Annotated in this window: 57 protein-coding genes, 1 tRNA gene and 1 pseudogene (2 of these 59 cut by a window edge); 35 read left to right on the top strand and 24 right to left on the bottom strand. The window is 59.0% G+C overall.

The genetic code is table 11. The annotated features are described in order from the left end of the window. The 10 genes from CU048_02420 to CU048_02465 form a co-directional block, all read left to right on the top strand. A protein-coding gene (locus tag CU048_02420) for an indole-3-glycerol phosphate synthase TrpC (protein ID QBR70320.1) crosses the window boundary here: on the top strand, positions 1 to 636 show its 3' portion. It extends 186 nt beyond the left edge of the window; only the last 636 of its 822 coding nucleotides appear in the window; its start codon lies off the left edge, out of view; its stop codon occupies positions 634 to 636. 61 nt (positions 637 to 697) lie between these two features. Next, complete coding sequence (gene moaC / locus CU048_02425; GenBank protein ID QBR70321.1) at positions 698 to 1,189, top strand: cyclic pyranopterin monophosphate synthase MoaC; 492 nt, start codon at positions 698 to 700, stop codon at positions 1,187 to 1,189. Then, complete coding sequence (locus CU048_02430) at positions 1,186 to 2,412, top strand: molybdopterin molybdenumtransferase MoeA (protein QBR70322.1); 1,227 nt, start codon at positions 1,186 to 1,188, stop codon at positions 2,410 to 2,412. Before moaC ends, CU048_02430 begins: the two co-directional genes overlap by 4 nt. A 155-nt stretch (positions 2,413 to 2,567) precedes the next feature. Next, the gene (locus tag CU048_02435) at positions 2,568 to 4,097 is read left to right on the top strand and encodes a glycerol-3-phosphate dehydrogenase (GenBank protein QBR70323.1); all 1,530 of its coding nucleotides are present in this window, start codon (positions 2,568 to 2,570) and stop codon (positions 4,095 to 4,097) included. Next, positions 4,090 to 5,583, top strand: a complete 1,494-nt coding sequence (glpK, locus tag CU048_02440) for a glycerol kinase (GenBank protein ID QBR70324.1) — start codon at positions 4,090 to 4,092, stop codon at positions 5,581 to 5,583. Before CU048_02435 ends, glpK begins: the two co-directional genes overlap by 8 nt. Before the next feature lie 28 nt (positions 5,584 to 5,611). Then, a complete protein-coding gene (locus CU048_02445; protein QBR70325.1) occupies positions 5,612 to 6,475 on the top strand; it encodes a carboxymethylenebutenolidase in 864 nt (287 codons plus the stop codon). A gap of 186 nt (positions 6,476 to 6,661) precedes the next feature. Then, a complete protein-coding gene (locus tag CU048_02450) occupies positions 6,662 to 7,144 on the top strand; it encodes a hypothetical protein (protein QBR70326.1) in 483 nt (160 codons plus the stop codon). 99 nt (positions 7,145 to 7,243) lie between these two features. Continuing rightward, a complete protein-coding gene (locus CU048_02455) occupies positions 7,244 to 7,489 on the top strand; it encodes a hypothetical protein (GenBank protein ID QBR70327.1) in 246 nt (81 codons plus the stop codon). A gap of 51 nt (positions 7,490 to 7,540) precedes the next feature. Further along, positions 7,541 to 8,467 carry a phenylalanine 4-monooxygenase gene (locus CU048_02460; protein QBR72598.1) on the top strand — a complete coding sequence of 309 codons (927 nt, stop codon included), beginning with the start codon at positions 7,541 to 7,543 and terminating at the stop codon, positions 8,465 to 8,467. 61 nt (positions 8,468 to 8,528) lie between these two features. Continuing rightward, a complete protein-coding gene (locus CU048_02465; protein ID QBR70328.1) occupies positions 8,529 to 9,221 on the top strand; it encodes an NAD-dependent oxidoreductase in 693 nt (230 codons plus the stop codon). A gap of 8 nt (positions 9,222 to 9,229) precedes the next feature. On the opposite strand, the gene CU048_02470 is transcribed toward CU048_02465, so the two are convergent. Continuing rightward, entirely contained in the window at positions 9,230 to 9,715 is a 486-nt protein-coding gene (locus tag CU048_02470; protein QBR70329.1) for an AsnC family transcriptional regulator, read from the bottom strand. Between the two features lie 106 nt (positions 9,716 to 9,821). Between CU048_02470 and hppD the strand changes: the two genes are divergently transcribed. Further along, positions 9,822 to 10,925 carry a 4-hydroxyphenylpyruvate dioxygenase gene (gene hppD / locus CU048_02475; GenBank protein QBR70330.1) on the top strand — a complete coding sequence of 368 codons (1,104 nt, stop codon included), beginning with the start codon at positions 9,822 to 9,824 and terminating at the stop codon, positions 10,923 to 10,925. A gap of 121 nt (positions 10,926 to 11,046) precedes the next feature. Here the strand turns inward: hppD and CU048_02480 are convergent, their stop codons facing one another. Continuing rightward, positions 11,047 to 11,463 carry a hypothetical protein gene (locus CU048_02480; GenBank protein ID QBR70331.1) on the bottom strand — a complete coding sequence of 139 codons (417 nt, stop codon included), beginning with the start codon at positions 11,461 to 11,463 and terminating at the stop codon, positions 11,047 to 11,049. A 172-nt stretch (positions 11,464 to 11,635) separates the two neighbouring features. Between CU048_02480 and CU048_02485 the strand changes: the two genes are divergently transcribed. The 3 genes from CU048_02485 to maiA are packed head-to-tail and all read left to right on the top strand — an operon-like array spanning position 11,636 to position 14,634. Next, positions 11,636 to 12,952 carry a homogentisate 1,2-dioxygenase gene (locus CU048_02485; GenBank protein QBR70332.1) on the top strand — a complete coding sequence of 439 codons (1,317 nt, stop codon included), beginning with the start codon at positions 11,636 to 11,638 and terminating at the stop codon, positions 12,950 to 12,952. 10 nt (positions 12,953 to 12,962) lie between these two features. Next, entirely contained in the window at positions 12,963 to 13,988 is a 1,026-nt protein-coding gene (locus tag CU048_02490; GenBank protein QBR70333.1) for a 2-keto-4-pentenoate hydratase, read from the top strand. Next, positions 13,969 to 14,634, top strand: a complete 666-nt coding sequence (gene maiA, locus CU048_02495; protein ID QBR70334.1) for a maleylacetoacetate isomerase — start codon at positions 13,969 to 13,971, stop codon at positions 14,632 to 14,634. The genes CU048_02490 and maiA overlap by 20 nt, the downstream gene beginning before the upstream one ends. 15 nt (positions 14,635 to 14,649) lie before the next feature. Here maiA and CU048_02500 read toward each other — a convergent pair whose 3' ends face one another. Continuing rightward, positions 14,650 to 15,267, bottom strand: a complete 618-nt coding sequence (locus CU048_02500) for an XRE family transcriptional regulator (GenBank protein QBR70335.1) — start codon at positions 15,265 to 15,267, stop codon at positions 14,650 to 14,652. A gap of 250 nt (positions 15,268 to 15,517) precedes the next feature. Between CU048_02500 and CU048_02505 the strand changes: the two genes are divergently transcribed. The 7 genes from CU048_02505 (at position 15,518) to CU048_02535 (ending at position 23,489) form a co-directional block, all read left to right on the top strand. Further along, the gene (locus CU048_02505) at positions 15,518 to 16,345 is read left to right on the top strand and encodes a UDP-2,3-diacylglucosamine hydrolase (GenBank protein ID QBR70336.1); all 828 of its coding nucleotides are present in this window, start codon (positions 15,518 to 15,520) and stop codon (positions 16,343 to 16,345) included. Beyond that, positions 16,345 to 17,388 carry an alpha-mannosyltransferase gene (locus CU048_02510; protein ID QBR70337.1) on the top strand — a complete coding sequence of 348 codons (1,044 nt, stop codon included), beginning with the start codon at positions 16,345 to 16,347 and terminating at the stop codon, positions 17,386 to 17,388. Before CU048_02505 ends, CU048_02510 begins: the two co-directional genes overlap by 1 nt. A 201-nt stretch (positions 17,389 to 17,589) precedes the next feature. Then, positions 17,590 to 17,892 carry a hypothetical protein gene (locus tag CU048_02515; protein ID QBR70338.1) on the top strand — a complete coding sequence of 101 codons (303 nt, stop codon included), beginning with the start codon at positions 17,590 to 17,592 and terminating at the stop codon, positions 17,890 to 17,892. Between the two features lie 198 nt (positions 17,893 to 18,090). Then, the gene (locus CU048_02520) at positions 18,091 to 19,119 is read left to right on the top strand and encodes a serine protease (protein QBR70339.1); all 1,029 of its coding nucleotides are present in this window, start codon (positions 18,091 to 18,093) and stop codon (positions 19,117 to 19,119) included. Continuing rightward, positions 19,028 to 20,611, top strand: a complete 1,584-nt coding sequence (locus CU048_02525) for a hypothetical protein (protein ID QBR70340.1) — start codon at positions 19,028 to 19,030, stop codon at positions 20,609 to 20,611. The genes CU048_02520 and CU048_02525 overlap by 92 nt, the downstream gene beginning before the upstream one ends. Positions 20,612 to 20,815: 204 nt before the next feature. Next, complete coding sequence (locus tag CU048_02530; GenBank protein QBR70341.1) at positions 20,816 to 21,649, top strand: iron permease; 834 nt, start codon at positions 20,816 to 20,818, stop codon at positions 21,647 to 21,649. 349 nt (positions 21,650 to 21,998) lie between these two features. After that, positions 21,999 to 23,489, top strand: a complete 1,491-nt coding sequence (locus CU048_02535; GenBank protein ID QBR72599.1) for a DEAD/DEAH box helicase — start codon at positions 21,999 to 22,001, stop codon at positions 23,487 to 23,489. 12 nt (positions 23,490 to 23,501) lie between these two features. On the opposite strand, the gene CU048_02540 is transcribed toward CU048_02535, so the two are convergent. After that, positions 23,502 to 23,867 (bottom strand): Fe-S cluster assembly scaffold SufA, encoded by a 366-nt coding sequence (locus CU048_02540; GenBank protein QBR70342.1) that lies wholly within the window; start codon positions 23,865 to 23,867, stop codon positions 23,502 to 23,504. A gap of 141 nt (positions 23,868 to 24,008) precedes the next feature. Between CU048_02540 and CU048_02545 the strand changes: the two genes are divergently transcribed. After that, a complete protein-coding gene (locus tag CU048_02545; protein ID QBR72600.1) occupies positions 24,009 to 24,344 on the top strand; it encodes a hypothetical protein in 336 nt (111 codons plus the stop codon). Between the two features lie 7 nt (positions 24,345 to 24,351). On the opposite strand, the gene CU048_02550 is transcribed toward CU048_02545, so the two are convergent. Together CU048_02550 and CU048_02555 are read right to left on the bottom strand one after the other, a co-directional pair. Continuing rightward, entirely contained in the window at positions 24,352 to 25,371 is a 1,020-nt protein-coding gene (locus CU048_02550) for an acetoin utilization protein (protein ID QBR72601.1), read from the bottom strand. A 114-nt stretch (positions 25,372 to 25,485) separates the two neighbouring features. Then, the gene (locus CU048_02555) at positions 25,486 to 26,307 is read right to left on the bottom strand and encodes a nitrate reductase (protein QBR72602.1); all 822 of its coding nucleotides are present in this window, start codon (positions 26,305 to 26,307) and stop codon (positions 25,486 to 25,488) included. Positions 26,308 to 26,571: 264 nt separating this feature from the next. Between CU048_02555 and msrB the strand changes: the two genes are divergently transcribed. Genes msrB through msrA form a run of 3 tightly spaced genes read left to right on the top strand, consistent with a single transcriptional unit; the run spans position 26,572 to position 29,645 of the window. Beyond that, positions 26,572 to 27,060 (top strand): peptide-methionine (R)-S-oxide reductase, encoded by a 489-nt coding sequence (gene msrB / locus CU048_02560; protein ID QBR70343.1) that lies wholly within the window; start codon positions 26,572 to 26,574, stop codon positions 27,058 to 27,060. 20 nt (positions 27,061 to 27,080) lie between these two features. Beyond that, positions 27,081 to 28,880 (top strand): cytochrome C biogenesis protein, encoded by a 1,800-nt coding sequence (locus CU048_02565; GenBank protein QBR70344.1) that lies wholly within the window; start codon positions 27,081 to 27,083, stop codon positions 28,878 to 28,880. Between the two features lie 42 nt (positions 28,881 to 28,922). After that, entirely contained in the window at positions 28,923 to 29,645 is a 723-nt protein-coding gene (gene msrA, locus CU048_02570; GenBank protein ID QBR72603.1) for a peptide-methionine (S)-S-oxide reductase, read from the top strand. Between the two features lie 51 nt (positions 29,646 to 29,696). Here msrA and CU048_02575 read toward each other — a convergent pair whose 3' ends face one another. Together CU048_02575 and CU048_02580 are read right to left on the bottom strand one after the other, a co-directional pair. Next, positions 29,697 to 30,437: a YkgJ family cysteine cluster protein gene (locus tag CU048_02575; protein QBR70345.1), complete on the bottom strand. Its 741-nt coding sequence runs from the start codon at positions 30,435 to 30,437 to the stop codon at positions 29,697 to 29,699. A gap of 68 nt (positions 30,438 to 30,505) precedes the next feature. Next, positions 30,506 to 30,760 (bottom strand): hypothetical protein, encoded by a 255-nt coding sequence (locus tag CU048_02580; protein ID QBR72604.1) that lies wholly within the window; start codon positions 30,758 to 30,760, stop codon positions 30,506 to 30,508. 331 nt (positions 30,761 to 31,091) lie between these two features. Here CU048_02580 and CU048_02585 point away from each other — a divergent pair, with 331 nt between their 5' ends. Further along, positions 31,092 to 31,298: a transporter gene (locus CU048_02585; protein ID QBR70346.1), complete on the top strand. Its 207-nt coding sequence runs from the start codon at positions 31,092 to 31,094 to the stop codon at positions 31,296 to 31,298. A 52-nt stretch (positions 31,299 to 31,350) separates the two neighbouring features. Here the strand turns inward: CU048_02585 and CU048_02590 are convergent, their stop codons facing one another. Beyond that, entirely contained in the window at positions 31,351 to 31,773 is a 423-nt protein-coding gene (locus tag CU048_02590; GenBank protein QBR70347.1) for a globin family protein, read from the bottom strand. A 46-nt stretch (positions 31,774 to 31,819) separates the two neighbouring features. Then, positions 31,820 to 32,713, bottom strand: a complete 894-nt coding sequence (locus tag CU048_02595) for a DNA-binding protein (GenBank protein ID QBR72605.1) — start codon at positions 32,711 to 32,713, stop codon at positions 31,820 to 31,822. Positions 32,714 to 32,892: 179 nt separating this feature from the next. On the opposite strand from CU048_02595, the gene CU048_02600 reads away from it, so the two are divergent. Next, positions 32,893 to 33,249: a hypothetical protein gene (locus CU048_02600; GenBank protein ID QBR70348.1), complete on the top strand. Its 357-nt coding sequence runs from the start codon at positions 32,893 to 32,895 to the stop codon at positions 33,247 to 33,249. A gap of 95 nt (positions 33,250 to 33,344) precedes the next feature. Further along, positions 33,345 to 34,169, top strand: coding sequence for a hypothetical protein (locus tag CU048_02605; protein QBR70349.1), 825 nt, complete (start codon positions 33,345 to 33,347; stop codon positions 34,167 to 34,169). A 22-nt stretch (positions 34,170 to 34,191) separates the two neighbouring features. On the opposite strand, the gene tsaA is transcribed toward CU048_02605, so the two are convergent. Continuing rightward, a complete protein-coding gene (tsaA, locus tag CU048_02610) occupies positions 34,192 to 34,665 on the bottom strand; it encodes a tRNA (N6-threonylcarbamoyladenosine(37)-N6)-methyltransferase TrmO (protein ID QBR70350.1) in 474 nt (157 codons plus the stop codon). 461 nt (positions 34,666 to 35,126) lie between these two features. Between tsaA and CU048_02615 the strand changes: the two genes are divergently transcribed. From CU048_02615 to CU048_02630, 4 genes and pseudogenes are all read left to right on the top strand, one after another. Beyond that, positions 35,127 to 37,898, top strand: coding sequence for a phosphoenolpyruvate carboxylase (locus CU048_02615; GenBank protein QBR70351.1), 2,772 nt, complete (start codon positions 35,127 to 35,129; stop codon positions 37,896 to 37,898). Positions 37,899 to 38,088: 190 nt separating this feature from the next. Beyond that, entirely contained in the window at positions 38,089 to 40,269 is a 2,181-nt protein-coding gene (katG, locus tag CU048_02620; protein QBR72606.1) for a catalase/peroxidase HPI, read from the top strand. Positions 40,270 to 40,475: 206 nt separating this feature from the next. Then, positions 40,476 to 40,658: a hypothetical protein gene (locus CU048_02625; protein QBR70352.1), complete on the top strand. Its 183-nt coding sequence runs from the start codon at positions 40,476 to 40,478 to the stop codon at positions 40,656 to 40,658. 168 nt (positions 40,659 to 40,826) lie between these two features. Next, positions 40,827 to 41,018 (top strand): annotated as a pseudogene (locus tag CU048_02630) (hypothetical protein). A 418-nt stretch (positions 41,019 to 41,436) separates the two neighbouring features. On the opposite strand, the gene CU048_02635 reads toward CU048_02630, so the two are convergent. The 7 genes from CU048_02635 to CU048_02665 form a co-directional block, all read right to left on the bottom strand. Then, positions 41,437 to 41,514 (bottom strand) — tRNA-Pro (locus tag CU048_02635). 133 nt (positions 41,515 to 41,647) lie between these two features. Next, positions 41,648 to 42,169 (bottom strand): MerR family transcriptional regulator, encoded by a 522-nt coding sequence (locus tag CU048_02640; GenBank protein QBR70353.1) that lies wholly within the window; start codon positions 42,167 to 42,169, stop codon positions 41,648 to 41,650. Between the two features lie 51 nt (positions 42,170 to 42,220). Beyond that, positions 42,221 to 42,601, bottom strand: coding sequence for an integration host factor subunit alpha (locus tag CU048_02645; GenBank protein ID QBR70354.1), 381 nt, complete (start codon positions 42,599 to 42,601; stop codon positions 42,221 to 42,223). Between the two features lie 342 nt (positions 42,602 to 42,943). Then, entirely contained in the window at positions 42,944 to 43,948 is a 1,005-nt protein-coding gene (locus CU048_02650; protein ID QBR70355.1) for a 3-oxoacyl-ACP synthase, read from the bottom strand. Positions 43,949 to 43,965: 17 nt separating this feature from the next. Then, complete coding sequence (locus CU048_02655) at positions 43,966 to 45,051, bottom strand: phosphate acyltransferase (protein QBR70356.1); 1,086 nt, start codon at positions 45,049 to 45,051, stop codon at positions 43,966 to 43,968. 412 nt (positions 45,052 to 45,463) lie between these two features. Beyond that, entirely contained in the window at positions 45,464 to 46,054 is a 591-nt protein-coding gene (locus CU048_02660; GenBank protein QBR70357.1) for a metal-binding protein, read from the bottom strand. Between the two features lie 28 nt (positions 46,055 to 46,082). Then, a complete protein-coding gene (locus CU048_02665) occupies positions 46,083 to 46,610 on the bottom strand; it encodes a ubiquinol-cytochrome c chaperone (protein QBR70358.1) in 528 nt (175 codons plus the stop codon). Between the two features lie 279 nt (positions 46,611 to 46,889). On the opposite strand from CU048_02665, the gene CU048_02670 reads away from it, so the two are divergent. Continuing rightward, positions 46,890 to 47,351: an outer membrane protein assembly factor BamE gene (locus tag CU048_02670; protein ID QBR72607.1), complete on the top strand. Its 462-nt coding sequence runs from the start codon at positions 46,890 to 46,892 to the stop codon at positions 47,349 to 47,351. 244 nt (positions 47,352 to 47,595) lie between these two features. Here CU048_02670 and hppA read toward each other — a convergent pair whose 3' ends face one another. From hppA to CU048_02700, 6 genes are all read right to left on the bottom strand, one after another. Further along, positions 47,596 to 49,734 (bottom strand): sodium-translocating pyrophosphatase, encoded by a 2,139-nt coding sequence (hppA, locus tag CU048_02675; protein ID QBR70359.1) that lies wholly within the window; start codon positions 49,732 to 49,734, stop codon positions 47,596 to 47,598. Positions 49,735 to 49,875: 141 nt separating this feature from the next. Further along, positions 49,876 to 50,871: a thiamine-phosphate kinase gene (thiL, locus tag CU048_02680; GenBank protein ID QBR70360.1), complete on the bottom strand. Its 996-nt coding sequence runs from the start codon at positions 50,869 to 50,871 to the stop codon at positions 49,876 to 49,878. A gap of 4 nt (positions 50,872 to 50,875) precedes the next feature. After that, entirely contained in the window at positions 50,876 to 51,346 is a 471-nt protein-coding gene (locus CU048_02685; protein QBR70361.1) for a transcription antitermination factor NusB, read from the bottom strand. A gap of 209 nt (positions 51,347 to 51,555) precedes the next feature. Next, on the bottom strand, positions 51,556 to 52,047 hold the full coding sequence (locus tag CU048_02690; protein QBR70362.1) for a 6,7-dimethyl-8-ribityllumazine synthase: 492 nt from the start codon (positions 52,045 to 52,047) through the stop codon (positions 51,556 to 51,558). Positions 52,048 to 52,290: 243 nt separating this feature from the next. Then, positions 52,291 to 52,638 (bottom strand): hypothetical protein, encoded by a 348-nt coding sequence (locus CU048_02695; protein ID QBR70363.1) that lies wholly within the window; start codon positions 52,636 to 52,638, stop codon positions 52,291 to 52,293. A gap of 200 nt (positions 52,639 to 52,838) precedes the next feature. After that, on the bottom strand, positions 52,839 to 53,978 hold the full coding sequence (locus CU048_02700; protein ID QBR70364.1) for a UDP-glucuronate--glycolipid 2-beta-glucuronosyltransferase: 1,140 nt from the start codon (positions 53,976 to 53,978) through the stop codon (positions 52,839 to 52,841). A gap of 277 nt (positions 53,979 to 54,255) precedes the next feature. Between CU048_02700 and CU048_02705 the strand changes: the two genes are divergently transcribed. Further along, positions 54,256 to 55,137 (top strand): hypothetical protein, encoded by an 882-nt coding sequence (locus tag CU048_02705; GenBank protein QBR70365.1) that lies wholly within the window; start codon positions 54,256 to 54,258, stop codon positions 55,135 to 55,137. Between the two features lie 37 nt (positions 55,138 to 55,174). Continuing rightward, positions 55,175 to 56,075, top strand: partial view of a glycosyltransferase family 2 protein gene (locus CU048_02710; GenBank protein QBR70366.1) — the 5' portion only. It continues 101 nt past the right edge of the window; 901 of the gene's 1,002 nt are visible here — the first part of the coding sequence; the start codon lies at positions 55,175 to 55,177; its stop codon lies beyond the right edge, outside the window.

The raw sequence follows: 56,075 nt of genomic DNA on the forward strand, positions 1-56,075 counted from the left end.
GCGAGCCCCTCGAAAGGGTTGATCCGGGCCGATTTCAACCCACCCGCCTTGGCCCGCGCTTATGAGGCCGGCGGTGCGACCTGTCTCTCGGTGCTCACCGATGAGCCCTCTTTTCAAGGCAGCCTGAGCGACCTTTCTTCGGCTCGTCAGGCAACCCATTTACCCTGTCTTCGTAAGGACTTCCTGTTTGATCCTTATCAGGTATATGAAGCCAGGGCACATGGCGCCGATTGCATTTTGATCATCATGGCCTGCGTGACCGATCAGGAGGCGAGCGCCCTGACCCGCGCCGCGCATGATCTCAGCATGGACATTCTGGTCGAAGTTCATGAAGAATCGGAACTCAGCCGCGCTTTGGCTCTGGAAACCCGGCTCATCGGCATCAACAATCGCGACTTGCGCAGTTTCAAAGTGTCGCTCGAGACATGTGAGAGGCTTGCCCCAAAAATCCCCTCCGATCGGATCGTCGTGGGTGAAAGCGGCATCTTCACACATGAGGATTGCTTGCGCCTGAAAGGCCACGGAATAGCAACTGTTCTTGTTGGTGAAAGCCTTATGCGCGAGAAGGATTTGGAAGCGGCTACCCGAACGCTTCTTGTTGGCCACATCCCGCAGGCAGCACGCGCCAAACACTGAAACTCAATCGGCGGGTCGCCGTTATCAAGCGCTCGGCCGCGCCTTGGGACATTTGACCATTATGCCTCAGCTCACGCATCTTACTCCGGCTGGCCACGCCGATATGGTCGATGTATCGGGCAAGCCTGCGACTGAGCGCATCGCCGTCGCCGAAGGCAGAATCATCATGCAGAAGACCACTTTCGACTTGGCTTTATCCGGCAAGGCCAAGAAAGGCGACGTCTTCGCGGCAGCCCGGATTGCCGGGATCATGGCAGCCAAGAAGACTCATGATCTCATCCCGCTTTGCCATCCCTTGGCTCTAACGAAGGTCAGCGTCGATCTCGAACCCGATCCGGAATTGCCGGGAATAAAGGTGCGGGCGCTGGCCAAAGTCTTAGGCCAGACCGGTGTCGAGATGGAGGCTTTGACCGCCGTTTCGGTTGCCTGTCTGACTATTTATGACATGCTGAAAGCGGTCGATCGATCGATGCAAATCGAAGCTATTATGCTGACGCGAAAGAGCGGCGGTAAATCGGGAGATTATTCGCGCGACGAAGCGGTCCACGCATGACCGACCATGGGCTACTGTCGGTAGCCGATGCGCGAGCCCGCATTCTTGCAGATGTTTCTCAAGATTTTTCGACGGAGTTCGTCCCGCTCGAGCAAGCGCTCGGAAGAACGCTTGCCAGGACTCTCCTAGCCGCCCGAACCCAGCCTCCCAAAGCCTTGTCGGCCATGGACGGCTATGCCGTGCGCGCGGCCGATCTGGCCCAATTGCCTGTCAAACTGAAACAGGTCGGAGAAAGCGCCGCCGGACACGCCTATCCTGGCTCGGTTGGCCCCGGGGAAGCGGTGCGGATTTCGACCGGCGCTCCGCTGCCCGATGGTTCCGATGCGATTCTGATCCAGGAAAACGCCCGCGTCTCCGGGGACATCATCGAACCTTTGCAAGGGGTGATCAAGGGCGAATACGTCCGCCCCAGGGGTTTCGATTTTTCCGAGGGCGACGCGCTTCTGTCTGCCGGAACGCGCCTTCGTGCAACCAGCATCGCGCTTGCCGCGGCAATGAATCACAAAGATCTTCCCGTCACCCGGCGACCTCGCGTGGTTATCCTTGCGACCGGCGATGAACTTGTGCGGCCCGGAGAAGCTATTGGTTCCGACCAAATCGTTGCCTCGAATTCCTTTGGCATCGCCGCGCTGGTGGAGCGCGCCGGGGGTGAACCCTTCGACCTCGGCATTGCCAAGGATGATTTGTCGACCCTTGAGGCCAGCATCCATGCTGCGCGCGCTGTCGAGGCCGACCTGCTTGTCACGCTTGGGGGCGCCTCGGTCGGCCATCGCGATCTCGTCAAGCCGGCGCTCGCCCGCCATGGCGTCGAGCTGAGCTTTTCGCAAATCGCGATGCGGCCCGGCAAGCCAATGATCCACGGACGCCTTGGCAAGATGGCCATTCTCGGCTTGCCGGGCAATCCGGTTTCCGCAATCGTCGCCGGAGTGCTGTTTCTGGTGCCGCTGGTGCGAGCCCTTTGCGGCGATCCGCATGCGGGCGAGGAACGCTATGAAGCGGCGGTCCTGGGCGCGGCGGTCTCCTCCAACGATGGCCGGCAGGATTTTTTACGCGCCACCTTACGCCTGAGCGAAACGGGGCTGCCGGTGGCGACACCTTTTCAATTGCAGGATTCCTCGCATTTGCGCGTTTTGGCGGAAGCGCAATGCCTCGTCATCCGCGACCCCCACGCAGGACCGGCCGCCGCCGGCGATGTATGCCGGATCATCCGGCTTGATTTTTGAATGGAGTGACACATCTGAGCTGCGTGGGATCCTTCCCTTGGATCGCTCCCAGCCGCCCTGCGATAGGATGATGCGCCTAAGCAATCAAAGACCGGGTTCGATTTGGCTTGATACAAACATGGTTTGATTTTCGAACCCGATGCTTTGAGGGCAAGATGAGACAGGACGCAACGGTCGATCTCCTCATCATCGGCGGGGGCGTCAATGGGTCCGGAATCGCAAGAGACGCGGCGGGGCGCGGCCTGTCGGTGATGCTATGCGAGCAAGGCGACCTTGCCGGCGCTACTTCATCGGCGTCCAGCAAGCTCATTCATGGCGGCCTGCGCTATCTCGAATATTATCAGTTCCGTTTCGTCCGCGAGGCGCTGAAAGAGCGCGAAATATTGCTTGGCATTGCCCCGCACATCATCTGGCCGGCGCGCTTTGTTCTGCCCCACGATAAACAGCTGCGCCCGACCTTCCTGATTCAGATCGGACTTTTTCTTTATGATTGGTTGGCTCCCAGTCGCCGCTTGCCCGGATCGAGACGGCTCAAGCTCAAGGGCTCGGTGGAAGGGGCGCCCCTGCAGGAGCGGTTGACTACCGGCTTTGTTTATGCGGACTGCCGTGTCGACGATGCGAGGCTGGTGGCGCTCAATGCCATCGACGCAGGCGAGCGCGGCGCTGAGATTTGTCCAAGAACACGCTGCATCTCGGCATGGCGTGAGAAGGGACTTTGGCGGGCCGACATGCTGCAGACACGTGATGCGGCGCAGTTCCAGGTGAGTGCACGCGCGCTTGTCAATGCGGCCGGACCATGGGCCGCGAAGATGAACGAAACACTGGGGGGCTTGCCTGAGCCCGAGACCCTCCGTCTCGTCAAGGGCAGCCACATCATCGTGCCGCGCATGTTCGAGGGCGAACATTGCTACATTTTGCAAAACATCGACGGCCGGGTAATTTTTGTCATGCCCTATGAAAGCGGTTTCACGCTGATCGGGACGACTGAGATCGCCTTTGCCGGCGATCCATCGACGGCAAAGACCGACACGGAGGAAGTTAGCTATCTTTGCGCGGCCGTATCGCGATATTTCCGTCGGCCCCTCGCGCCGTCCGATGTCGTTGAAAGTTTTTGTGGCGTGCGGCCGCTTTACGACGACAACGCGAGCAATGCTTCCGCTGCCAGCCGCGACTATGTTCTCGATCTCGATGCACCACCCGGCAGCGCTCCGCTCGTATCGGTCCTCGGCGGCAAGATCACAAGCTACCGCAAACTCTCCGAGGACGTGGTCGATCGGCTCCTGCCCTATCTCGACCCTCCGCGAGCGAAACCCTGGACCGCGACGACGCCCCTGCCCGGCGGCGATATGGAGGGCGGTGATTTCGACAGATTTCTGAGGACGCTTCGCGCAAAATTTTGCTGGCTTGATGAAGGCATGCTTGTCCGCATCGCGCGCGCCTACGGAACCCGGGCTGAATTGATTTTAAAGGATGCCCGAAACCTAAGTGATTTGGGCGAGGATTTCGGTGCGGGTCTCTATCAAGCCGAGATCGACTATCTCATCGATCGGGAATTTGCATTGACCGGCGAAGATGTGTTGTGGCGGAGGTCCAAGCTGCGCCTGCATATGTCGCCAAGTCAAATCACCCATGTAGCCGCCTATGTCGATGCGAGGGTACGGGCGCGCGAGTATCCCAATGTCTGAGGAAAATTATCTTCTGGCAATCGATGAGGGCACCACGTCCACGCGGAGCCTGATGTTCGACCCATCTGGACGGCTATTGGCCAGCGCGCAGAAAGAGTTTTCCCAAAACTATCCGCATCCCGGCTGGGTCGAGCACGATCCGCAAGAGATTTGGCGCGATGTGGTGCAGACCGCTCGCGAGGCCATTGCAAAATCGAAATCGCCCGTGGCGATCGGTATCGCAAACCAGCGCGAAACGGTCGTTGTCTGGGACCGTGCAACAGGCGCACCGATCTACCCCGCCATTGTTTGGCAGGACAGGCGCACCGCCGGAGAATGCGAGCGATTGCGCAGGACGGGTGCCGAGGAGCTGGTGCGAGCGCGCACCGGCTTGTTGTTGGATCCTTATTTTTCGGCGACGAAACTCGCCTGGATCCTGGACAACGTAAACGGTGCGCGAAAGCAGGCCGAACAGGGAAAGCTCGCCTTCGGTACGATCGACAGTTTCCTGCTTTGGCACTTGACCGGTGGAGCGGTCCACGCGACCGACGCGACAAACGCTTCGCGAACCATGCTGTTCGACATTCACCGCCAATGCTGGGACGGCGAGCTGTTGCGGCTCTTCGATATCCCCGAACCGCTGCTCGCCGAGGTCCACGACAACGCCCATCTTTATGGCACCACGGCGCCGGGCTTATTCGACGTCCAGATACCGATTGCGGGCCTGGCGGGCGACCAGCATGCCGCGATGATCGGCCAGGCCTGTTTCGAGCCTGGAATGGTGAAGGCGACCTTCGGCACGGGCTGCTTTGCCTTGCTCAACACGGGTCAAAAGCTCTTATCTCCGGCCAAGGGGACGCTCTCGACAATGGCCTATCGGCTCAAAGGCCAATCCATTTTCGCTGCAGAGGGATCGGTGTTTGTCGCGGGCGCCGCGATCAAATGGCTGCGCGACGGTCTGGGCTTTCTTACGGAGGCCGCGCAATCCGGTAGCATAGCGGCGGGTCTTGCCGGCAACCAAGGTGTCTATCTGGTCCCGGCCTTCGCCGGTCTTGGCGCGCCCTATTGGGACCCCCGTGCAAAAGGATTGATCTGCGGCCTCACTTTGGAATCCAAGCCGGCGCATATCGTCCGCGCGGCGTTGGAATCCGTCGCCTACCAAGCCTTCGATCTGCTGCAAGCCATGACGGGAGACGGTGTCTTAGGCGTGCCACGCACTTTGCGTGTCGATGGAGGAATGGCAGCCAACGATTGGTTCTGCCAGTTCCTCGCCAATGTGCTCGCCACTCCGGTGGAACGGCCGATCATGCTTGAGGCGACCGCGCAGGGGGCTGCCTTCCTGGCCGGGCTAACGCTCGGCGTATTTCCGGATCTGGCCGCGATCTCGTCAACGTGGGAACTCGGCGGCCGCTTTGAACCGCGCATGGACGCCGCCGAACGGGAGCAATTGCTCAACGGCTGGCGTACAGCGATTCAACGCACGCTGGTGCGAGACACCCCAAGCTGACGCCCAAAAGCCCCAAAGGGAGTTCACCATGCGCACAAACATTTCGGCGCCTGACAATGCGGCGACGGTCTCGCGCCGCGAAGTGCTCGCGGCCTCGGCCGCCGCGACCATGGGCTATACGCTCGCGGCGGGCCCGGTCCGCGCGGATGTTATCAAAACCGATGTCGAGGGTTTGTCCGCCGGGCTAGCCAATGTGAAAACATCCAGCGGCGAGATGCCGGCCTATTACGCAAAGCCTTCCGGGGCCACACATCCGCCGATCATCCTGATAGCCATGGAAGTCTTCGGCCTGCACGAACACATCAAGGATGTGGCTCGCCGGCTTGGCAAGCTCGGCGCCTTGGCAGTTGCCCCGGATTATTATTTCCGGCTCGGCGACCTCACCAAAATTGCCCAGCCGGCGCAATTGATGCCCCTGGTGAACAGCAAACCCGATCAGGAGCTTTTTTCGGATCTTGATGCGACGGTCGCCTGGGCCCAGGCTCAAGGAGGCGATGCGAATCGGCTCGGCATCATCGGCTTTTGTCGAGGTGGACGAACCGTCTGGCTCTATGCGACGCACAATCCGAATTTGAAGGCCGGCGTCGCCTTTTACGGAAGTCTGATGGATCCGAGCAACCCGGCCATGCCCAAAAACGCGTTCGATCTCGCGGCGGACGTAAAAGCGCCCGTGCTGGGCCTCTATGGGGCCGAAGATACCGGGATTCCGCCGAACCAAGTGGAGGAGATGAAGAAGAGGCTGCAAGCCGCAGGAAAAACTGCTGAATTCAAAATCTATCCCGGTGCCGGCCACGGATTTTTCGCAGATTACCGGCAGAGTTATCGGGCGGAGGCAGCGCAGGACGCCTGGAAAGAGATGCAAGCATGGTTCAAGAAATACAATGTGTTATGAAGAGTTTATAATCTTAATCTGTAACTGTTGACATCGTCGAAATTGACAAATCGACCCCAAGAGACCGAAGGCCAAGTTTTCACTGGACTCGGCGGCGGTCTCCCCTCGAGTAACTGCGGCGCTATGGCAGTGGAACTGCAAGGATCCATACCCATTTGTTGTAGGACTTCATTTGTGAAGCACAAAATGTTTGGAGAGACCATGCGTCCGGGCTGGCAGGTAGGGGTTCTCGCGATCGTCACGACGTTCGCATTTGCATCGGACGCGGTCGCACGGGCGCCCTCGCCGCCAAAAAGGACTGTCCATCATAGGCAGGTCAGCGGCACACATCACCAGGGTTATGTCTACCGGGGGTATCGAGGCGGGCTCGTCTACGCGCCTGGCGCGCAAGGCGCCGGGAACGGGCGGAAGGCGCACTTTGCCGATCTCGTCGGCGATCCAGAGAGCGGCTACGGCTTCTATCCGCTGCCGCTTGAGTATCGCATTGGCGCTTGGCGCTATCGCCTGCGCCACCCGCGCGCATGGTGGGAAAATCCCATCTATTTTGCAGTCGCAGCCGACGCAGCGCGCTACAACGATTGGATTCCAGCGGATCAGGGCTACCGCTACGGCGTCTTCAACCCGATCGATGGCGTCGGAACACCGTTCTTCGGCGGCTACTACCGATGAGCTCGCCGGTTATCCAGCGCTCCGCCTGATGTTTCATAACGGGAAGAGCACGCTCTCTGCTGTCCCGCTCATTTCGATGCACCGCCATGTGGACAGCCGATGCGGGATCGAATCCGGCCCGCTAAAAGTTTCGAAAATGCCGATCGTGTGAAAGTGCGCCGTATGGCCGCGATCCACATTGATGAAAGGCAGAAAGAAGCCGAAGCGCTCGCCGGCTGTATCGCGGAGCGAAGCATTTGGGCGTCGAACACCGGAGCGCAGCTGGAAAGTTCAGTGTCGCGGCCTTATTTTTACGGAAAGCCTAGGCCGGCCCGCAAAGGATCGGCTGAACCTTTACTGTTTTGAAACCGTATCCAATCGCGAGTGCGGAGCGGCAAATTCGGGAGGACCAAAGCCATGGCCGTTCTCCATCAAACCGATCGGCGGGCCGCCAGCCCGGATTGGACCATTCCGCAAGGCTTCGAACGCTACACCGAGGCCGATCATCGCACCTGGATCACGCTCTATGACCGGCAGGCCGAGATCTTACCTGGCCGCGCGTGCGAGGCCTATCTGCATGGCCTCAAAGCGCTGGATCTGCATGGCCAGGGCATCCCTAATTTCGACCGGCTGAACGAAAAACTCTTCGCGCTCACCGGATGGCAGATCATGGCGGTGCCGGGGCTCGTGCCCGACGCGGTTTTCTTCGAGCATCTCGCCAATCGACGTTTTCCCGCCGCGAATTTTATTCGCCGTCCCGAAGAGCTCGACTATCTTGAGGAGCCCGATATTTTCCACGATGTGTTCGGCCATGTGCCGATGCTCAGCGATCCTGTGTTCGCCGATTACATGCAAGCCTATGGAAGAGGCGGCCTGCGCGCGCTTTCTTTGGGACGGCTGCATAATCTCGCGCGGCTCTATTGGTACACGGTCGAGTTCGGGCTGTTGGAAACCCCAGAGGGCTTGCGGATCTATGGCGCGGGAATCGTCTCGTCGAGGACGGAATCTCTATTCGCACTCGTCTCCCCCTCGCCGAACCGGATCGGCTTCGATTTGGAACGAGTGATGCGCACGCCTTACCGGATCGATGATTTTCAGCAGGTCTATTTCGTCGTGCCGTCGCTGCAAGATCTGCTCGATGTGACGACGAAGACCGATTTCGGTCCTCTCTATGCAAAACTGATGAATGCGAGCGACGTCGGGATTGCTGAAATCGAACAGGGCGATAAAGTCTTCACCCGCGGTACGCAGGCCTATGCCGAGAGCGGCGGACGTCTTTGCCCGAGCGCGCTCGAATCCCAAACGCTTGGTTTTCAAATTCCTGGTCATGATATGAAAGCGTGACACCAGCTTACGCCAACAGCGGACCCCGCTGGAGACCGACTGTTGCCCTCCTTCCAAGAGGATGAGTTTTATGAAAGACAAGATTTTGGTTGTGACAGGCGGCTCCGGGGCACTCGGACGTGCGGTCGTGAACGCCGCCTTGGATGCGGGAGCTTTCGTGGCAATTCCCGGCCGGGAGTCGGCGGAAAAGTTGCCGCCGCGCGACCGGCTCTTGATTCTGGGTGGGGTCGATCTCACCGATTTTCCCGCCACCAAGCAAGCCTTTGAAAAAGTGGCGGCGCATTTTGGCCGCATCGATGCGCTGGCCAATATCGCCGGCGGGTTCCAATGGCAGAAGCTTGCAGATGCCGATCTCGCGGTTTGGTCCGACATGTTCCGGATAAATCTATTGACCGCCGCCACCGCGACAAAGGCGGCGCTGCCATTCCTGCGGGACTCGCGCGGCGCAATCGTCAATGTGGCCTCGGCCCCGGCGAAAAAGGCCGGGGCGGGAATGGGCGCCTATGCGGCGTCGAAGGCAGGCGTGTTGCGGCTGACCGAGAGCGTCGCGGAAGAGGAAAAGGATAACGGCATTCGGGTCAATGCGATCTTGCCGACGATCATCGATACGCCGGCCAATCGCGCCGGCATGCCAAAGGCCGACTTCTCACGTTGGGTGAAACCAGAAGACATCGCCAAGACGATCTTGTTTCTTTTGTCCGCCAACGCCGAGGCAATCACCGGCGCCGAAATCCTGCTCGCCGGGCGAACCTAATCTCGGTCTCATGTTCTGAGCGGCAAGCGGCGGATCTCTTTCAGCTTGTTCAAGACAATCGACGATTTGACGTTTGAAACGCTGGGATGGGGCAGGATCAGGTCGTTGATGACACGGGAAAGATCGCCAAGGCTGCGCACCACGATCTTCAGCATATAGTCGGCATCTCCGGTGAGCGCAAACGCCTCCTGTATCTCATCAATATGATTTACCAACTCTTTGAATTTCTTTGCATTTTCTTTTGAGTGGGGTGACAGACTCACCTGGATGAGCGCGATCAGGCCGATGCCCAGACGTTCGGCGTTCAGCCGCGCCTGATAGCCTTCGATGATGCCGGATGCCTCGAGGCGAATACGCCGGCGCGAACATTGCGAGGCGGAAAGACCGATCGCATCGGCAAGTTCGGCGTTGGTCAGCCGTCCATCAGCCTCAAGCGCGACCAGGAGCTTGAGGTCGAAACTGTCCAGCGCGGTCGCCTCTTGCAGATCTGGCATGGTTTTACACAATCCGTGCGCAAAATAGGGAAATAGCTTCCATTATACACACATTGGCGGGCAGTTCTGCGCTATTCTTTCACTTTCAAAGGTTGGAGTTCCCGTCATGGGTCCTTTTCCGCACGATGCGCCACCGCCCCGGATCAGCGTGGACAATCCCGCCGGCACGGACGGGTTCGAATTCGTGGAATTCGCCGATGCTCAGCCGGAAGCGCTCCGAAGCTTGTTCGAACAGATGGGTTTCGAACGGGTTGCCGTGCATAAGAGCCGAGCGATCGAGCTTTATCGTCAAGGCCGCGTCAATTACATTTTGAATGCCGATCGCACGAGTTTCGGTGGAAGGTTTGTCGATTTACACGGCCCCTGCGCCTCCGCGATGGCGTGGCGCGTGGTCGATGCCAAGCATGCTTTTGCGCATGCGCTGGCCCATGGTGCCGAGCCCTACAATGGAGCGACCGACGCCAAGACGCTCGACGTTCCCGCAATTCTCGGGATCGGCGGAAGCCTGATCTATTTTATCGATACCTATGGCGATAAGGGCTCGCCCTATGGGGGTGAATTCGAGTGGGTGGATGAGCCGGATCCGGTGCCCTCGGGGTGCGGGATCGACTACATCGACCATCTCACCAACAATGTGTTTCGCGGCAACATGGACCGCTGGTATCAATTTTATAAGAATCTCTTCAATTTCCGCCAAATCCGCTACTTCGACATCGAGGGAAGAAAGACCGGGCTGTTTTCGCGGGCCCTGACAAGTCCCTGCGGCAAAATCCGGATTCCCTTGAATGAATCCGCCGACGACAAGAGTCAGATCGAGGAATATTTGCACCAATACAAAGGCGAAGGCATTCAGCACATCGCCTGTGGTTGCAAAGACATCTACGCAACCGTGAAACGCTTGGCGGGCAATGGGCTGGCTTTCATGCCGCCGCCGCCCGAGAGCTATTACGATCGTGTTGCAGCACGCCTCCCGCGGCACGGCGAGCCACTCGAGGAATTGCGCGCCAATGGTCTTCTCATCGACGGCGAAGTGGTCGAGGGAGAACGTCCGAGGCTCCTCTTGCAGATTTTCTCGAAGACGGTGATTGGCCCGATCTTTTTCGAGTTCATCGAGCGTAAGGGCGATGAAGGATTTGGCGAAGGAAACTTCCGCGCTCTGTTCGAATCGATCGAAGCGGACCAAATCGCGCGTGGCGTGCTCAGCGCCTGATGCTTGCCATCCAACTTGCTGCGCTTCGCGGAACAAATTGGTCTGGAAAGCCCGCGGCCGTGCGCAAAACGTTCAGCATGAACGAAGGTATAGCCTGCGAGCGGGCCAGCGCTCGCAGGAATTAATTGCTGTCACAACGCCGCGCCCACAGATACTCGGCATAGAGTGCGGTGATGATCAATACGAGCACGAGTGCGACGAGCCAAGCCACGGCCAGCGAACCCGCTGCAGGCAGTTCATAGGCGCGGTAAATGTACTGCGGAGGTTGGTCCGTAAAGGGACTGAAATGCGCCAGCCAAGCGAAGGCCACGCCGGCACCCGCGATGATTGCCCAGAACAGAGGGCCGACCCTGTTTTTTAAGTAGAAATACAGTCCAAAGCCTAAGATTGAATTGATCACGAGGGTCACAGCAAATGACGCCACCCACTCCGCGCTCAGCGGCGCGCGAAAGTCCCCTCGGGCCATATGGTCGACGGTGTGACCCAAATTCAGTATTATTATGAGAAATATCAAAATTATGAGTTTTCTGTCACGCACGAGATTCTCCTGAATATTGACCCGCAGGAAGATGCCACCCGAGCTTTTACTAAATCTCCATCTGTCTTTTTGTTCGCACGAACTTATCTAACATCTTTGAGATTATATCCCGGGGGCGCTAAATGCCACGCCGTGATTTCGAGGTTTCTCCGGTACCGAAGAGTCTCCTCCCATGAAAAATCAGTATATGTCCGGCTTCGGTAATGACTTCGAGACCGAGGCCCTTCCGGGCGCCTTGCCACAGGGACAGAATTCACCGCAACGTTGCCCCTATGGGCTCTATGCCGAACAATTATCGGGCACGCCTTTTACGGCTCCCCGCGGCAGCAATGCGCGGTCCTGGCTTTACCGTATGCGTCCCTCAGTCAAGCATGTGGGCCGCTTTACACACATCGATATGCCCTACTGGAAAACCGCTCCACATATCGTCGAGCACGGATTGGCGCTTGCTCAATTGCGTTGGGATCCAACGCCCATTCCAAACGAGCCACTCACCTTCGTGACCGGCATGCGGACGATGACCACCGCCGGCGATGCGCTTACTCAGACCGGAATGGCGGCGCATATTTTTCATGTGACCGAGGATATGGTCGACGACTATTTCTTGAATGCCGACGGCGAATTGTTGATTGTCCCGCAGATGGGTGAATTGGACATTGCAACTGAACTCGGCCATCTCGCCATCGGACCCGCCGAGATCGCAGTCATTCCGCGTGGAATGAAGTTCAAGGTGGGCCTGCTCGCCGGTCCCGCGCGCGGCTATGCGTGCGAAAATTACGGCGCCCGATTTACCCTGCCGGAACGTGGACCGATCGGCGCAAATTGCCTCGCCAACCCACGCGATTTCAAGGCCCCTGTCGCAAGCTACGAAGAAAAAGAAACCCCTTGCCGGGTGACGATCAAATGGTGCGGCGGATTTAACGTCACCGAAATTGGCCATTCGCCGCTCGACGTCGTCGCCTGGCATGGCAATTACGCGCCCTATAAATATGACTTGCGCAGCTTTGCGCCGGTCGGAGCCCTTTTGTTCGATCATCCGGACCCTTCGATTTTCTCGGTCCTCACCGCACCATCCGGCGAGGAAGGCGCCTCGAACATTGACTTCGTAATCTTCCCAAAGCGCTGGCTGGTGGCCGAACATTCGTTCCGTCCGCCGTGGTATCACATGAACATCATGAGCGAATTCATGGGGCTCATCCATGGCCAGTATGACGCCAAGGCAAAGGGATTTGCTCCGGGCGGCGTTTCACTGCACAATTGCATGTTGCCACACGGCCCCGACAAGGAAGCGTTCGACCAGGCGTCCAAGGAGGAGTTGCAGCCGCGCAAGCTCGAGAATACGCTCGCCTTCATGTTCGAGACACGCTATCCGCAACAGATAACGGATTACGCCGCCCATCTGCCAAACTTGCAAATGGACTACGCGGAGTGTTGGAAGGGTTTGGAAAAACACTTCGACCCGAACCGCCGGGAGTGGCCAGGGCCGTGAGGGGAGCCGCGTGAAGCTTGCAACGCTCGACAACGGCACCCGCGACGGACGGCTGGTCGTCGTTTCCCGCGATCTGACCTACGCCACGGATGCGCGAGTCATTGCCCCGACCCTTCAGTGTGCGCTCGACGATTGGGTTCACCTGGCTCCCAAGCTCGAGGCGCTCGCGAATGGCCTGGAGATTGGCGCCGTGCCCCGCGAGCGGTTTCGTGAACATGACGCGCTTTCGCCGCTGCCGCGCGCCTATCAATGGATCGACGGCTCCGCCTATCTCAACCATGTCGAATTGGTCCGCAAGGCGCGCGGGGCCGCGTTGCCGCCGGACCTTCGGACGGACCCGCTGTTGTATCAGGGAGGATCGGACCATTTTCTGCGTCCGCGCCAGTCCGTCCAGGCGGCCGACGAAAGTTTTGGCATCGATTTCGAAGCCGAAGTCGCGGTCATCCTTGACGATGTTGCGATGGGAGCAAGCCGCGCGGAGGCCGCAGCCGCGATTGCTCTTGTGGTCCTCGTCAACGATGTCTCACTTCGCAATTTGATCCCCGCGGAGCTCGCCAAGGGCTTTGGTTTTTTCCAGTCGAAACCGCCCTCGGCATTCTCCCCGGTCGCCATCACGCCGAACGAGCTCGGTGCTTCATGGGATGGCGGGCGGCTGCATCTTCCCTTGCTGGTGAGCCTCAATGGAAAGTTGTTTGGGCGCCCAGACGCGGGTGCCGACATGAATTTCGATTTCCCCAGCCTCATCGCGCATGCGGCCAGGACACGGCCCTTGACCGCAGGCACCATCCTCGGATCGGGAACCGTGTCCAACAAAGGCGCGGACGGCGGTCCGGGCCGCGCGGTCGAGGACGGCGGCCTTGGCTATTCCTGCCTCGCCGAAGTGCGGATGGTGGAGACGATCCGCGATGGCGCTGCAAAAACCCCATTTCTACGTTTTGGCGATCAGCTTCGAATCGAAATGAAAGATGCCGAGGGCCAATCCATTTTCGGCGCCATCGAACAAAGAGTGGAGCCCTATGCCAAGCGAAACGCCTGAGCCTTGCCTTTTCGATTACTGGCGATCGAGCGCCGCTTACAGGGTCAGGATTGCGTTGCACTTGAAGCAGGCAGACGTAAAGCATGTCCCCGTCAATCTGCGCGAGGACGTCCAGAACAGCAAGACGTATCGGGCGCAAAATCCTGCCGGGCTTGTCCCGACGTGGAGGGAGCCGGATGGCTTCACGCTTGGGCAGTCGCTTGCGATCATCGCCTATCTCGATGAACTTTATCCGGAGCCACCCTTTCTTCCGGACGGCCTCAGGCCGAGAGCGATCTGCCGCGAGATCGTCCAGACAATCGCGTGTGATATCCATCCTCTCACCAATCTGCGGGTCCAGGAAAAATTGACGGCTGACTATGGCGCCGATCCCGAGTCTCGCTTGGCTTGGATTCGGCACTGGATCGCGGCCGGTTTCGATGTGATCGAAACGCGGCTCGCCACCGCCGCCGGGCTCTATGCGGTCGGTGACCGGATCACGCTCGCCGATATTTGTTTAGTGCCGCAAGTCTATAGCGCTCGCCGCTACGGCCTTGATTTGGCGGCCTATCCCCGCATCGTCGCGGCAGATGCTGCGGCGGCCCAGGTGCCAGCCTTCTGCGCCGCGGTGCCCGAGGCGCAGATCGATGCGCCCGCGCCTTCCTGACTCGCAGAGCGGCCCCTATTCCATCGATGCCGCCTTCAAAATGCAAACCATGGTCGCCGTCGCCGGCTTTTGTGAAACATTGCGGATCGTGTGCGGACGATCGCAGCGATAGCGCAAGGTCTCGCCGGCCTTTGCCCGCTCCACCGCGTTGCCGACTTCCACTTCAAGCTCGCCCTCGCTCACCGACAGGCTTTCCACCGACCCTCTCTGATGTGCGTCGCTTTCCAGAACGCCGCCCGGGTCGGCCGAAAAATCATACCATTGCAGCCATTCGACTGTCTTGATCCAGCCGATGATGGCGAGCCTGCACTTACCGTCGTCGGACACTAAGATCGGCGTATCGCCTCGCGTCGCCTTTTCCACAAAAGGCTCATCGTCGGCGGCCTGAAGCACCCGCTCGATCGAGACATCGAGCGCTTGCGAGAGACGCCAGATCGTCGCCAATGTCGGGTTGGTCTCGTTGCGCTCGATTTGGCTGATAATGGATTTCGCGACGCCGGATTGCTCGGACAGCTCGGAGAGCGACAGATTATAGGCCTTGCGCAGGCGCTGCACCGTCTTGCCGAGTTGATTCGACAGGGCATGTGCGCCGATCTCCAGCGCTTTGATCTTCTCACGCCCTTCAACGCCCATGTGTGCCGCCCGCAGATTTGAACCCGAGTCTGGGAAAATAGCCAGTTTCCTTTGAAATATCGAGTGATTGCTGGGGCCGACCGCGCTTCCACCTCGCCCCATCGGCAGGCCGCGACGGGGGAAAGACCGGTCTCCTCAGCCCACCGCCGCAGGCCCGGACGCCGGGCCTTGTCCAGCTGCCGTCATCCAAAAGCCATACGAATCTGCTTTCGCTACCCATCAGTTCAGGAAGCTAGCCCAGGTTGCGCCAGTGAGCCAAGAGCCAGAGCCAGAACCGAGCCTTTATCGCACACTGTTCCTTTCCGATATCCATCTCGGTACCCGCGGATGTCAGGCTGAGCTTCTGCTTGATTTCCTCAAACACAACGACGCCGAAACGATTTATCTCGTAGGCGACATCATCGACGGCTGGCGCCTGAGGAGCGGTTGGTACTGGCCGCAGGCGCACAATGACGTCATTCAGAAGCTTCTGCGCAAAGTGCGCAAAGGCGCTCGGATGATTTACGTTCCCGGCAATCACGACGAGTTTGCGCGCGACTATATCGGGTCGGTGTTCGGTGGCGTCGAAGTCACCGATCATGCCTATCATTCAACCCGCGATGGCAAACGGCTGCTCATTGTCCATGGCGACCAATTCGACATCGTGGTTCAGCACGCCCGCTGGCTCGCCTGGCTTGGCGATTGGGCCTACACATTTGCACTTTGGTCAAATCTCTGGTTCAACAAGGTCAGACGCAAGTTAGGGTTTTCCTACTGGTCTTTATCAGCTTGGGCCAAACTTAAAGTGAAGAATGCGGTGAACTTCATCGGAGCCTTCGAAGTGGCGTTGGCGGAGGCGGCAAAACGGCATGATGCCGATGGCGTGGTCTGCGGCCACATCCATCATGCGGTGATCCGCGACATTGACGGAATCACCTACATCAACACCGGCGATTTCGTCGAGTCCTGCACGGTTGTCGCCGAGCATCACGACGGCAGGCTCGAAATCATCCACTGGCAGTTGACCGCCGAAGAGCAGCTCGTTGCGGCGCAGGCCGCCGAGGAGAGGACGCGAACCGCCACGAAAGCTGCGGCATAATGCGGATCTTGGTTGCGACGGATGCTTGGAAGCCGCAAGTCAACGGGGTGGTCCGGTCTTTGGAATCGGTGGCGCGGGCCCTGTGCGAATTTGGCGCCGAAATCGAATTTTTGACCCCCCAGGGCTTTGCCACGGTGCCTTTGCCGACCTATGGCGAAATCCGGCTCGCGCTCGCGAGCCGCCGCGCCGTCGCCAAGCGGCTTGAAGGCACTTCGATCGACCATATCCATATTGCGACCGAAGGTCCGGTAGGGCTGGCGGCGCGCCATTATTGCCTCTCGGCGAAACGGCTCTTCACCACCAGCTTCCATACCAAATTTCCGGAATATATCGCCGCCCGCACCGGCATACCGGAAACCCTGACCTATGCGCTGCTCCGCCGTTTTCATAATGCCGGTTCGGGCGTAATGGTGTCGACCGCTTCGATCGCCGACGATCTCAGCAAACGTGGTTTCAAGCGCTTGATGCATTGGACGCGGGGCGTGGATCACATCCAGTTCAGCCCGACAAAAGCCTGCGCCCTCGATCTGCCTCGACCGGTTTTTCTGTATGCCGGACGTCTTGCTCCCGAGAAGAACGTCGAGGCCTTTCTGGCCCTCGATTTACCGGGCTCAAAGCTGATCATCGGGGACGGTCCCTCGCGCCGCAGCCTGCAGGCCAATTATCCGCAAGCGCATTTCCTTGGCTCGCAAACAAGCGATCTCCTCGCCGTGCATTATGCGTCGGCCGATGTGTTCGTGTTCCCGAGCAAGACCGATACATTCGGCATGGTCATTCTTGAGGCGCTCTCTTGCGGCCTCCCCGTTGCAGCTTTGCCGGTGCCGGGTCCCCTCGATGTCATTGGCTCCAGCGGCGCGGGCGTGCTCGACGTCGACCTTCGCTCGGCCTGTCTGGCGGCACTTGAAATTCCGCGCGAGAAAGCCAGAGCGCATGCGCTGAATTTCACTTGGTCGATCAGCGCCAAGCAGTTCCTGGATAATATTCTGCTTGCCAAATCCGTGACCCCCCGCCGCCTGATTGCCCGTCCCGGCTTTATTGGCTGAGCCTGCGTCGGCCGTCGGCTTGAGCGAGGCCAATCGTGGCAGACCCCCGGCTCGTCTCCTCGTCGCCCATGGAGGATCATGACGTTCAGCTGTGATCAACCGTCAATCCATTTGCGACTGTGGCCCAAATATGCTTTGTAGCTTGGCCATTATTTGCTTACCGGTGAACCTCAACGCCGGAAAAATCGAAGGAACAAGTCGATGCATAAGCTCTCGATTCTTCTAGCGGCCGCGACCCTTGGCACAACGGTTCTGATTTCCAATGACGCCTTCGCCCACGGCGGTCACCATGGGGGGCACCACGGGGGTCATCACGGACATCACGGCTGGCATCATCATGGTTGGCACGGGCACCACGGGTGGCATGGCGGAGGATGGCACGGGGGTGGTTGGCATCACGGCGGTTGGCATGGCGGCGGGTGGCACGGCTATTACGGCGGCGGTTGTGCCCGCAGATGGGTTCCGGGTCCCTATGGCTGGCATTGGGTAAGGCGCTGCTGGTAAGCTTAAGGAACCCTGTGGTGGCGCGCGATGCCCTATCCTTGCCGCCGCCACAGGTGAACGAAACGAAATAATTGGCGTGCCGGAGCGGCGCGCCATTGCAGAGGCCGGCGGCGCCCCTGCCCGGTCCTCGGCCGTCAGAAGCGATCCGGCTCAGCGCTGCTCTTCAAGACGGAACCCGGTGCTCCCATATGTTTGGGCATGGACCAAAAAAATCGCGATTCTTTCGCTTTCGTGCTCGACGAAGCCGACGTCGATGCGGGATTTAGAGATCAGGCCCGCCCCGCCGAGACTGACTCGGACAATGCCCTTCTCGATGCTTACTCCAAGGCCGTGACCAAGGTCGTCGAGCGGGTTGGACCGAGCGTCGTACGCCTCGATATTCGACATGGGGACCGTGCGCGGGCTGGATCCGGCTCCGGCGTCATCCTCTCACCCGACGGCCTTATCCTCACGAATAGTCATGTCTTGCAAGGGGCTCGACGCGCCGAAGTGTCGACGCTGGACGGGCGAAGCCTGTCCGGCCGCGTCCTCGGGGACGACCCCGACACCGATCTCGCTCTCGTTCGGGTCAATGAAGACACCAAGCTTCCGTTTGCCAAACTCGGCAATTCGAAAAGCCTCAGGCCGGGCGAAATCGCCATCGCGATCGGCAATCCCCTTGGATTTGACGCCAGCGTGACGGCCGGGGTTGTTTCCGCGCTCGGACGTTCGCTGCGATCGAAAAACGGTCGCTTGATCGACGATGTGATTCAGACCGACGCTACGTTGAATCCCGGCAATTCTGGCGGCCCGCTGGTTTCGTCGCAAGGCGAGGTGATCGGGATCAACACGGCAATCATTTCGGGCGCGCAGGGAATCTGCTTCGCCGTCGCTTCCAATACCGCGCGCTTCGTTCTCGGGGAGCTCATGGCGCATGGAAGAGTCCGGCGCGCTTATCTCGGGATTGGCGCGGGGACGGTCCCGGTCCCACGCAGAATCGCGCTCCGCCTTGGCATCGCGCAAGGGATGGGCGCCGTGGTGAGTACGATCGACGCCGAAAGTCCGGCCGATCATGCAGGGCTTCTGACCGGCGATACTATATTGGCGGTAGACGGCACCCCCATAACGGGCGCCGACGACCTGGTTCGCCTGCTCGATGCGGACAAGATCAACCGGACAATCCCGATCGACGCCCTGCGCCGCTCGGATCAGCGCCGATTCTGGGTCGCCTTGCGCGAGCGAAAATAGGGTTCGCCGAGCGGCCCCTTCCTTGCGGCCTTCCCCGAACACCCCTAAGATTGCCGCCAAAATCGGCTTCGGGGAGGGTTGCATGCGCGACGACGTCCAGTTCTCCGGTTTTCTCTTTAAAGGAAAGTCTGCGCTTTGGCGGGGGCACCTTCTTATCCTTTTCGCTTTCGTTGCGCTTGCCATGCCGCGCGAAAGCGCGGATGCAGCCGAAGGCGAGACACCTAAGAAATTCGTACCCTATCCGCAATTCATAAGCGAAACAAAAGACGCCAAGCCGCAAGACTTCGGCGCCAAGTCGGACGGTCGCGTCAAGGACGCCGCCGCCTTCGAGGAGATGCGGAGTTATATCCTCTCCTACTACGACGGGATCGCGGTCAAACACAGTTTTGTCGAGGATGGACGCACGGTTGACTGCGTGCCGATTGAGCAGCAGCCAAGTCTTCATTCCGGCAAGGGCGGCGAAAAAAGCGAATTGCGCCCGGCGCCGATCACGCGGCCGATTACGCCACCCAAACCGGAAAAAGGTGCGGCCGCGCCCGGATCGACGAGAGCCATCGACCTCACCTTGAAAAAAGGTAAGCGCGATGCTTTCGGCAATGAACTTTATTGCCCCAAGGGGACGATTCCGATTCGCCGAATGACCCTCGACGACATCATGCGCTTTCCGACCTTGCGTGATTTTTTGCGGGCGGGAAAATGGGATGACGGGTCGCTCGATCGCGAGGGAAGGACGCATCCGAATAGAAACAATCCGGACGACAGCAGTACGCATTATTATGCGCGCGGCTATCAATTCGTCGATAATTTCGGCGGAGACGGCTGGTTGAACGTTTGGAGCCCCACCGTTGCGAAGGACAGCATGTCTCTCTCTCAACTATGGGTCGTCGGCAGTGAAGGCGAAGGCAAGCAAACGGTCGAAGCCGGCTGGCAGGTTTATCCCAACAAATGGGGTTCCGACAAGGCTGCGCTATTCATCTTTTACACGACAAAGAATTACTCGGACGGATGCTATAACCTCGAATGCAAGGGTTTTGTTCAGATCGCCAACAATGTCTATCTTGGCAAAGGCTTTACCCATTACAGCAGCAGCGGTGACGGACAATGGGGCTTTAACCTCCAGTGGAAGCGGCACACGGATGGAAACTGGTGGCTGTTCTACAAGGGCAATGCGAATTACATAGCCGTCGGATATTACCCGAAATCGCTCTTTGGTACCGGCACGCTTGCTTCAAAGGCGACGAAAATCGCCTTTGGCGGGGAGGACACAGGTGACGCCTCCGCCAAACAAATGGGGAGCGGAGCCCTGGCCGCCGATGGATGGCAAAAGGCCGCTTTCCTGAATTTTGCTTTTTATATCGACACTTCGACCGTAAGTCAGTGGGCGAACCTGACCAAGTACGAATCAGACCCTGACTGCTACACCGCAACCATCAACAACATCTACGGAAGTTGGGGAACATATCTGTATTTCGGCGGCCCGAAATGTAACTAATGTTCAAGCTGAATTCGACCGGCTTAAAAGATTACCGACCAGAGTTTATAATTGTTCTAATTGAAAACTACTTTTGTTGAAACCCATTTTATTAGGGTGTAAGGGGACATTCATTGTTGCTCAAACGCCGCCGCCGCGCAGTGGCCTGAAACCTGCACTGTTTGTTCCGCGCCTTCGCCAACCCCGGGCGCAAGGGAGTTTTGCGTGATCGGCGCTCTTATCATCGTTTTGCGCGAAGTCATCGAAGCCGGGCTGATCATTGGAATCGTCCTGGCGGTCACGCGAAAGATGCCGGGGCACGTTGTCTATATTGTCGGCGGTGTCCTCGCCGGGCTGGCCGGCGCGGCGTTGGTCGCGATGTTTGCCGGCTCATTGTCCAATGCGCTGCAAGGCATTGGACAGGAAGTTTTCAACGCCTCCATTCTTGCTGTGGCCGTCGTCATGCTGGGCTGGCACAATGTCTGGATGGCGCGCCACGGGCGACAGATGAGCGAGGATTTGCGCCAATTGGGACGCGATGTCAGCGCCGGATCGCGTTCCCTGACCGCCCTTGCGATTGTCGTTAGCGTGGCGGTCTTGCGCGAAGGCTCCGAGGTCGTCCTGTTCCTTTATGGAATCGTCCTTTCGAGCGGAGAGTCCGGGCTCAGTCTATTGCTCGGTGGTTTCCTCGGGCTTGTCCTCGGAGCCGGGGTCAGTGCCCTCACCTACTCGGGCCTGGTGGTCATTCCGCCGCGCTATCTTTTCCGGGTTACCAGTATCCTGATTTCCTTCATGGCCGCCGGCATGGCGGCGCAAAGCGTCGCGTTTCTGGAACAAGCCGATATCGCGACAGGGTTCGGACAAGTTGTCTGGAATACGTCTTCGTTTCTCACAAGCAACAGCATGTTCGGCCGCGTTCTGCACACGCTCTTGGGCTATACCGACCAACCCACCGCGTTACAGCTGATCGTCTATCTCGGGACCCTTGCGGCGATCTTCGGTTTTATGAAGCTTCTGTCGCCCCCGCCTGGGCAGGGTCGCCGCCTGGCAACCAACTAGAGGCAAAACCAATTCTCCGTGATGCCCACGGCCTGCGGCGCGGCAATTCGGCGCATGCAAAATTCGCCTTTTTTCTGGCGGTTTCGAAGTGAAGCTTGCAAATTCATTGCGTTAACGTGAGATTAGATATAGTGGAATAGGCCATCGCCTGAATCGATGGCCCCGCTGTTAGCTGTCCTCGTTCAGACCGTTCAATCCGACCATCCAAGGTTCGGTTCGCACTGTTCGTCCGAGCGGAGAGTTCCGCAAAACTGGACGGATGCTGCAATTGCAAGGCGGAAGCTCGCCAACCAGAGCGCGGCGCGATCCAAAAATAATCGGTTCGATCATAATCCTGTTCGGGAACGGAATGACATTCAGCACACTCGATCTTAGCGAGAAGGTCCTTCAAGCTGTTGCAGCTTCGGGCTACACCACGCCCACTCCCATTCAATCGGAGGCGATCCCGCATGTTCTCGCGGGACGAGACGTGCTCGGCATTGCCCAGACGGGCACGGGCAAGACTGCCGCCTTCGTTCTGCCGATGCTGTCACGCCTCGAACAAGGGCGCGCCCGGGCACGGATGCCCCGCACCCTCATTCTCGAACCGACCCGCGAACTCGCCGCGCAGGTGGAAGAAAGCTTTGTCCGCTACGGCGTAAACCATAAGCTGAACGTCGCCTTGCTCATCGGCGGCGTGTCCTTCGGCGATCAGGAAACAAAGATCACCCGCGGTGCCGACGTTCTGATCGCAACGCCTGGGCGCCTGCTGGATTTCTCCGAACGCGGCAAGCTTCTTCTGACGGCGATCGAAATTCTGGTCATCGACGAAGCCGACCGCATGCTCGACATGGGTTTCATTCCGGACATCGAACGCATCTGCAAGCTGGTGCCATTCACGCGCCAGACGCTCTTCTTCTCGGCGACGATGCCGCCGGAAATCACCCGGCTCACCGAGACCTTTCTGCATAATCCGGTACGCATCGAAGTGGCTCGGGCGGCCTCGACGGCGGTCACGATCGCGCAAGGATTGGTGGCTTCCGAAGGTGGCCCGGGCAAACGCGAAACCTTGCGCCGTCTTCTGCGGAGCGCTGCGGACTTTAAGAACGCCATCATCTTCTGCAATCGCAAACGGGACGTCGCAATCCTGCATAAGTCATTGCAAAAACACGGTTTCAATGCCGGCGTTCTGCATGGCGATATGGACCAGCGCGCCCGCATGATGTCGCTTGAAGCTTTCAAGAGCGGCGGCGTGGATCTGATCGTCTGCTCCGACGTGGCGGCACGTGGCCTCGACATTCCAGACGTCAGCCATGTGTATAATTTCGACGTTCCGACCCATGCGGAAGATTACGTGCATCGCATCGGCCGGACAGGACGGGCGGGCAAAACCGGTGTCGCGGTTTCCATCGTCACACCCGCCGACAATAAATACATCAGCGAAATCGAACGCCTGATCGGGCGAACGATCGATTGGCTGCCAGGCGAAACCCTTGAAAATATCGCCGGCGAGCCTGAGCCGACATCCCGCCACCAGCGCCCTGCAAGGTCGCGGCGGGCCGCGCCTCGTGGCGCCGAAACCGCGCGGGAAAACGGCGAAAGCGTACTTGCCCGGCAAAACCAACCGAGGCCCCCACGGCCATCACGGGCCCCGGAGTCCCCGCCCGCCGCAGAGCCAGCCAGGACTCGCGCCGCCGCGCCACCGGCCGCACCGAATCGCCGTAGGCATAATGACCAGGATGACGCGCCTGTCGTCGGCATGGGCGATCATGTGCCGATGTTCTTGCTGCGGCCGGCCAAGATCAAGCCAGAAAAAACCGCCGAAACCAAAGACGACGCGCGCAAGACGCCAACCGTCTGAAGCCTGACGTCGTTATGGGCTTTCGCCGGCTGGCGTGATCGAGACCGATTCCCCGCACCCACAACTGCCGGTCTGGTTAGGATTGTGGAAGGTAAAGCTCGACTGCAACGTGTTGACATCGAAATCCAGCTTGGTCCCGAGCAAAAACATCAGATCCTGCGGAGCAATCAGGATCTTCACGCCCTGATCCTCGATCACCTCGTCGGCCGGCTGAATCTCCTCGGCAAGATTCATCGTGTATTCCATTCCGGCGCAGCCGCCTTTCTTGACGCCCACCCTCAGTCCGGCGACCGGCCGTCCGGCGGTTTCGATCAGGCTCCGCGCGCGGGCCGCCGCCGCTTCGGTCAAAGACAAGACTGCAAAGGTAGGGTTGGCCATAAATCCTCCCGGTTGAGGGTCGAACCAGCTATATGGCGTGGAACGCCACAATTGTTTAGGGGCGGCGAATAGCCAGCAGCATGGGCCGGTCGGTCTTATTCGCTGATCTCCCTAGCGCCAGCGACGATGGGACCAACGCCGATACCCGTCAAGGATATCTTCAATCGCCCGGCCGCGCCACGCCGGCTCATGATCTGCACCGGACCGTGCTGCAATAACGCCGGCGCCGCCACGCGCCTTTTGGAGGAACTTCGCACAAGACTTTCCGATGCAGTCTGCGGCGCGGACTGGGTCGGTGAAGCTTCCTGTGTCCGCAGCTCCTGCCTCGGCAAATGCACCGGGGAGCCCTTGGCTTTTGTTCACCCCGACGGCGTTTGGTATCATAGGCTTTCGACCGAAAACCTTCTGTTGATCCTGCGCGGCCACGTCCTGAACCAGGAACCGGCGCAAAGCCTCATCCTCGAACAGGATCCGTAACAGCTTCTCATGCCCCGGCCATCAGCGCCTGCACATGAGCGGCAGCCGAGCGCGCGAGGGCCGGCAACCGATATCCCCCTTCCAGGAACGATACGAGGCGCCCGTTGCAATGTTTCTGCGCCGCCTCGACCAGTTTTTGCGTGATCCATTCGAAATCGGATTCGACGAGCCGCAGCCCCGCGAGCGGGTCGTCGACATGGGCGTCGAAGCCGGCGGAGATAAAGATGAATTCCGGCCGGAACGCGTCAAGCGCCGGCAAGATGCGCTGCGTCATGACCTCGCGAAAGCGAGTTCCGTCGTCCCCCGCGCGAAGCGGCGCATTGACGATATTGCCAACCCCCGTCTCCGTCACCGCGCCGGTCCCCGGAAACAGCGGCATTTGATGCATCGAACCATAAAACATGGCGCGGTCTGAATAGAAGATTTGTTGAGTTCCATTGCCGTGATGCACGTCGAAATCGATGATGGCGGCGCGTTCGATTCCATGCTTGGCGCGTGCATAGGCTGCAGCGATGGCAATATTGTTGAACAGACAAAAGCCCTTGATGCGGTCGCGTTCGGCATGGTGGCCGGGCGGTCGTATCTGGCAGAACGCGTTGGCTATCCCCGACGCCGGATCCATCACGCGATCCACTGCAAGCAAGGCCGCCCCCACCGCCCGGCGCAGCGCCTCCCACGAACCCGCCGAGATTATGGTTTCTCGGTCGAAAAAGTATGGGAGATTCTCTGTATCGGCGGCGGCCGCGGCAATGCGGGCCAGATGCTCCGCACCATGCACACGCAAAATTGCGGCCTCGATGTCGCCACGCAGCGGCGCCGGCTCACGCCAGAGAGCCGAGAAGGCAGCATCTGAGAGCGCGGCGTCGATCGCCGTCATCCGTGCCGAGCGCTCTTGAGTGTTTGTCATATGGTGGAGGAACGCTTCATGGGTGACGAGGAGCGTTGATCCCTTCGTATGTGAAGATGGCCCTTTCAGGTTCTCCGCGTTCGCTTGGGAGGGCAATGTGTAGCCAGCGCCAACCGCCATGCCGAGCTTCAGGACGCGACGCCGCGACATCGAAAGAAAAGCCAAGGAAGTCTCCCTCCGAGGGTTCAAAGCGACGTCCTTTCCAGCGCCCGCCGTCAAGAGCCTTGCCAGTTGCTAGGTCTCGACAAGCTTGAGAGTCAGGCACTTGGCCGCGCCGCCGGCCTTCATGAACTCCGATAAAGGCACGACGACGGGCTGAAATCCAACGCTGCGCAAGCGGCTTTGCAAATTCTCCGACGCATCATTCATAAAGACATGGCTATCGAGATCAACGGCATTGCAGCAGAATTTCAAAGCATCGGCTTCCTCGACCGCGATGCGCTTGTCACGGGGCACCAAGGACTCAATTAAGGCCCGCGATTTTTCATCGAAGGCTGCCGGAAAATACATCAGAGATCCGCCCGTTAAAGGGCAAAGGCAGGTGTCGAGATGATAAAATAGCGGATCGACCAAATTCAACGCCGCCGTCTTGCGGCCAAGGAGCTTCTCCAAAAGAAGGGGCACGGCGGCATCCGATCGGAAGCCATGACCGACCCACAGCAAATCCCGCCCGCGATCGAACAGGGCATCGCCTGCCCCTTCGAATGGAACCTCTTGCGGCCAGTCCAGAATTGAAAATCCATTTTCGGCGAACCAAGCGCGGTGGTGCCGCTCCTCGCCCTGTCTTTCGAGGCTGCGAAATCGGCTGACGATCACCGTCTTGCCCAAGACGAGTCCTGCATTTGCTGTAAAGACGATGTCCGGGAGATGCCGCTGCGGCGGCTCCAGCACCACTTTCGCATGTTGTCCGATCGCGCTGCGCAAAGCATCCCATTGCTGGCGCGCCAGCACAGCGTCGGTGTTCGCGAATTGCCCTTCCATCCACGGATTGATCACGTAAGCGACTTCAAAATGATCGGGAGGGCACATAAGAATAGTCTGCGAAAAAGATGTCATAAAAACCAACCCATCGGTCGCCGTCACGCATGCTCAAGTGACGTCAGTCACGGCAAAGCGATCTATTAAAATTTGCCTCAAGGCTTCGGCCAGCATCAGCCGGAAAAGCTGACGCTGCCCCGTTTTGTCCCATCTGCAGTTGGATTGCGGACAGAAGATATCACATAGGCGTGATTTCCTTCGTTTTGGTAACAAAATAGCCTCTGCATCCGTATGTGCTGAGAGGACCGTCGAAAATGCGTGTCCAGGCCGGAGTTCTGCATCATGATGACGAGGCGTCTATTCTTGACGAACGCCGGAATCGGCGTCGCGGCCATGGTTGGCGCGCCATGGTACGCACCTGCATCTGCCGCCGACAGTTTTCAAGTGACCCATAGCGATGCCGAATGGCGTAAGCTTTTAACTCGAGAGCAGTATTCTGTGCTTCGGCAGAGCGCAACCGAGAGCGCCTACTCCAGCCTCCTCCTTCATGAGGCCCGGCGTGGCACTTTTGCCTGTGCGGGCTGCGACCTCGATTTGTTTTCTTCAACAACCAAGTTCGACAGCGGGACGGGCTGGCCGAGCTTTTGGGCTCCATTGGAGAAGGCAGTCGGCACGACCGAGGATCGCTCGTATGGCATGGTGCGGACGGCCGTCCATTGCAGCCGCTGCGGCGGCCACCTTGGCCATGTCTTTAACGACGGTCCCAAACCGACGGGCCTCCGCTACTGCATGAACGGCGTTGCCATGAGTTTCAAAGCTGCGTCCGCTTGATACCTGAAGGGCGCTGACTCATGACCCTTTTCCTCCTCGCCTATCTCGGCGGCGTTCTGACCATTGTCAGTCCTTGCATTCTGCCGGTGCTTCCCTTCGTGTTCGCGCGGACCGGTCAGCCTTTTGCGCGGAGCGGGCTGCCGATGCTCGCCGGCATGGCTCTGACGTTCGCCATCATAGCGAGCTTGGCGGCGGTTGCCGGGGGTTGGGCGGTCGAAGCCAATCGCTACGGCCGTGCCGTGGCGATGACACTTCTGGCCTTGTTCGGGATCACGCTGCTGTTCCCCGAACTGTCCGATCGTTTGACAAGGCCCCTCGTCGCCCTCGGCGCGCGCCTGTCCCGATCCGCGGAACAAACTGCGGGGGCCGGCAGATCGACGTTCCTGACGTCGCTTTTGCTCGGCGTTGCGACGGGCCTGCTCTGGGCGCCCTGTGCCGGGCCGGTCTTGGGCCTTATCCTGACCGGCGCGGCCCTTCAGGGAGCCAGCATCAAGACCTCCTTGCTGCTGCTTGCCTATGCGGCCGGCGCGGCCACGTCCCTGTCATTGGCGCTCCTGGTGGGAGGCAGGCTGTTTGCCGCCATGAAACAATCACTCAGGTTTGGCGAATGGGTCCGGCGAGCTCTTGGCGCCACGGTGCTTGCGGCCGTTGCGGCCATCGCCTTAGGGCTTGATACAGATTATCTCACGCGTGTTTCTCTGGCGAGCACCGGTTCGATCGAGCAGAGCTTGCTCGACAGGTTCCGCGGCTCGCCCGAAATCCAGCGCCTCCCGCAATCACCCATAGTCGCGGGGGCCGGCGCGATGACCGGCGACCCTCTCGTGATGAAGGGCGGCTCCTCGGCGCAGATTGAAGAGTTGCCCATCGAGGGTGCACTGCCGTCCTTGTTAGGCGCAAGCCTTTGGCTGAACTCGTCGCCGCTGACGAGCGATGAACTCAAGGGCAAAGTCGTCCTGGTCGATTTTTGGACCTATTCCTGCATCAACTGCTTGCGGGCGCTCCCCTATGTCCGGGCGTGGGCCGAGAAGTACAAGAACGAGGGATTGGTCGTCATCGGTGTGCACGCTCCCGAATTCGCGTTCGAGAAAGACATCGGCAATGTGCGCCGTGCCGTCTCCGACCTGAAGATCGATTATCCTGTCGCGATCGACAATGATTATGCGATCTGGCGTGCTTTCAGCAACCAATATTGGCCGGCCCATTATTTCATCGATGCAAAGGGGCATATCCGCCACCATCATTTCGGCGAAGGTGATTACGAGGGATCCGAGCAGGTGATCCGAAGCCTTCTGGCGGAAGCCGGCAAGCCCTTAAAAGCCGACCGGACCTCGGTGAACGCCACGGGGATCGAGGCAGCGCCCGACCTTAGCGACGTGCGGTCGCCGGAGACCTATATCGGTTATGACCGGGCGGAAAACTTTGCCTCTCCCGGAGGCATAGTCCCCGACGCGCCTTATGTTTACGCAAGGGCTGTTCCCCAGCTCAACGGCTGGGGCCTATCGGGAGATTGGACTGTCGGCGGCGAGCATGCCGCGTTGAACCGGAAAAGCGGCAGCATTTTCTACAAGTTCCACGCCCGCGACTTGCATCTGGTTCTCGGGCCGGCGCCCGATGGCAGGGCGGTAAGATTTCGCGTTACGATCGACGGCGCGGCCCCCGGCGCCAGCCACGGCATTGATATCGATACCGACGGGCATGGCGTCGTGACCAATCAGCGGCTCTATCAACTCGTCCGCCAAAGCGGTGCAATCACCGATCATTTGTTCGAGATCCAATTCCTCGATCCGGACGTGCAAGCCTATGCATTCACCTTCGGCTGAAATCGGAGTTGACCGATGACCAAGATTTTCAAAACCTCAAACATGGGACACTTGCAGGGCGCGCGGCTTGCCCTGCCCCTCATCGCATTTCTGATGCTTGTTGGCATCGGGCTCACGCTCTCTCCTGCGGTCGCCGAAGACGCGCATGTTATCCCCGGCCCCTTGGTCGATTCTCCTGTCGAGCAAGAAGCACCTACCGAAACCGCAGTCCTCGCCGGCGGCTGCTTCTGGGGCGTGCAAGGCGTCTTCCAGCATGTTCGTGGTGTCACGAACGCCGTTTCCGGCTATGCGGGGGGCGACCGAAAAACCGCACAATATGAGATCGTGAGCGAAGGCAAGTCGGGCCACGCAGAATCAGTGCGCGTCAGCTTCGATCCTCGCCAAATCAGCTATGGGCGTATCCTGCAAATCTATTTTTCGGTTGCCCATGATCCGACCGAACTCAATCGGCAGGGCCCGGACAGCGGCACCCAATATCGCTCAGCGATCTTTCCCGCGAGCCCAGAGCAGGCAAAGATCGCAGAAGCCTACATCGATCAACTCAACAAGGCCCATGTGTTTGGCAAGGCGATTGTCACAAAGGTCGAACCCGATCGGACTTTCTACGTGGCCGAAGGCTATCATCAGGATTTCCTGACCAAGAATCCAACCTATCCCTATATTGTCGTCAACGATTTGCCGAAGATAGATAGTCTCAAGCGCCACTTTCCCGATCTCTATCGCCCCGACCCGGTGCTCGTTTCAACGGCGCGCCCCACGAACTAGCCGCTGCCGCGACAAGCGAGGGTTTTTCAGTAGCAACGGCGGGACATTCGCTCAAGCTGCCATCGCCTTCAGCGCATCGAAGGTTTCGGCCATTTCGGCCAGGCTGACGTCGGTAATCAGGGCTGACGCAAAGACGTCGTCGCCGGTCATCCAAGCCCGCTCGCAGGTTTCATCGGAAAGGGCGATCGCAAGAGCTTGATTCAGCTCATAGCTTCCCCAAGCCAGGCCTGCGTCGCGCAGCGCCGACTGCATGGCATTCTGCACCAGGCTTCGGACGGTGAGGTGCAAGGCGGAGATCGGAACCTCGTATGCGCCGCCTTTCAAGGCGTCGCGACATGCGTCCTCATCGAAGGAGGCGTGGCCGCGGCAGGCTAAAGGGCGTACCGCATAAACCCCGCAATAATCGTCCTCGATGAGGGGGCAACCCACGCTCGAATCCATGCGCTGCTGTTGATCGAGCAATCTTGTCGCGCGATCTGCGGCCAGGATCCTTTGCTTAAGGCCGGATGATAATTTTTGCGGGAAAGCACGAATTTGACGCGCAAGGCTCAAAACTTCAGGCGCCGTGGCAACGACACGGATTGCGCAGCAGCTCGCGCATCCGCCGCGGCAGGCAACGGGCGCGTCCTTATTGGCTTCCAACGCAACGCCCTCCGCAAAGCTCTCGAAGGCTTGCCGGGAGAGGCTTTCAATTGGGTCTCGGCGATCACGGCTGGACACGAGCGAGACGGCGAAGGCACGACACATCGCCTTGAAAAATACGATAGGATTGGAAGCATCCGGGACCGACATTTGATGATCCGTTTCAGGTCAAAATATCCTGGTGCGGGCCAATGCCAAGAGCCTGCGCTACGGCCCGCTTAACTGGGATTCTGACTCAAAATCGCCTCGAAGTAACTACGTTGCATGCGGAACACGCCGCGGCCGCCGGCAAACACCTGGTAATGTCGAGGAGCCGCGTAGCAAAGATGGTAAAACCAGTCCTGCGCACTGAGTTTTTCAGGACATTTATCGATGGTGTTAACGAGACCGTTCGGACTGAAACGGACATGGATGAGCACTTCCTCGCATTTCCCTTCGGCGCGACGGCTTTCCACCAAGGATTTGGCGGCCATCAGCGAAACAATATTGCCCTCAGCCTCCCGAGGCTCCACCTCAACGTCCGAAGCCATTATCCAATCTCCACGTGAACCAAGACGGTTCCATTTATATAAATTATTTATATAACGAGTCAATTGGATTTGGGGGTGGCGCGTTAAACCAGAAAAGCCGCAAGGGTTGGCATTAATGGGCATTAATTCGGTGCAAACTGGCTGAAACAAACAAAAAATACGTGATTTCCGCATATTGCTTGCGGATCGCAGGCGGGCTACTCCCAACAGCCGCACTATTCGGACTGCGGGTAATGCTCTTCCGAATTAAGAAACCTCACTGGAGGCCAGAATCATGAAGATATCCGCCCGGAACGTCCTCGAAGGAACCGTCAAGGACGTCAAGAAAGGCGCGACCACCGCGCATGTTCTGATCGATGTGAAGGGTCTAACCATCACTTCCTCGATCACGAATGAAGCCGTTGAGGACCTTGGTTTGAAGACGGGCCAAAAGGTCAAGGCGATCATCAAGTCTTCCGATGTTATCATCGCCGTCGAGTGAGCGAACGGGGCCGCTTGGCTCAGCAAAGCTGAGCGGCCTCAGTCCAACTAGATTAATGGGGCTGTCGAGAGGGCCTTCCCTCCGCATCGGTGAAGGGAAACATCCCTGCCTGGAAACATTGAGCCATATGGCTCGCCTGGCTGATCGCTTGTTCGGCCTGGGGTTTCGGCAGCGTTCCCTGCGCGCTCTCAACGAACAAGTCCAGCCAGCGCTGGAAATGTTCGGGCTCGATCCGTAAGCTCGTGTGAACCGGATAAGGATGGCCCTGGTAGCGTTCGGTTCCCAGCAGCGAACGAGACCAAAAGTTCTTGATGATTTCCAGATGACCGGGCAGATCGGGGATCGCAGTAAAGACCGGTCCAAGCAGCGGGTCGGCGACGCCCTTTGCGTAAAAGCGTTCGACACAGTCGCTGATCGCCGTTTCGATCGCCGCTCTCTGCGTTTCGTCAGAGATTTCAGTCACTTCCCGTTGCATTTTCTTCTCCTCCGGCAGTTATAGTGACTTTATGCCGAGCCATGTTTCAGGGCCCGTTGAAATGAACGGTGCCGAACCTTCCGATGTCATAGCCGCCGAGATCTTTCGCGCGCTGCTTAAAGAGTTCGCCGGTGCAAAAGCCTATGAGTTTTTGAAACGGCGGATCGAAATAGGCCTTCCGCCAGACCAGAAGATCGAACCTCTCTACGATCAGCGCTGTGAATTCGAGCTGAAATTGCCGCGCACTCGCCTCGATACCAAGACCCACATCGGCTCTTCCCGCGGCAATGGCCATGGCAAGATCCGTCTCCGACCGCTCGATGGCTTCAACCGGGTTCAAGTCGCTTTTTTGCAAGCCTTCCCGTGCCAGCAATTGGGAAAGCACCAACTCGCTGCCAGCTTCCGGTTGGCGCGACTGAAAACGCAATCCGCGAGTACTGGCAAGGGAGTCGAGCGATCGCCCCTGCTCGGCCCGGAACATCAGCCCACGCGTGCGTTTCGCCCATTGGATCAGGACGACGGGTTTGTCACCGAATGATTTGCTGACCGCTGCGACGTTCCAAGCCTCTGTTCCGCGTTCAGGAATATGTAATCCAGCGGCGATGCAATCGCCTTTCGCGGCGCGCGCCAGTCCATCGAGGGCGCCATCCAGAAACGCCGCAATGCCGGAGCGCGATTCTCGCAACGCCCATTCCAGCAGCGGATCATGGCCGCCGGCAATGACAAGCGGCATGGTTGGGACCGGAGCCGCGTCACTTCGGCTGGTCTTGCTCGCTCCCCGATGCGAAACCAGCCATTCTTCGATTTCGGCTCGCGGAAACAGAAGCTTGCCGGTGACGCGGCGCACCGGCAGCGCCCCTTCGGCCGCCAATTCATAGACCTTTCGCTCTTTGACACGCAGCATCGCGGCCAATTCGCGGGTCGTCAGGAACTGCGTCATGGGCATTCTTTCCAATATTTTGAAAAAATAGCATAATTTCGCATAAAGGTAAGAGCCATATTAGCTAGAGACTCCGCCTATTTATGCGAAAATTTCGTGCATTGGCAAAATTTATGCATAGGGAGATCGGGACGAAGGAAGCCTAGGCGGCTTGGCCGTTCAACGAACACTCAGAGCCGATGATGCGTCATCTCATTGAAATTGAACTTCTCACGCCGCTCAGGATCGGCGACATCGATCTCAGTCGCGAGACCCGACGCATCACGCGCGCAGGACGAAACATTCACGTGAGCCCCATAGAATTCCGATTGCTCGAATGCCTGATGGAGACCCCCGGCGGAATTCTTTCGCGAACGCAACTCCTGGAGAAAGTCTGGGGATCCAGCAAAATCGACAACCGCACGGTGGACACGCACATCAGCCGGCTACGCAAGGTGCTTGTCCGCGACGACGAAGCAGACCCGATCAAAACAGTGCGCGGGCGTGGCTATCGCCTCATCGAAACTTTCACCAAGGATGGATTCAATCGCACGTGATACGGAATGAGTGGCACCCGGAGCGCCAAGACCCGGGGGCTGGATGTCCTGTTTAGGAACTGCCGTCAGACCGCGCGGATCGGACATCTAAATCCATGAGCGATCAAGCTTGCATTCTGATCTTCGGAATCGACGAGACGGCTTCGGCCGTGGCTCGCATGCTTCTGTTATCCGGCTATGCCGTCGCGATCCACCAACCCACACCGCCAACCCAGCTGCGCCGAAAAATGACATTTGTCGACGCGTGGTACGATGACGCGTCGATGCTCGACGGCGTCCAGGCACGTCGCGCCGATCTGAGCTCGGATTTTCTGATCGGACTCGGCAATCGCATGTTCATCCCCATTCTGACCCATCCTCTGGGCGAGGTCGTCGAACGCTGGCCCTGGGATGTGATTATTGACGCCCAAACGCCGGGCGAACGCCGTTTCGAGCGCATCAAGAGCCACGCGGAGCTGACCATTGCTTTGGGGCCGGGACCAATTGCAGGCCTCGACTGCGATTTGGTCATCGAGACCTTTGGTCCGGATGTCGGCGCCATTGTCCGGAGCGGGAGGGCTGGCTCCAATGCACCTACCGAGCGCGACAAAATACCGAATGACGCTCACTCTTCGATCGCGTCGGAAACCGGGATATTCACCACCGGCAAGATCATCGGCGAAACAGTGAGCGTGGAGGAGCCTTTGGGATTCATCGGTTCGACACCCGTGACCTCTCCCGTCGCTGGACGCATTCTTGGGCTTCAGCGCAATGGACGTGCCGTCGTCGCCGGCACCGCAGTCGCTGAAATCGCCACCAAGGCGAATACGCAAGTCAGCGGCAGCGGCAAGACCGATCAGCTGATCGCGCGGGGGGTCGTCTTTGCCATTGAAATGGAGTTGGCGGGCTGGACCCCGGTTTCTCTTGACCGCTTCCTTTAATGGCTTTGAGGGTCCATGCTGATCATTCTGTCTCGAAATCACCGGCCCGCCGTTGCGTGACACATTTGAGCAAGCTTCGGTCCGGCTTGAGATCGAGAAGCGGCGTGCCATCGAGACAGTCGAGCCCTCTCACGCTAAGAACCGAGCCCTGCCGCGCGACAAGCGTGACGATTGAGGTGCCGATTGGATTTGGCCGAACCGGCGATCGGATTGCGAAAGTTCCCCGTGTCATGCCGTCATCGCCTGGGCTCTGGCGCACAAGGTCGCGGCGGGACTCGTGCAGCCAATAGAGAACTTCAATGCGTTCGAATTCCTCGATGCCGTCAAGGGCTGCCGCCCATGGCTGGCTCACCTCGATTTGGCAGATCGGTCCATCAAAGCTTCCCTGGCGCGGGCACTCCGTCCGCGATTTCCAGGGGGTCGCGATCGTGCCGATGAAAACAAGCCCCGCGTCGACGTGCGCTGGCAGCTCGACCGCGACTTCATTGCGACGCATCGCAGCTCTCCAGGTTCGCGTGTATTACAACGGTCTTTGTTCATTTATTTTACAGCGAGTTTGTCTCGGCGTCATGCGGCTTAGCAGGCAACACTTAGGCAGGGAGGTGCATCATATTGCGGGGTTCGCTGTCCTGCGACGCAACGAGGCCCGCCTCGAGCGCGAGGCCGAGCGCGCCTTCCCTTTCTCTTCAAGACATGAGAGCTAAACTTTGCTCTTTCAGCATCGAAAATGAGCGCTTTGCCGAACGAATGCACTGGCAGGTCCTTCCCAACGCTTTTAAGGTTCAAAGCTGTCTTACTCCCGTTAGGAATGCCGCAGCCGTTCGGCTATGAAGGAGCGTTTCGCGGCGGCCTTGCCAACAACTGGCGCCGGGCCGGTGTTTTCTCTAACAATGAGCCCTCGATTGCGCCCTTCGATTGAGCCGCCAATCCGCCAAAGATAAGCTTCATGAGGCCTGAATGACACAAACGCTCGGTTTTCCTTCGACGAATGGCGCCTTCACGATTGAGCAGCCGCTCATCGACGATATTCGCCTTCTCGGCCAATTGCTCGGCGACACGATCCGGGAGCAGGATGGCGCCGAAGCATTCGAGCGCATTGAAAGCATTCGCCGCCTCAGCGTCGCCTTCGAACGGGCTGCCGATCCGGAAGTGGGCCGCAAGCTCGACGTGATCGTGCGAGGGCTGACGGCAGAACAAGCAATGTCAGTTATCCGGGCCTTCAGCTATTTCTCGCATCTCGCCAACATTGCCGAGGACCGGCATCATATTCGTCGCCGCGCGGCACAGGAAATTCAATCCCCGAAAGCGTCCAACACCGGGAGCCTTGCCTCCACCTTCGAGCGTCTTGCCGCCGCCGGGATATCGCCGGAGACGATCGGCGCCGCGCTCGGCCGGAGTTTGGTCTCGCCCGTCCTGACCGCGCATCCCACCGAAGTGCAGCGCAAAAGCCTGCGCGATGCGGAGCGCTCGATCGCGAAGCTCCTTGTCGCGCAAGAAGGTTTGCAAAGCGAGCGCGAGAAAAGGCAGAACGAGACTCTGTTGCGGGCAAGAATTGCACAGATCTGGCAGACCAGGCTGCTGCGTTATTCACGCTTGAGCGTCTTCGACGAGATCGAAAACGCGCTCAGCTTCTATCAAACGACCTTCCTTGAAGAAATACCCCGCCTCTATGCCGAGCTCGAAGAGAGGCTCGGTGGCGCGGCTGTGGCACCGTTTTTCCGCATGGGGTCCTGGATCGGCGGCGATCGTGACGGCAATCCCAACGTCAACGCGCAAACGCTGTCGCTTGCGCTCAAGCGGCAATGCGAAACGGCGCTTCAGCATTATCTGCAGGAAATTCGTGAACTCAGTAGCGAACTTTCGATCTCGAGCCTGCTCGTCGGCTGCACACCCGAATTGCAGGCGTTGGCGGATCGATCCGGCGATGAGAACCCGCATCGCGAAGACGAGCCTTATCGGCGCGCGCTCATCGGCGTCCACGCGCGTCTATCGGCCAGCCTCCTGAAGCTGACCGGCGCCAAGACGGTGACATATACACCCTTGCCGGTCGAACCCTATCGCGACGCGGACGAGCTGCAGGCCGATCTCGGCATCATCGAAACATCGCTGGCAGCAAACCACGGCGGCGCCTTGATCCCTGCACGGCTCAAGCCCTTGCGCCGCGCTGTCGACGTGTTCGGCTTTCACCTCGCGACGGTCGATCTCCGCCAAAGCTCCGACCGGCACCAGGAGACACTTGCCGAACTTCTCTCCATCGCCCGGGTGGCTGCCGACTATGCCAACCTCGACGAATTGGACAAGCAAGCGCTGCTTCTCGATCTTCTCCGGGATCCGCGCCCGCTGCGCGTCCCCGGTGTCCAATATTCTGCCCACACCGAGGAAGAACTCGAAATCTTCGAGACGGCGAGAGAACTTCGCAAATCATTCGGCGAGCAAGCGATCCGTCACTACATCGTCAGCCACACGGAAACGGTGAGCGATCTGCTTGAGGTCTTTGTACTGCTGAAAGAATGCGGCATGGTGCCAGGCGCGCTCGGAGACGCCGATGCGAGGGCCGAATTGCTGATCGTTCCGCTCTTCGAGACGATCGAGGATTTGCGCAATGCCGAAGCCATCATGCAGGCGCTTTACGCGTTGCCGGGTGTCGCCGACCTCATCCGCGCGTCGGGCGCCCAACAGGAAATCATGCTGGGCTATTCGGACAGCAACAAGGACGGCGGATTCTTCACCAGCAATTGGGAGCTCTATCGCGCTTCGACAGCGCTCGCGAAGTTCTTCAAGGAGCACGAAGGCGTCACGCTACGTCTTTTCCATGGCCGCGGCGGAACGGTCGGGCGTGGCGGTGGGCCAAGCTATCAGGCAATCCTCGCGCAGCCCCCAGAAACGGTCAACGGGCAGATCAGACTGACCGAACAAGGCGAGGTCATTGCATCCAAATATTCCAACCCCGATATCGGACGCGATAACCTCGAAGCTCTTGTTGCCGCCTCGCTCGAAGCGACTCTTCTTGCACCGAAAATTCCCGCCCCGGAGGAGTTTCTCCAAGCGGCGGCTCGGCTTTCGCAAGAGAGCATGGCGGCCTATCGCGCCCTCGTGTATGAGCGGCCAGGCTTCGTCGACTTTTTCTTCGCTGCCACGCCAATCGCGGAAATCGCCGAGCTGAACATTGGCTCGCGTCCGGCGTCCCGGCGTTCGACCCGGCGGATCGAGGACCTCCGCGCGATCCCCTGGAGCTTTTCATGGGGTCAGGCGCGCATCGCTTTGCCCGGCTGGTTCGGCTTCGGATCGGCGGTAGAAAATTTCATCGCGGAGGCGCCCGCGGAACGAATGGCCCTGCTGAAACGCATGAACGACCAATGGCCGTTTTTTCGAACGCTTCTGTCGAATATGGACATGGTGCTTGCCAAGGCCGACATGCTGCTGGCGAAGCGTTACGCGGATCTCGTTCCCGACCATGACCTCGCCCAAAGCATCTTTAGGGCGCTGGAACAGGAATGGAGCCGCACGATCGAAGTGCTCAACGGCATCACCGGCACAAAGGAGCGCCTCGCCGATAACCCCACGCTGGCGCGGTCGATCAAACACCGGTTCCCTTATATTGCGCCGCTCAATCATCTCCAGGTCGAGCTTATTCGCCGCTGGCGAAGCGGCAAGCACGACGACAAAACGCTGCGCGGCATTCTGATTTCGATCAACGGCGTCGCTGCGGGCCTGCGCAACACAGGGTGATCGTCCGGAAGGATCGGTTAATGGTCGGAGTGGCGGAATTCGAACCCGCAAAGCAGTTCGCTACCATCGGCAGGTATGGTGCGATGACGCCCGAGCAGGCGCGCAACGAGGCTCGGACTAAATCACTTTCCAAGGATTGATGATCCTTGTATACGGAACGGGAAAAAAGCAGAACGCGACCGGAGGGAACATGGCGAGCGAAAGCAAGTGCCCTGTAACGGGCGGGACACGCGTACACACGAACCAGGACTGGTGGCCGAACCAGCTGAACCTTCAGGTTCTCCACCAACACTCCACCCTGTCCAATCCGATGGGCGAGGCGTTCGACTACGCCAAGGAATTCGAGAGCCTCGACCTGAATGCCGTGATCAAGGATCTTCATGCCCTGATGACGGACTCGCAGGATTGGTGGCCGGCCGACTTTGGCCACTATGGGGGGCTGTTCATCCGGATGGCGTGGCACAGCGCTGGCACGTACCGCATCGCTGACGGCCGCGGCGGGGCCGGAGATGGCCAGCAACGCTTTGCGCCCCTCAACAGTTGGCCGGACAACGTGAGCCTCGACAAGGCGCGCCGCCTACTGTGGCCGATCAAGCAGAAATACGGCCGGAAAATCTCCTGGGCCGACCTTATGATTCTCGCGGGCAATGTCGCCCTCGAATCGATGGGCTTCAAGACGTTCGGTTTCGGCGGCGGGCGCGTGGATACCTGGGAGCCGGACGATTCGATCTACTGGGGTCCTGAAGGCGAGTGGCTGGCGGACGAGCGTTACACCGGCGACCGTGACCTTCAGAATCCTCTCGGCGCCGTGCAAATGGGTTTGATCTACGTGAATCCGGAAGGGCCGAACGGCAAGCCGGATCCGGTCGCTGCGGCCAAGGATATTCGCGAGACATTCAGGCGAATGGCGATGGACGACGAGGAGACAGTCGCGCTCATTGCGGGCGGTCACACCTTCGGCAAGACCCACGGCGCTGGCGATGCGAAGCAATATGTCGGCCCGGCACCCGAAGGCGCAAACATCGAGGAGCAGGGGTTCGGCTGGAAGAACACATTTGGCACGGGCAAGGGCGGTGACGCGATCACCAGTGGCCTCGAAGTCATCTGGACCACGACGCCGACCAAGTGGAGTAGCAACTTCTTCTGGAACCTGTTCGGCTACGAATGGGAACTGACCAAGAGCCCGGCCGGCGCGTATCAGTGGAAGCCTAAGGATGGCGCAGGCGCCGATACGGTGCCGGACCCGTTCGACAAGTCGAAGCGTCGCGCGCCCTCCATGCTCACCACGGATCTCGCCTTGCGGTTCGACCCGGCTTACGAAAAGATCTCAAGGCGCTTCTTCGAGAATCCGGATCAGTTCGCCGACGCGTTCGCCCGGGCGTGGTTCAAGCTGACGCACCGCGACATGGGGCCGATCGTGCGCTATCTCGGCCCGCTTGTCCCTGCGGAGACCCTGCTGTGGCAGGACCCCATTCCCGCAGTGGATCATCCGCTGATCGGGGAGCAGGACATCGCCGCTCTGAAGGCAAAAATCCTTGCGTCTGGCCTGTCCGTTTCCGAGCTCGTCTCGACGGCCTGGGCCTCGGCGTCGACGTTCCGTGGCGGTGACAAGCGCGGCGGAGCAAACGGCGCGCGCATTCGCCTCGCGCCGCAAAAGGACTGGGACGTCAACCAGCCGCCCCAGCTGGCGAAGGTGCTGCAAACGCTCGAGGCGATCCAGAAGGAGTTCAACGCTTTACAGTCTGGCGGGAAAAAGGTCTCACTTGCCGACCTGATCGTTCTCGGCGGCTGCGCGGCGATCGAGAAGGCGGCGAAAGACGCCGGGCAGGACGTGGAGGTTCCATTCACGCCGGGTCGTATGGACGCGTCGCAGGATGAGACCGACGTCGAATCCTTCGAGCCGCTCGAGCCGACTTTCGACGGGTTCCGCAATTATCTCCGCGGCAAGCAGCGCCTGTCGGCCGAGGAGCTCCTGGTCGACCGGGGGCAATTACTAACGCTGACCGCGCCTGAGATGACGGTTCTCGTCGGCGGCCTGCGGGTTCTGGGCGCGAATGCGGGGAACTCAACGCACGGCGTCTTCACCAAGCAGCCGGGGACGCTGACGAACGACTTCTTCGTCAACCTGCTCGATATGGGCACGCAATGGCAGCCCTCCGCTGGCTCTGAAGGGGTGTACGAAGGGCGCGACCGGAAGACGAACGAGGTCAAGTGGACCGGCACGCGCGTCGACCTGATCTTCGGTTCACACTCGCAACTGCGCGCCCTCGCGGAAGTCTATGCGTGCGCGGACTCGAAGGAGAAGTTTGTGAAAGACTTCGTGGCGGCGTGGACCAAGGTGATGGACCTCGATCGCTTCGACCTCGCCTGATCTCTGCGGAAAGGTTTGCGAGGGCTACTAGAGCGCAGCCGCGACCGAGCATCGGAGTGATCGAGACCAGATCGAGGCTACGTAAGCCTGACGTGGGCTCTACGATTTTTCCTGGGTTTGCAAATTAAATTGCGGCGGCGAAATCGCCTTTGGCGGCGGCGAGGAGGTCAGTTGAGACCTGTCCGGTTAGGGTCAAACTGAGACGAATGACTACGACAGCGGTACGTCGGCTCTTCATCCAACTTCAGAAGAAATTGCGCACTATGGGCACCCTAGAGCGCTTCCCGATCAGATGGAATCATCTGATCGAAAAGGAATCGCTCAAGTTCAACGAGTTGGAGCATGTTCCGATCGAAAAAGTCGGTCAACTTTTTCGGAACATGCTCTAGCCTTGCGCCAGGAGCCGTCATTCAGTGGGCAGAGGCTGGAGCGGTACAAGCAGGTTAATCTATCAATGCATGTAGCCTGCGGGGGCGAAAAGCGGTCTGCCGATCGAATCCGGGAAGATCTCGTCGAGGAAAAAATGCAGCTGCGCGATCGCGCCGACATGCCTGCCGCTGGCCACCATGGTCGACATCGCCCAGGATGCGATGCGGCTCATCCATTCGAATTTCCGGATCGCGGTGAGTGTTAATACCGTAATTCTGGCCGGGGCAGCTTTCGGCCGTCTTCTTCCGCTCACGGCCGCCATGCTGCACAACGGCACGACAATTACCGTGCTGCTTCGTGCACTCTTTGGGGGGCGATCACCGAATTGAGTTCATCGCCCTGGCGATCCCAGTATGACTGTCATGTCTGGACGGCGCCCTTTTGGGACGGTTGCTTGGGTATCCACACGTTCTGACGCTGGGGGCGCTGGTTCACCACAAGCATGTCCTTGGTCTTAATTGCTGCGTCTGCCTCCGCCAATTGGTCGAAGGCACCAGCGGACAATCAGACCTCGGCTCCCCCCAGAGGGCGCCGCCTTGGTCAGCAACGGGTCAGTATCGTCGGTTCTGGCATTTCCGTTCCATGTCCGGTCATTGGGTTTGGCAGTTTGCGGTTGGTGATGTTGCGGGAGATGCGATTCAAGCTCCCAAACCGAAGCCATGTGGTCACCAGCGTGCTATTTGAGTTAAATGGCGGAAAGCGTTCTTCCAAATTTACATGTAATATCAAGTCGTTGAGTGGTCGGAGTGGCGGGATTCGAACCCACGACCCCTAGTCCCCCAGACTAGTGCGCTAACCGGGCTGCGCTACACTCCGACGACCGTCCTTATAGAGAATGCCGTTCGCATACGCAACGCGTCGGGCGACGCAGGGACCGGCCAAATTTTGATCAGCGCCGCGCGTCCCGCTCGAAAGGCATCCAAGAGCCTGGACGAACTGGATTACGCTTTTAACGGCGCCGGGCAGCTTCGAGGATCGTCTGGCACTCGGCGAGTTCTGCCAAGGCGGCACGCAGCCGGACAATATCTTCCGACGACAAGGCGACAGGCCAAACAAAATCCGGGCCTGTCTTGTCCCGCGTCTCGTCGCGCTTGGCGGCAGACTGAGGGGATGCCTCGGAGACGTCCCGAGCTTGCCAGTCGCCTTCCCCAAGCGGAGGCATATTCGGCATCGTGTCAGAAACATAGTCCGAACCGCCGTCGCCGCCCATGGCGTTCGCAGCGGTAACCGCACCATGCCCTTTCAAGACACGTTGGACGCCCTTGATCGTGTAACCTTCGCCGTAAAGGAGTTGTTTGACGGCCCGCAAAATCTCGATATCCCGGGGGCGATAATAGCGGCGCCCCCCCGCGCGCTTAAGCGGCTTGATTTGAGGGAACCGGGTCTCCCAGAACCGCAGGACATGCTGCGGCAGTTCGAGTTCCTCGGCTACTTCGCTGATCGTTCGAAATGCATCGGCGCTCTTGGTCATTCGTCTCAAGCTCCACGCCGGTGAGACCGCATTTTTGAGCGCTCAGAAACGTCAGATATCCTCCTCATCGGGGACGACCTGGCCATTGATCCGAGCCTTGAGGACACTCGAGGGCTTGAACACCAAAACGCGGCGCTGGGTTATCGGAACTTCAACCCCGGTCTTGGGATTGCGCCCAATGCGTTCGGACTTATCCCGCACAACAAACCGGCCGAATGAAGACAATTTAACGGCTTCGCCGCCAATCAAGGCATCGGCCAACTCGTCCAACACGGACTGCACCAAAGTCGCCGATTCCTTTCGCGACAAGCCTACGCAGCGGTACACCGCCTCGGCGAGATCAACACGCGTGATCGTCTGCGGCGTTGTGCGCGGCGGGGGTTCAACCGCATGTTGTGCGGCCGATAGTCCAAGCTCTGCAGAAGCGTGCATAGGTTCGGAGTTTCTCATCCTTCAATCCCGTCGATCTTTTCCAGTTGTGCGGTATAGGACGGATCAGGCAACGGCGTAACGCCGCCGAGACAAAAAAAAGAAAACAATTAAAAACACGCACAGGCAGGCAACGTTAAATGGACAGCGCTCGATCATTCAAATATCGAACCTAAATCGTTTGGCTAAAATGATTCAAGTCAAGATCGACTTTAATCTCCGGGGCTCGGCTCCCGGATTCACCACGCGCATTTTCACGTTCTTGGCGCCAAACGAACGAGCCTGAAACTGTGGAACAAAATCTCGATCAAATCAACCCTCGAACCCAGCGCCTTGCCGGCGAGGTCACCAGCGGATGAGCGCCGATGCCCAGGTAAAACCACCGCCCATGGCTTCGATCATGACAAGGTCTCCGGGTTTGATCCGGCCGTCGTCCCTAGCAACCGCAAGAGCAAGAGGAATTGAGGCGGCCGAGGTATTGCCGTGCATATCCACCGTGACAACGACTTTTTCGGCTGCGATCCCGAGTTTCTGCGCGGATGCATCGATAATCCGGCGATTGGCTTGATGCGGCACAAACCAGTCAAGGTCGGCCGCACTCGTTCCGGTTGCTTCGAACGCCTGAGTGACCACATCCGTGACCATGCCTACCGCGTGCCGAAAAACCTCCCTGCCGGCCATCCGCAAATGCCCCGTGGTCTGCGTGGTGGAAGGCCCCCCGTCAACATAGAGTTTTTCCCGGTGGCGCCCATCCGAACGGAGATGCGACGTGAGGACCCCACGATCTTGCGCGGTTCCTTCTCCCATCCGCGCTTCGAGCACAATTGCCGCGGCCCCATCGCCAAACAGCACGCAGGTGGTGCGATCAGTCCAGTCGAGGAGGCGCGAGAAGGTCTCCGCGCCAATGACCAGGGCTCGCCGGTGCGAGCCGGACGTTAAAAATTTATCGGCTGTCGTCACGGCAAAGACGAAGCCTGAACATACGGCCTGGAGATCGAAGGCCGCACCTTGCGTCATGCCAAGTGCGGCCTGGATCTGCGTTGCAACCGCAGGAAACGTGAAATCGGGCGTCGACGTCGCGACGATTATCAGATCGAGGTCTGAGCCTTGCAGACCGGCATCTGCGAGGGCGGCCTGGGCTGCGTAAAGGCCGAGCCGAGAGGTTGGCTCGTCTTCCGCGGCGACATGGCGCTGCCGGATGCCGGTTCGCTGCACGATCCATTCGTCGGTCGTGTCAAGCGACTTTTCGAGGTCGTGGTTGCTCAGGATACGCTTGGGAAGGTAGGAGCCGAGCCCGACAACAACGGAACGAAGCTTGCCTGACGCTGCGTGGGTCACGGAATTTTCCATCGGAAAAGGAGAGCCGGTCATGGATTGGACGGCGCGGGCTCCGGCGCACCCGCGACCTCGAACTTCGGACGTGTTGATCCATTGTCCAGGGCCACTGGAAGCGAATCTCGAATTTTGCGCAATAAATCATTGCGCGCCATGGCATAACCGATTTCCATCGCGCGCGCACTTCCCAAGGCGTCAGAACCGCCATGACTTTTGATGACGACTCCGTTCAACCCTAGAAACACTCCGCCATTCACATTGCGCGGGTCCATCTTGGCCTTCAATGCCGCGAACGCATGCCTTGCAAAGAAATAGCCGAGCTTCGACCACAGATCGCGGCTGAGTTCCTCGCGCAGATATTGCGCCATTTGAACCGCCGTGCCTTCCGCTGTCTTTAAAGCGATATTGCCGGTAAAGCCGTCGGTCACCACGACATCGACCGTCCCCTTGCCGATATCGTCGCCCTCGACGAACCCCCGGTACTCAAGATTGGGTAAAACAGTCTCCCGAAGCAGACGGGAGGCCTTTTTGACTTCCTCAATGCCTTTAACTTCCTCGACTCCAATATTCAGCAACCCCACCGAAGGGCGTTCGAGGGAAAGGACGATTCTCGCCATGGCGGAGCCCATGATGGCGAGATCAACTAGCTGATGCGCATCGGCGCCGATGGACGCACCGAGATCAAGCACAATCGACTGCCCGCGTGTGGTCGGCCAGGTGGCCGCAATGGCCGGCCGATCGATTTGCGGCATCATGTGCAGGCAGGTCTTGGCCATCGCCATCAAGGCGCCCGTATTGCCAGCCGATAGGGCAACGTCCGCCTCGTCTTTTTTGACCGCTTCGATGGCAAGCCACATCGAGGATACGCGCCTGCCCGCCCGCAAGGCCTGGCTCGGCTTGTCATCCATGCGAACGGCCACATCCGTGTGACGCACTTTTGAAACTTTCAAGAGCTGCGGCGCGGCTTCCAGAAGCGGCTGAATCCGGGCCGAATCGCCGAAAAAGATGAATTCCATGTCGGGCCGCTGCCGCAGTGCAAGCGCGGCCCCCGGCACGATCACGTCGGGCCCGTGGTCGCCCCCCATGGCGTCGAGCGCGATTCGGACTGGCTTGAGCATGGATTACGCAACTCCGGGTCGGCGCTGTAGGTTCTTGGCGGCGACCAAATCGCCATGGACGAATGAATTACACGAAAGTTTCTTGGCAAGCTGCGGAACGCGCCGGAAAAACGCCGGGCACCCGCCAGCGGAATGATCAATCAATCGGTCGGCCTCGGTCATTTGGCTGCACTGAACTGGACACGTGCCCTCCCCAGAATGGTTGTTACTTTTCGGCCATAGCGCGTTCGCCGCGTTTTCTTTGTCTGGCCTGGACGGTAACACTGGAAAAATCTCTTTTGTTCAAGCCTTTTTTCAGGCGAGACCCTTCGCATGTGCGAGATCGGACCAGGATAGCCAATTGCAGAACAGACTCGGCCTAGGCTGTCCCACCCGCACGCTGGGCTAGCTTAACGGGGCAATGCACTTGTTCTCAGCCTTTGGGTTTGAGCTTCTGCAAGGCTGCGAAAGGCGAATCTTCTTCTTTTGGCGCATCTGAAAATTCGGCTCCCTGGAAGGAGACGCCGGGCTTACGGGGGTAAAGATCGAGATTCAAAATCAGAAATTCCACGGCCAACGCGCCGAGATCGATGCGCCCGTCAATGATCGGGTCAGCACCGTCCAACTCCACCGCGGACTCGTCGCTTGCATCGCCGCGACGCTTGGCCAGAGCCTCCGCAGGCGCAAAATCGACCGCGAATTCAGCCCGTATTTCGGTGTCGAAAGGCTCGAGACTCACGACACAGGTCTGGGTCACCTGCGCCCGCAGGACCCCATTCACTCTATATCTCGACTGATCTTGCCTAAGCACCAGGAAATCGGCGGCAAGGCTGGCGATCGCCGCAACCCCGGCTTCCTGGGCAACCGCCGCGCATTCCTCTGGCCCGGCATTTATCGCCACTTCGATGCCCGTGTCCGGGACGGTCTCGACCGCGAGCGGACGCGTGAACCCTCCTTGCTCGCGCGGCTCGGCAGCCGCAACGCTCTTGCGGGAGTCTGCTTCGCTTGTTTTCCTCGTTGTCATCGCCACCGCCCCTACGCGAAAGTTAATTCTAAGAAATGGCCGACGGGCGCGGAAAGAGAATCTCGCCCTCGGTGAATGCCTTCAGAGACACATTGGCCAGAGCCTGGTTCGCCGCTTCCACATAAAGGGAGAGCCTGCCCGCATCTTTCTGCCGTGCATAGACATTGCGCGCGAGTGTCGCGGCCAGATCCGGCGGCCCTGCGCGCAAGGCAAGATCATAGACGGCACCGCGCCCCAGAAAGGCTTCGGCAATAGTCTTCATGCGCTTTGGCACGCTTATGTCGCCCACCCCCGCCTCCCGCAACCCCACCTCGAACGAATGAAACACGGCATCCGCCAAGTCCTGGGCGATTTCAGGCGCCGGCGGCGCCATCCGATTGAGCTGCCGCAAGACGAGCACGGCGTGCAAGGTCACCATCTCGAAACGCCCTTCAAAACTGTCCTCGACCCCATATTCCGTGAAAAATATCGGATCGCGGGCCACCGCCACGATCTCGCCGTGAAGCCGGTCGATCAGTTTGCGGTTGGCGGATCGACGAAACAGCCGAAATCCCATGCTACCCCCATAAAAGGCACGCTTACCCGGCACGGCCGATGCCTAAAGTCCGCACGGTCTTGCTTTTCGCTTCGACGGGAGGTAGGCATCGCGCGGCCTCGATGCAAGAGTTGCGACGGCGGAACGCCCCAGGGCAGGTCTCCTGCCAGCGTCGGAGCGATGAGGAGATCGCGCAAACAATTTATTCACGCAATTTGTGGAATGGTCTTGCGCCTCAGCATCTTGTCGGCCGAACAGAGGTCTGCGGCGCACGGAATGCTCGACCAGAGGGCTCGGAGAATGGGGTTTGAGATGATCGCACCACGCGAAGCACGGCGCCACATAAGATTTGCGTTGGCGGCGGCCCTTGCGCTGGGGCTGGGCGGTTGCCTTGGCTATGACGGTCAAGTCGTACATGGCTATCAGCTCAACCCGAAATTGATCGAACAGGTCAAGGTCGGCTCCTCTGCGGAGCAGATCCTGGTCTTGATGGGAACACCCACGACGACCTCCACCATCGGTGGCGACGCCTGGTACTATATTACTCAGGTCACCGATCGAAGCGTCCAGTTCATGCAGCCGCGCCTGATCGACCAGCGGGTCTTTGCCGTGTATTTCACCAAGGACAAGAAAGTCGAGCGCGTCGCCAATTATGGCATGGAGGACGGCAAGCTGGTTGACTTCGTCTCCCGTACAACGCCGACCGCCGGTGCGGAATCGACCTTCCTCAAGGGCATGTTCATCAACCTGCTGCACTTCTAGAGCATGTTCCGAAAAAGTTGACCGACTTTTTCGATCAGAACATGCTCCAACCCGTTGAACTTGAGCGATTCCTTTTCGATCAATTGATTGCATCTGATCGGGAAGCGCTCTAGGGATCGTGCCTCTCACTGCATTCGCATGAACCCTTGCGACTGCAATGATCGAACTCAGCGCCCGCGCCGCGCCTCGAGGTGAGCTCCAAACTGGAGCATACTCAGCCGCGAACGCGAGATCGGTTGATCGCTCAATGAGCGAGGAAGGCAAGCAACAGAAGCGCGACGATGTTGGTGATCTTAATCGCCGGGTTCACGGCCGGACCCGCGGTGTCCTTATAGGGATCGCCGACAGTGTCGCCCGTCACCGAGGCCTTATGCGCTTCGCCGCCCTTAAAATGTTTCACGCCGTCCTTGTCGACAAAACCATCCTCGAAGCTCTTCTTGGCATTGTCCCAGGCGCCGCCGCCGGAGGTCATTGAAATGGCCACAAACAGGCCGTTGACGATCACACCGAGGAGCGAGGCCCCCAGCGCGGCGAAAGCGGACGCCTTGGAACCCGACACCAACAGCGCGCCAAAATAGACCACGAGCGGGGCGAGCACCGGCAACAGCGACGGCACGATCATTTCCCGGATCGCCGCCTTTGTCAGCATGTCCACGGCCCGGCCGTAATCGGGGCGGTCGGTCCCCTGCATGATCCCCGGCTTCTCGCGGAACTGGCGGCGCACTTCCTCGACCACCGAGCCGGCCGCCCGGCCGACCGCCGTCATCGCAATGCCGGCAAAGAGGTAAGGAATCATCCCGCCAAAAATCAGCCCCGCCACCACATAGGGATTCGAGATGTCGAAGGAGACCGTGCCCATCCCCTTAAAATAGGGAAACAGGTCGGAGTTGGCGGCAAAATAGTCAAGGTCGTGGCTGTAGGCGTTGAACAACACCAAGGCGCCGAGTCCGGCGGAGCCGATCGCATAGCCCTTGGTGACCGCCTTGGTGGTATTGCCGACAGCATCGAGCGCATCGGTGACGCGCCGAACGTCCTTGGGCAAGCCCGCCATCTCGGCAATGCCGCCGGCATTATCCGTCACGGGTCCAAACGCATCGAGCGCGACGATCATTCCCGCGAGGCCCAACATCGTCGTCACGGCGATGGCGGTCCCGAACAGGCCGGCGAGCTGACTTGTCGCGATGATGCCGCCGATGATGACAAGCGCCGGCAGCGCCGTCGATTCGAGCGAGACGGCAAGGCCCTGGATGACATTGGTCCCATGTCCCGTGACCGAGGATTGTGCGATCGATACGACGGGGCGCTTTCCGGTGCCTGTGTAATATTCGGTGATAACCACGATAAGCCCGGTAACGAGAAGACCGACGAGGCCGCAGATAAACAGATGCGAGCCTTGAATGGCCGTGCCATTCGCCGTGCCGATCGTGCCCCAACCGACGGTGAGCCAGGTGGCGAGCGCAAGGCCCCCGATGGATAAGACACCGGCTGCGGTCAGGCCCTTGTAAAGGGCGCCCATGATTGAATTGCTGGCACCGAGCTTGACGAAATAGGTGCCGGCGATCGAAGTCACAATGCAAGCCGCGCAGATCGTCAAAGGATACAGCATCGCGGCATAAAGAACCGGCTGGCTGGCGAAGAAGATTGCCGCCAACACCATGGTCGCGACGACCGTCACCGCATAGGTCTCGAAAAGGTCGGCTGCCATACCGGCGCAATCGCCAACATTGTCACCGACATTGTCGGCGATTGTCGCCGGATTGCGAGGATCGTCCTCGGGGATCCCGGCTTCGACCTTGCCCACGAGGTCGGCGCCCACATCGGCGCCCTTGGTGAAAATACCGCCGCCAAGACGTGCGAAGATCGAGATCAACGAGGCGCCAAAACCGAGGGCAACAAGCGCGTCAATGGTTTCGCGGCTGTTGGGTGCGTGGCCGAGCGGACCGGTCAGAATATAGAAATAAACCGCGACTCCGAGAAGCGCGAGGCCGGCCACCAACATTCCCGTGACGGCACCCGCCTTGAACGAAATATCGAGGCCGGCACCGAGCGAGGTCATGGAAGCCTGAGCCGTGCGTACATTGGCGCGGACCGAAACATTCATGCCGATGAAGCCGGCTGCGCCCGACAGAATGGCGCCGATCAAAAACCCGACCGCAATCGTCCAGGAAAGGAAAAAACCAAAGGCGACGAAAATCACCGCGCCGACAATTGCGATCGTGGCATATTGTCGTTTCAAATAGGCTTGGGCACCTTCCGCGATCGCTCCGGCGATTTCCTGCATCCGTGCCGAACCGGGATCAGCGGCCAAAAGCTTCAACGACGTCACCACGCCGTAGACGATCGACAGAAGCCCTGCCAAAATCACCAGCCAAATGGAATTCATGTTCCCACCTTACCTAATTGTTCGATTGTTCGAAGCTTTGACGAGACAGAGGGCGCGTCCCTTTATCCGGAGCTATACAGAAACCGCATCGCCATGCAATTGCCGCTTGCCAGCTCCCAACCCGCGAATGGCGACTAACCGTTAAAAATGCCGGAAGGAAGGCTGTGCAAAGACGAGAGCCCGGCCTTCCTTGTCCCGGAAATTGGGCGGGGCAAGGCCCGGCTTGGCCACACCAATGGCGCGAACCGAGAGGCCCGCTGACGAGGCAAGGGCCTCGAAACCTCCACCTTGCAAAGGAGGAATTGAGCAAAGGATTTCATAGTCATCACCGCCGGTCAGAATCGTCTCGACGAGAGAAGGCGTTTTTTCCAAAATATCCGCCGCCGCCGCCGACAGCGGAACGTCGGCGGTCATGACCTCGATCGTCATTCCGGTCAAGCGCAGCATTTTCGAAAGATCGCCGACGAGACCGTCCGAGACATCCATGGCCGCGTGCGCATGGGCGCGAAGAGCCGAGCGCAAAGCGAGGCGAGGCTGCGGCAGAAGGTAGCGGCTCGCGAGATAGGCGGCCGCCTGCGGATCGACCGCGCGGGTCCATTCCGCGCCCGATGCTCCATCTTGGCGGAATTTCAACCCCAGGGCGGCATCGCCGATCGTTCCGGTGACATAAATGAGATCGTCGGCGGCCACACCACCCCGCAAGATCATTCGATCTGCCGGCACCGTTCCGAAAGCGGTGATGGAAATGGCCAGCGGCCCGGGAATTCGTGTCGTGTCGCCCCCGAGCAGCGGACATTTGTAGCTGGCCGCATCCTCGCCGAGGCCTTGGGCAAAGCCGGCAAGCCAGTCCTCGGTCCAATCCTCGGGCAAGGCAAGGCAAAGGAGAAATCCGCAGGGCTCCGCTCCCTTGGCTGCGAGATCGGAGAGATTTACCCGCAAAGCTTTGCGCGCCACGGCACCCGGCGGATCTTCGGGAAAGAAGTGGACCCCGGACACCACCATATCCTTGGTGACAACGATATCGACCCCCGGCTTTTGGACGAGCACGGCCGCATCGTCGCGCAAACCAAATGAGCCCGGCCCGGCCAGCGGCGCGAAATAGGTTGCGATCAATTCATCTTCGGAAGGGCGTCGCATGCGGCTAATTGGGGGAAGTTTGTTCAAATTCGTCCGCCCGCAGGCGGCGTGCCATGCCATCCAGCACGGCATTGATCATCCCGGCTTCTTCAGGGCCAAAAAAGGCGCCGGCAACATCGACATATTCCTTGATCGAAACGCGCGCCGGAATATCCTTTCGTTGCTGCAATTCATAGGCTCCGGCGCGTAAAATGGCGCGCATGACCGCGTCGATCCGCGCCAGCGGCCAGCCTGTTGCGAGAGTCGTGTTGACCAGCCTGTCGATCGGACCCTGGCTTGAGATCACGCCCCTCAGAATATCGCGAAAGAACGCGATTTCCGCCTCCTTATATTGTTCGCCTTCGATTTCATTGCCGATCCAGAAGGATTCGAATTCGGCGCAAGTCTCCTTCAGGCCCTTTTCGGTGACCTCCATTTGATAAAGAGCCTGGACCGCGGCGAGGCGTGCGGCGGAACGTTGATCGACATTGGCCATCAAAGCGCTTTCGGTTCGAGCGGCGGGAGCGCTCCATTGAGTGTCTTTTTCGCGTTTCTCAGCGCTGCGGGCACAGATCTCGGCAGAAGGATGGTTCTAGAGCATGTTCCGAAAAAGTTGACCGACTTTTTCGATTAGAACATGCTCCAACTCGTTGAACTTGAGCGTTTCCTTTTCGATCAGATGATTCCATCTGATCGGGAAGCGCTCTAGGCGCCGCCGATTTCAACCTTAAGCCGATGCAGCGAAAGCGCGGCCCGCGCCGCATCGCCACCTTTGTCACCCTGTTTGGAATCAGCCCGGATCAAAGCCTGCGCCTCGTTCTCAACCGTCAAGATGCCGTTGCCCAAGGCCAGTTTCCGCGCCATCGCAAGCTCTATAAGGGCGCGCGCGCTCTCACTTGCGACGATTTCGAAATGATAGGTCTCGCCCCGGATGACGCACCCAAGGGCGATTGCTCCTTGATAGGCTCGATCCAACGCCTGCGCGCGGTCGAGCGCGATGGCCATGGCTAGGGGGATTTCGAGCGCGCCAGGGACGCTGATGATGTCAAAATTGGCCCCGGCCGAGGCAAATGCGGCTTTTGCACCTTCGAGCAGGAAAGCCGAAATATCTTGGTAAAAGCGTGCCTCGACAATCAGGAACCTCGCACCTTTCGCGAACGAGTCGGGAGAGGCCGAAGAACGGCGCGGCAATGCCATGAAGTGCACTCGAGTGGGTGATGCGCGGAAGCGTAGCCTTCGAGTAACAACCAAATTCGCTTCCGGCAAGCCCACCTCCGCGGAGGACCAACCACGGCGATCTCAAATTGCGAGCGGTTTCGCGCGCGGCCCTTGTTTTCGCCTCGGAGCGAGGGTGCGCAAGGCTGCAAGCTCCACATTGCCTGCGCACCAGCCGGGCCGCTCTGCTGGACCGGCTGGTCCTTTCAGCTATACCGGCCCGTGTCAGGCGCGATAGCCATGCTTAAGTTTGGTGGACCGAATAAGCGCGCGCGCCTCGCCGTCGCGGCCAGCCGCGCATGCATTGGCAGCGGCGACAAGCTCGGTCTCAATCTGATCATAGACGGACCGGTTGACGTTTCCGGTGCCCACATCGGCATCAAGCACCGTCTGATAGCGCGTGAGATCCGTGGTGCAGGCAGCACCATCGGGCAATTTCGGCCAGTCCGGGCGGGCCGGACCTTGAGGTGCCACCGCCGCTACAGGCGCGGAAGGACTATTTGTTTGATTACAGCCGCACAGCAAGAGGGCGGTGATCAGAAGCCCTGTCGAAAGGGATGCGTTGCTGGACATGGATCCGAACCTGGACATTTTTCGCATTGCAAACTCCGCGGGGAGCCACTGATCTGGATTTTCAGCGGCGCTGTCCGCATGTGTCAAGCACATCTGCAACGAAAGATCACCCATCAAATTGGTGAATTTTTCGCAGGCAAGACGAATATAAACAATGATTTTCGGCAGCGCTTGCCATCGATTGCGCGGGACCCGGCCGTTTAAGCCGCAACTCTTGGACGGTCGGTCGGCCGCAGGCGTGTGTCCGGATAGTCAAGCGGATTGAGAAGGCGCTTCGTCACGTCCGCCCAGCTAAGATACTCGGTTCCTTTATGTTTTCCCTGGCGCATGGCGGCCAGAATAGCCCTCCGGATCGACGCCTTGTCGCCGGGCTCATAACCAAATCGATAAGGCCGATCCCCCGCCACGAAACTCGGGCAGACGGCGGGCACTCCGAGGAAATCATATTGCAATAATTTCATCGAGGTATCCGCCAGATACTCGGCGTGGTCGTTGCGCCGGTAGGGAGCGATACAGAATTTCGCATGCTTGATAAATTTCACGGTCTCGGCGTGTTTCATTTCCCCATAATTCTGGATATTCGCGCGCGCCAGGGCGCTGCCCGTCTTGCCCGCCCCGATGACGTGGAATTGCACTTCGGGAAACTGATCCGCCGCCAGCACGAAGAAGCTCTCATCGAACAGCATCGAGCCAACGGAAACCGCGTGGGTACCTCTTTCAAATGGCGATTCATGAACTTGGTCGCGGAGGCGGACGTCGACGCCGTGAGGGATGAAGTAAACCGGAACGTCCGAGCGAAATTTGCTGGCAAGCGCCCGGGAGGGAAGCCGCACCCAGTCAAGACATCCGGCGAGCCGGTCAAGTTCCGATTGCAAATAGGTGGAACAGCTGATCGCACTGAGGTCGTCCGAAGCGTTGTAAATCAAGCGGGCGAGCGGATTAATTTTTCGGATCAGTTCGATAAAAAGGACGCTCAGCCCCGATTCCAAAATGACGGTCCCCGCCTCACCGATCCACCGCAAGGCAACCTCGGGAAGGCGCGTGCGATAAAGATCGAAATGCGCGCGCTCCAGCCAGCGAAGCGAACGACTTCCTATGTTGCTAGGGTGAATGAAGGTTTTCCATAAGAAACATTCGATGTCGCTTTCGCAGCACACGCGATTGGCCTCGGAAGCCAGCTCGCAGCGAGAATCCCCCTTGAGGAGCGAGAGATTGCTGAAGCCAATGGAAAGAAAGCGAACCGACTGGGTGTTGGCCAATTCCTTGGCGATGAAATGAATATTAGCCTTGCGGCGGCTTCGAAAATCATGCCCGGAAATGATAAGGATTTTTCCGCCCATCGAGTCCTGCAAAAGTCGACTGACATCTGCTAAATATAATCATTTATTATAGCGTGGTCAACTGCTGCTGGTTCGGATACGTCTTAAGGTCTTCATAGTTGAATGGTTTCGTTGTGAGGACAGACACGGGTTTCCGTGTTGGGGGGCGAGCGAGGCCGGCTGGGGTTTCGTGGGACAGGACACGCCCTCGCTTGACAGCGAGTTTCCATCCAGTTACTCGACCCCCTAAGGGCGCACATCCATTGAGGAAGCAGGACTGATTTTGCAGCGATTCCCTTTGAAAATCGCCGTAGGAATCGCAACCGCTGGCCGCCGCTCCATATTGGCGGAAACCCTGGTTGAATTGGCACGCCAGACGCGCCTTCCCGATATTTTGATTGTCTGTCCGGCGGCGGAAGCCGATTTCGACGCCACTTTGACGGCACAATTGCCCTACCCGCTTCGGGTGGTCGAAGGGCCGCGCGGCTTGCCCGCGCAGCGCAATGCCATTTTGGGCGTCGCCCAGGACTTCGATGTCATCATGTTCTTTGACGACGATTTCCTGCCTCTGCCGTCTTACCTCGACGAGCTGGAACGCTGTTTTGCGGCGTATCCGACGATTGTCGCCGCAACGGGCCATGTCATCGCCGATGGAATCACGGGACCTGGAATCGATGTCGCCACCGCAAGGGAGGCTCTGGCATCGTTCAAGCCCGTAGCAGGAGATCAGCCGTTAACGGATCGCTATAGCGCCTATGGCTGCAACATGGCCTTGCGTCTCGCCCCAATCCACGCCCATGCTTTGCGCTTCGATGAGGATTTGCCGCTGTATGGCTGGGCCGAGGATGTGGATTTTTGCCGGCGGCTTGCCCCCTATGGCCGCATCGTCAAGAACCCACGGATGATTGGCGTGCATCTTGGCGTCAAAGGCGGCCGCACATCTGGAGTGAGATTCGGCTATTCGCAAATCGCCAACCCCTATTATCTCTGGCGCAAGGGCACCGTCCGCCCCAGCGGCGCGTTAGGTCAGGCCACGCGCAACCTGCTTGCCAATTTCAGCAGATCCTTTCGGCCCGAGCCCTGGATCGACCGGCGCGGCCGCGCGCTTGGCAATGCGCTCGGCCTCCTGGATCTCATTCGTGGCCGCCTTCATCCAAGACGAATTTTCGACCTCAAATAGCGATCACGGAAAATATCCCGATCGATTTGCCTAACCGATGGCAAATTTCGTATGGTGCCAAGGTAGCAAGGTGGCGGGATGTCATCCAATCCGACCTTGCATCGATAGAAACAATCGTAGCGAGACAGGTTTCCAATTGGTGGTCCCTTTGCAGGCCGACAACGCCATCGACCCGAACAATGGAAAAACCCTGGTCTCGCTTGTGGTGTCCACCTGTGGGCGCACAACAACCCTCGAGGATCTGTTTAAGAGCCTCGACCTGCAAACCCATAAGAATTTTGAAGTGATCATCGTCGATCAAAACGACGATGATCGGCTGGACTCCCTTTTTAAGCGGAGCAAATGGCCATTCCCCTTATGGCACATCCATACGCCTGCCGAACGCGGCCTCAGTCGCGGACGCAATGTCGGCTGGAAAAAGGCGCAGGGGTCCGTTGTCCTTTTTCCTGACGACGATTGCTGGTATCCGTCCTGGTTCATTTCGCACGCTCTCGACCTTCTCGCGGCCACAGGCTCGGATCTCGTTTCGGGACGGGCCGCGGATCAGGATGGAAACAGCATTAACGGTCGTTATGAAACCAAAGCTCAGGCTATTGACCGGGCCAATGTCTGGACCACCGGAATCGAATGGACGATCGTCTTCAAGCGTTCGACCCTGGTCGCGGTCGACGGGTTCGATCCAGAAATCGGCATCGGTGCGTCAACCCCCTGGCAATCTTGCGAGGGGCAAGATATCGTCCTTCGAGCCTTGGCAAGGGGCCTAAAAGCCTATTTCGATCCGTCGCTTTATGGCTATCATGCCAAATTCGCCGTCGAAAAAGAAGCAAACAGCACGGGAAAGGGTCGCCGGTACGGTCGCGGGCTGGGTTATGTGCTTCGCCGACATGGGTACGGGCTTTGGTCTGCGCTGAATTGGATCGCTCGTCCCGCAGTCAAGT

It is taken from the genome of Beijerinckiaceae bacterium (assembly GCA_004564215.1).
GTDB lineage: Bacteria > Pseudomonadota > Alphaproteobacteria > Rhizobiales > Beijerinckiaceae > Methylocapsa.

What these genes read in the sequence shown, in the direction of transcription:
- hppD (QBR70330.1), top strand. Translation starts at nt 9,822, where the DNA reads ATGGGTCCTTTTCCGCACGATGCGCCACCGCCCCGGATCAGCGTGGAC.
- tsaA (QBR70350.1), bottom strand. Translation starts at nt 34,665, where the DNA reads ATGCGTCGCAATGAAGTCGCGGTCGAGCTGCCAGCGCACGTCGACGCG.
- CU048_02580 (QBR72604.1), bottom strand. Translation starts at nt 30,760, where the DNA reads ATGGCCGCCAAATCCTTGGTGGAAAGCCGTCGCGCCGAAGGGAAATGC.
- CU048_02670 (QBR72607.1), top strand. Translation starts at nt 46,890, where the DNA reads ATGGGGTTTGAGATGATCGCACCACGCGAAGCACGGCGCCACATAAGA.
- CU048_02575 (QBR70345.1), bottom strand. Translation starts at nt 30,437, where the DNA reads ATGTCGGTCCCGGATGCTTCCAATCCTATCGTATTTTTCAAGGCGATG.
- CU048_02540 (QBR70342.1), bottom strand. Translation starts at nt 23,867, where the DNA reads ATGGCCAACCCTACCTTTGCAGTCTTGTCTTTGACCGAAGCGGCGGCG.
- CU048_02515 (QBR70338.1), top strand. Translation starts at nt 17,590, where the DNA reads ATGCATAAGCTCTCGATTCTTCTAGCGGCCGCGACCCTTGGCACAACG.
- glpK (QBR70324.1), top strand. Translation starts at nt 4,090, where the DNA reads ATGTCTGAGGAAAATTATCTTCTGGCAATCGATGAGGGCACCACGTCC.
- CU048_02665 (QBR70358.1), bottom strand. Translation starts at nt 46,610, where the DNA reads ATGGGATTTCGGCTGTTTCGTCGATCCGCCAACCGCAAACTGATCGAC.
- CU048_02555 (QBR72602.1), bottom strand. Translation starts at nt 26,307, where the DNA reads ATGACATCTTTTTCGCAGACTATTCTTATGTGCCCTCCCGATCATTTT.
- CU048_02585 (QBR70346.1), top strand. Translation starts at nt 31,092, where the DNA reads ATGAAGATATCCGCCCGGAACGTCCTCGAAGGAACCGTCAAGGACGTC.
- CU048_02615 (QBR70351.1), top strand. Translation starts at nt 35,127, where the DNA reads ATGACACAAACGCTCGGTTTTCCTTCGACGAATGGCGCCTTCACGATT.
- CU048_02640 (QBR70353.1), bottom strand. Translation starts at nt 42,169, where the DNA reads ATGACCAAGAGCGCCGATGCATTTCGAACGATCAGCGAAGTAGCCGAG.
- CU048_02655 (QBR70356.1), bottom strand. Translation starts at nt 45,051, where the DNA reads ATGCTCAAGCCAGTCCGAATCGCGCTCGACGCCATGGGGGGCGACCAC.
- CU048_02460 (QBR72598.1), top strand. Translation starts at nt 7,541, where the DNA reads ATGGCCGTTCTCCATCAAACCGATCGGCGGGCCGCCAGCCCGGATTGG.
- moaC (QBR70321.1), top strand. Translation starts at nt 698, where the DNA reads ATGCCTCAGCTCACGCATCTTACTCCGGCTGGCCACGCCGATATGGTC.
- CU048_02550 (QBR72601.1), bottom strand. Translation starts at nt 25,371, where the DNA reads ATGGCGGTTGGCGCTGGCTACACATTGCCCTCCCAAGCGAACGCGGAG.
- CU048_02595 (QBR72605.1), bottom strand. Translation starts at nt 32,713, where the DNA reads ATGACGCAGTTCCTGACGACCCGCGAATTGGCCGCGATGCTGCGTGTC.
- CU048_02650 (QBR70355.1), bottom strand. Translation starts at nt 43,948, where the DNA reads ATGGAAAATTCCGTGACCCACGCAGCGTCAGGCAAGCTTCGTTCCGTT.
- CU048_02430 (QBR70322.1), top strand. Translation starts at nt 1,186, where the DNA reads ATGACCGACCATGGGCTACTGTCGGTAGCCGATGCGCGAGCCCGCATT.
- msrB (QBR70343.1), top strand. Translation starts at nt 26,572, where the DNA reads ATGATGACGAGGCGTCTATTCTTGACGAACGCCGGAATCGGCGTCGCG.
- CU048_02435 (QBR70323.1), top strand. Translation starts at nt 2,568, where the DNA reads ATGAGACAGGACGCAACGGTCGATCTCCTCATCATCGGCGGGGGCGTC.
- CU048_02600 (QBR70348.1), top strand. Translation starts at nt 32,893, where the DNA reads ATGATGCGTCATCTCATTGAAATTGAACTTCTCACGCCGCTCAGGATC.
- CU048_02645 (QBR70354.1), bottom strand. Translation starts at nt 42,601, where the DNA reads ATGCACGCTTCTGCAGAGCTTGGACTATCGGCCGCACAACATGCGGTT.
- CU048_02445 (QBR70325.1), top strand. Translation starts at nt 5,612, where the DNA reads ATGCGCACAAACATTTCGGCGCCTGACAATGCGGCGACGGTCTCGCGC.
- CU048_02500 (QBR70335.1), bottom strand. Translation starts at nt 15,267, where the DNA reads ATGGGCGTTGAAGGGCGTGAGAAGATCAAAGCGCTGGAGATCGGCGCA.
- CU048_02690 (QBR70362.1), bottom strand. Translation starts at nt 52,047, where the DNA reads ATGGCATTGCCGCGCCGTTCTTCGGCCTCTCCCGACTCGTTCGCGAAA.
- CU048_02695 (QBR70363.1), bottom strand. Translation starts at nt 52,638, where the DNA reads ATGTCCAGCAACGCATCCCTTTCGACAGGGCTTCTGATCACCGCCCTC.
- CU048_02455 (QBR70327.1), top strand. Translation starts at nt 7,244, where the DNA reads ATGCGGGATCGAATCCGGCCCGCTAAAAGTTTCGAAAATGCCGATCGT.
- CU048_02605 (QBR70349.1), top strand. Translation starts at nt 33,345, where the DNA reads ATGAGCGATCAAGCTTGCATTCTGATCTTCGGAATCGACGAGACGGCT.
- CU048_02700 (QBR70364.1), bottom strand. Translation starts at nt 53,978, where the DNA reads ATGGGCGGAAAAATCCTTATCATTTCCGGGCATGATTTTCGAAGCCGC.
- CU048_02465 (QBR70328.1), top strand. Translation starts at nt 8,529, where the DNA reads ATGAGTTTTATGAAAGACAAGATTTTGGTTGTGACAGGCGGCTCCGGG.
- CU048_02485 (QBR70332.1), top strand. Translation starts at nt 11,636, where the DNA reads ATGAAAAATCAGTATATGTCCGGCTTCGGTAATGACTTCGAGACCGAG.
- CU048_02685 (QBR70361.1), bottom strand. Translation starts at nt 51,346, where the DNA reads ATGGCCAATGTCGATCAACGTTCCGCCGCACGCCTCGCCGCGGTCCAG.
- CU048_02525 (QBR70340.1), top strand. Translation starts at nt 19,028, where the DNA reads ATGCGGACAAGATCAACCGGACAATCCCGATCGACGCCCTGCGCCGCT.
- CU048_02565 (QBR70344.1), top strand. Translation starts at nt 27,081, where the DNA reads ATGACCCTTTTCCTCCTCGCCTATCTCGGCGGCGTTCTGACCATTGTC.
- hppA (QBR70359.1), bottom strand. Translation starts at nt 49,734, where the DNA reads ATGAATTCCATTTGGCTGGTGATTTTGGCAGGGCTTCTGTCGATCGTC.
- CU048_02510 (QBR70337.1), top strand. Translation starts at nt 16,345, where the DNA reads ATGCGGATCTTGGTTGCGACGGATGCTTGGAAGCCGCAAGTCAACGGG.
- CU048_02590 (QBR70347.1), bottom strand. Translation starts at nt 31,773, where the DNA reads ATGCAACGGGAAGTGACTGAAATCTCTGACGAAACGCAGAGAGCGGCG.
- msrA (QBR72603.1), top strand. Translation starts at nt 28,923, where the DNA reads ATGGGACACTTGCAGGGCGCGCGGCTTGCCCTGCCCCTCATCGCATTT.
- CU048_02660 (QBR70357.1), bottom strand. Translation starts at nt 46,054, where the DNA reads ATGACAACGAGGAAAACAAGCGAAGCAGACTCCCGCAAGAGCGTTGCG.
- CU048_02520 (QBR70339.1), top strand. Translation starts at nt 18,091, where the DNA reads ATGGACCAAAAAAATCGCGATTCTTTCGCTTTCGTGCTCGACGAAGCC.
- katG (QBR72606.1), top strand. Translation starts at nt 38,089, where the DNA reads ATGGCGAGCGAAAGCAAGTGCCCTGTAACGGGCGGGACACGCGTACAC.
- CU048_02470 (QBR70329.1), bottom strand. Translation starts at nt 9,715, where the DNA reads ATGCCAGATCTGCAAGAGGCGACCGCGCTGGACAGTTTCGACCTCAAG.
- CU048_02450 (QBR70326.1), top strand. Translation starts at nt 6,662, where the DNA reads ATGTTTGGAGAGACCATGCGTCCGGGCTGGCAGGTAGGGGTTCTCGCG.
- CU048_02625 (QBR70352.1), top strand. Translation starts at nt 40,476, where the DNA reads ATGACTACGACAGCGGTACGTCGGCTCTTCATCCAACTTCAGAAGAAA.
- thiL (QBR70360.1), bottom strand. Translation starts at nt 50,871, where the DNA reads ATGCGACGCCCTTCCGAAGATGAATTGATCGCAACCTATTTCGCGCCG.
- CU048_02535 (QBR72599.1), top strand. Translation starts at nt 21,999, where the DNA reads ATGACATTCAGCACACTCGATCTTAGCGAGAAGGTCCTTCAAGCTGTT.
- maiA (QBR70334.1), top strand. Translation starts at nt 13,969, where the DNA reads ATGCCAAGCGAAACGCCTGAGCCTTGCCTTTTCGATTACTGGCGATCG.